50 protein-coding genes and 1 pseudogene (1 of these 51 cut by a window edge) are annotated in these 56,167 nt (G+C 64.7%); 23 read left to right on the top strand and 28 right to left on the bottom strand.

Annotation, left to right across the window (positions count from 1 at the left end):
* From Q7V20_RS15445 to dapA, 6 genes and pseudogenes are all read right to left on the bottom strand, one after another.
* Positions 1-502, bottom strand: a 502-nt coding sequence (locus tag Q7V20_RS15445) for a class I tRNA ligase family protein (RefSeq protein ID WP_304792984.1), incomplete at its 3' end; no start/stop codon positions are given.
* 85 nt (positions 503-587) lie between these two features.
* Positions 588-1,292, bottom strand: coding sequence for an Imm52 family immunity protein (locus Q7V20_RS15450; RefSeq protein ID WP_304792987.1), 705 nt, complete (start codon positions 1,290-1,292; stop codon positions 588-590).
* Between the two features lie 131 nt (positions 1,293-1,423).
* A pseudogene (locus Q7V20_RS15455) lies at positions 1,424-2,509 on the bottom strand (YhcG family protein).
* A 398-nt stretch (positions 2,510-2,907) separates the two neighbouring features.
* A complete protein-coding gene (locus Q7V20_RS15460; protein WP_304792990.1) occupies positions 2,908-3,597 on the bottom strand; it encodes a YafY family protein in 690 nt (229 codons plus the stop codon).
* A 16-nt stretch (positions 3,598-3,613) separates the two neighbouring features.
* The gene (locus Q7V20_RS15465; protein ID WP_304792992.1) at positions 3,614-4,006 is read right to left on the bottom strand and encodes a VOC family protein; all 393 of its coding nucleotides are present in this window, start codon (positions 4,004-4,006) and stop codon (positions 3,614-3,616) included.
* Between the two features lie 66 nt (positions 4,007-4,072).
* On the bottom strand, positions 4,073-4,951 hold the full coding sequence (dapA, locus tag Q7V20_RS15470; protein ID WP_304792995.1) for a 4-hydroxy-tetrahydrodipicolinate synthase: 879 nt from the start codon (positions 4,949-4,951) through the stop codon (positions 4,073-4,075).
* 340 nt (positions 4,952-5,291) lie between these two features.
* Between dapA and Q7V20_RS15475 the strand changes: the two genes are divergently transcribed.
* Positions 5,292-6,470: a PEP-CTERM sorting domain-containing protein gene (locus tag Q7V20_RS15475; protein ID WP_304792997.1), complete on the top strand. Its 1,179-nt coding sequence runs from the start codon at positions 5,292-5,294 to the stop codon at positions 6,468-6,470.
* Here Q7V20_RS15475 and Q7V20_RS15480 read toward each other — a convergent pair.
* The 3 genes from Q7V20_RS15480 to Q7V20_RS15490 form a co-directional block, all read right to left on the bottom strand.
* Positions 6,467-7,399, bottom strand: coding sequence for an alpha/beta fold hydrolase (locus Q7V20_RS15480; RefSeq protein ID WP_304793000.1), 933 nt, complete (start codon positions 7,397-7,399; stop codon positions 6,467-6,469). The two genes, Q7V20_RS15475 and Q7V20_RS15480, sit on opposite strands and share 4 nt — an antisense overlap.
* A 106-nt stretch (positions 7,400-7,505) precedes the next feature.
* The gene (gene glpK, locus Q7V20_RS15485; protein WP_304793003.1) at positions 7,506-9,005 is read right to left on the bottom strand and encodes a glycerol kinase GlpK; all 1,500 of its coding nucleotides are present in this window, start codon (positions 9,003-9,005) and stop codon (positions 7,506-7,508) included.
* Position 9,006: 1 nt separating this feature from the next.
* The gene (locus tag Q7V20_RS15490) at positions 9,007-9,828 is read right to left on the bottom strand and encodes a DeoR/GlpR family DNA-binding transcription regulator (RefSeq protein WP_304793006.1); all 822 of its coding nucleotides are present in this window, start codon (positions 9,826-9,828) and stop codon (positions 9,007-9,009) included.
* A 106-nt stretch (positions 9,829-9,934) separates the two neighbouring features.
* Here Q7V20_RS15490 and glpD point away from each other — a divergent pair, with 106 nt between their 5' ends.
* A complete protein-coding gene (gene glpD, locus Q7V20_RS15495) occupies positions 9,935-11,575 on the top strand; it encodes a glycerol-3-phosphate dehydrogenase (protein WP_304793008.1) in 1,641 nt (546 codons plus the stop codon).
* Between the two features lie 608 nt (positions 11,576-12,183).
* Here the strand turns inward: glpD and Q7V20_RS15500 are convergent.
* A complete protein-coding gene (locus tag Q7V20_RS15500) occupies positions 12,184-13,251 on the bottom strand; it encodes an AraC family transcriptional regulator (protein WP_304793010.1) in 1,068 nt (355 codons plus the stop codon).
* A gap of 89 nt (positions 13,252-13,340) precedes the next feature.
* Here Q7V20_RS15500 and Q7V20_RS15505 point away from each other — a divergent pair, with 89 nt between their 5' ends.
* The 3 genes from Q7V20_RS15505 to Q7V20_RS15515 are packed head-to-tail and all read left to right on the top strand — an operon-like array spanning position 13,341 to position 16,240.
* Positions 13,341-14,135, top strand: coding sequence for an SDR family oxidoreductase (locus Q7V20_RS15505; RefSeq protein WP_304793013.1), 795 nt, complete (start codon positions 13,341-13,343; stop codon positions 14,133-14,135).
* A 30-nt stretch (positions 14,136-14,165) separates the two neighbouring features.
* Positions 14,166-15,245, top strand: a complete 1,080-nt coding sequence (locus tag Q7V20_RS15510) for a hypothetical protein (protein ID WP_370652482.1) — start codon at positions 14,166-14,168, stop codon at positions 15,243-15,245.
* On the top strand, positions 15,245-16,240 hold the full coding sequence (locus Q7V20_RS15515; protein WP_304793015.1) for an NAD(P)-dependent oxidoreductase: 996 nt from the start codon (positions 15,245-15,247) through the stop codon (positions 16,238-16,240). The genes Q7V20_RS15510 and Q7V20_RS15515 overlap by 1 nt, the downstream gene beginning before the upstream one ends.
* A 9-nt stretch (positions 16,241-16,249) precedes the next feature.
* Here the strand turns inward: Q7V20_RS15515 and Q7V20_RS15520 are convergent, their stop codons facing one another.
* Genes Q7V20_RS15520 through Q7V20_RS15540 form a run of 5 tightly spaced genes read right to left on the bottom strand, consistent with a single transcriptional unit; the run spans position 16,250 to position 19,872 of the window.
* Entirely contained in the window at positions 16,250-17,191 is a 942-nt protein-coding gene (locus tag Q7V20_RS15520; RefSeq protein WP_304793018.1) for a PaaI family thioesterase, read from the bottom strand.
* Complete coding sequence (locus Q7V20_RS15525) at positions 17,188-17,760, bottom strand: hypothetical protein (RefSeq protein ID WP_304793021.1); 573 nt, start codon at positions 17,758-17,760, stop codon at positions 17,188-17,190. The genes Q7V20_RS15520 and Q7V20_RS15525 overlap by 4 nt, the downstream gene beginning before the upstream one ends.
* Positions 17,757-18,212 carry a putative toxin-antitoxin system toxin component, PIN family gene (locus Q7V20_RS15530; RefSeq protein WP_304793024.1) on the bottom strand — a complete coding sequence of 152 codons (456 nt, stop codon included), beginning with the start codon at positions 18,210-18,212 and terminating at the stop codon, positions 17,757-17,759. Before Q7V20_RS15530 ends, Q7V20_RS15525 begins: the two co-directional genes overlap by 4 nt.
* Complete coding sequence (mnmA, locus tag Q7V20_RS15535; protein ID WP_304793026.1) at positions 18,209-19,321, bottom strand: tRNA 2-thiouridine(34) synthase MnmA; 1,113 nt, start codon at positions 19,319-19,321, stop codon at positions 18,209-18,211. The genes Q7V20_RS15530 and mnmA overlap by 4 nt, the downstream gene beginning before the upstream one ends.
* A complete protein-coding gene (locus tag Q7V20_RS15540) occupies positions 19,318-19,872 on the bottom strand; it encodes an NUDIX hydrolase (RefSeq protein WP_304793029.1) in 555 nt (184 codons plus the stop codon). The genes mnmA and Q7V20_RS15540 overlap by 4 nt, the downstream gene beginning before the upstream one ends.
* Positions 19,873-20,058: 186 nt before the next feature.
* Between Q7V20_RS15540 and Q7V20_RS15545 the strand changes: the two genes are divergently transcribed.
* Genes Q7V20_RS15545 through Q7V20_RS15560 form a run of 4 tightly spaced genes read left to right on the top strand, consistent with a single transcriptional unit; the run spans position 20,059 to position 23,359 of the window.
* Positions 20,059-21,174, top strand: a complete 1,116-nt coding sequence (locus Q7V20_RS15545) for a Re/Si-specific NAD(P)(+) transhydrogenase subunit alpha (protein ID WP_304793031.1) — start codon at positions 20,059-20,061, stop codon at positions 21,172-21,174.
* Positions 21,175-21,197: 23 nt separating this feature from the next.
* Positions 21,198-21,560: an aspartate 1-decarboxylase gene (gene panD / locus Q7V20_RS15550; protein ID WP_304793034.1), complete on the top strand. Its 363-nt coding sequence runs from the start codon at positions 21,198-21,200 to the stop codon at positions 21,558-21,560.
* A 26-nt stretch (positions 21,561-21,586) separates the two neighbouring features.
* Positions 21,587-21,904: an NAD(P) transhydrogenase subunit alpha gene (locus tag Q7V20_RS15555; protein ID WP_304793037.1), complete on the top strand. Its 318-nt coding sequence runs from the start codon at positions 21,587-21,589 to the stop codon at positions 21,902-21,904.
* On the top strand, positions 21,905-23,359 hold the full coding sequence (locus tag Q7V20_RS15560; protein WP_304793039.1) for an NAD(P)(+) transhydrogenase (Re/Si-specific) subunit beta: 1,455 nt from the start codon (positions 21,905-21,907) through the stop codon (positions 23,357-23,359).
* Between the two features lie 80 nt (positions 23,360-23,439).
* On the opposite strand, the gene Q7V20_RS15565 is transcribed toward Q7V20_RS15560, so the two are convergent.
* The 9 genes from Q7V20_RS15565 to Q7V20_RS15605 all read right to left on the bottom strand — a co-directional run bounded on the left by Q7V20_RS15565 (position 23,440) and on the right by Q7V20_RS15605 (position 35,532).
* Positions 23,440-24,069, bottom strand: coding sequence for a PEP-CTERM sorting domain-containing protein (locus tag Q7V20_RS15565; RefSeq protein WP_304793042.1), 630 nt, complete (start codon positions 24,067-24,069; stop codon positions 23,440-23,442).
* A gap of 166 nt (positions 24,070-24,235) precedes the next feature.
* Positions 24,236-26,140 carry a calcium-binding protein gene (locus Q7V20_RS15570; protein ID WP_304793045.1) on the bottom strand — a complete coding sequence of 635 codons (1,905 nt, stop codon included), beginning with the start codon at positions 26,138-26,140 and terminating at the stop codon, positions 24,236-24,238.
* A 290-nt stretch (positions 26,141-26,430) separates the two neighbouring features.
* A complete protein-coding gene (locus tag Q7V20_RS15575; RefSeq protein WP_304793048.1) occupies positions 26,431-27,036 on the bottom strand; it encodes a methyltransferase domain-containing protein in 606 nt (201 codons plus the stop codon).
* Positions 27,033-28,247 carry a glycosyltransferase family 4 protein gene (locus Q7V20_RS15580; protein ID WP_304793051.1) on the bottom strand — a complete coding sequence of 405 codons (1,215 nt, stop codon included), beginning with the start codon at positions 28,245-28,247 and terminating at the stop codon, positions 27,033-27,035. The genes Q7V20_RS15575 and Q7V20_RS15580 overlap by 4 nt, the downstream gene beginning before the upstream one ends.
* A 4-nt stretch (positions 28,248-28,251) precedes the next feature.
* Complete coding sequence (locus tag Q7V20_RS15585) at positions 28,252-29,760, bottom strand: HlyD family type I secretion periplasmic adaptor subunit (RefSeq protein ID WP_304793053.1); 1,509 nt, start codon at positions 29,758-29,760, stop codon at positions 28,252-28,254.
* Positions 29,757-31,982 (bottom strand): type I secretion system permease/ATPase, encoded by a 2,226-nt coding sequence (locus Q7V20_RS15590; protein ID WP_304793056.1) that lies wholly within the window; start codon positions 31,980-31,982, stop codon positions 29,757-29,759. The genes Q7V20_RS15585 and Q7V20_RS15590 overlap by 4 nt, the downstream gene beginning before the upstream one ends.
* A 173-nt stretch (positions 31,983-32,155) precedes the next feature.
* Positions 32,156-33,274, bottom strand: coding sequence for a transferrin-binding protein-like solute binding protein (locus Q7V20_RS15595; RefSeq protein ID WP_304793059.1), 1,119 nt, complete (start codon positions 33,272-33,274; stop codon positions 32,156-32,158).
* 18 nt (positions 33,275-33,292) lie between these two features.
* A complete protein-coding gene (locus Q7V20_RS15600) occupies positions 33,293-34,540 on the bottom strand; it encodes a lipopolysaccharide assembly protein LapB (RefSeq protein ID WP_304793062.1) in 1,248 nt (415 codons plus the stop codon).
* Between the two features lie 158 nt (positions 34,541-34,698).
* The gene (locus tag Q7V20_RS15605; RefSeq protein WP_304793065.1) at positions 34,699-35,532 is read right to left on the bottom strand and encodes a ferritin-like domain-containing protein; all 834 of its coding nucleotides are present in this window, start codon (positions 35,530-35,532) and stop codon (positions 34,699-34,701) included.
* Between the two features lie 117 nt (positions 35,533-35,649).
* On the opposite strand from Q7V20_RS15605, the gene Q7V20_RS15610 reads away from it, so the two are divergent.
* The 13 genes from Q7V20_RS15610 (at position 35,650) to Q7V20_RS15670 (ending at position 48,915) form a co-directional block, all read left to right on the top strand.
* Positions 35,650-36,243: a glutathione peroxidase gene (locus tag Q7V20_RS15610; RefSeq protein WP_304793067.1), complete on the top strand. Its 594-nt coding sequence runs from the start codon at positions 35,650-35,652 to the stop codon at positions 36,241-36,243.
* Between the two features lie 74 nt (positions 36,244-36,317).
* Positions 36,318-37,667: an NAD(P)/FAD-dependent oxidoreductase gene (locus Q7V20_RS15615; protein WP_304793070.1), complete on the top strand. Its 1,350-nt coding sequence runs from the start codon at positions 36,318-36,320 to the stop codon at positions 37,665-37,667.
* On the top strand, positions 37,664-38,455 hold the full coding sequence (locus tag Q7V20_RS15620; protein ID WP_370652483.1) for a DUF1365 domain-containing protein: 792 nt from the start codon (positions 37,664-37,666) through the stop codon (positions 38,453-38,455). The genes Q7V20_RS15615 and Q7V20_RS15620 overlap by 4 nt, the downstream gene beginning before the upstream one ends.
* Entirely contained in the window at positions 38,452-39,696 is a 1,245-nt protein-coding gene (locus tag Q7V20_RS15625; protein WP_304793072.1) for a cyclopropane-fatty-acyl-phospholipid synthase family protein, read from the top strand. The genes Q7V20_RS15620 and Q7V20_RS15625 overlap by 4 nt, the downstream gene beginning before the upstream one ends.
* A 7-nt stretch (positions 39,697-39,703) precedes the next feature.
* Positions 39,704-40,303, top strand: coding sequence for a chalcone isomerase family protein (locus Q7V20_RS15630; protein ID WP_304793075.1), 600 nt, complete (start codon positions 39,704-39,706; stop codon positions 40,301-40,303).
* The gene (locus tag Q7V20_RS15635) at positions 40,296-41,552 is read left to right on the top strand and encodes an MFS transporter (protein ID WP_304793078.1); all 1,257 of its coding nucleotides are present in this window, start codon (positions 40,296-40,298) and stop codon (positions 41,550-41,552) included. Before Q7V20_RS15630 ends, Q7V20_RS15635 begins: the two co-directional genes overlap by 8 nt.
* A gap of 18 nt (positions 41,553-41,570) precedes the next feature.
* Positions 41,571-42,110 (top strand): DUF3833 domain-containing protein, encoded by a 540-nt coding sequence (locus Q7V20_RS15640; RefSeq protein ID WP_304793080.1) that lies wholly within the window; start codon positions 41,571-41,573, stop codon positions 42,108-42,110.
* A 15-nt stretch (positions 42,111-42,125) separates the two neighbouring features.
* Complete coding sequence (locus Q7V20_RS15645) at positions 42,126-42,905, top strand: SDR family oxidoreductase (RefSeq protein WP_304793083.1); 780 nt, start codon at positions 42,126-42,128, stop codon at positions 42,903-42,905.
* Positions 42,906-42,907: 2 nt separating this feature from the next.
* Entirely contained in the window at positions 42,908-43,369 is a 462-nt protein-coding gene (locus Q7V20_RS15650) for a nuclear transport factor 2 family protein (protein WP_304793085.1), read from the top strand.
* 460 nt (positions 43,370-43,829) lie between these two features.
* Entirely contained in the window at positions 43,830-44,111 is a 282-nt protein-coding gene (locus Q7V20_RS15655) for a DUF3567 domain-containing protein (RefSeq protein ID WP_300544406.1), read from the top strand.
* A gap of 97 nt (positions 44,112-44,208) precedes the next feature.
* Positions 44,209-46,323 (top strand): bifunctional diguanylate cyclase/phosphodiesterase, encoded by a 2,115-nt coding sequence (locus Q7V20_RS15660; protein ID WP_304793090.1) that lies wholly within the window; start codon positions 44,209-44,211, stop codon positions 46,321-46,323.
* Between the two features lie 9 nt (positions 46,324-46,332).
* Positions 46,333-47,766, top strand: a complete 1,434-nt coding sequence (locus Q7V20_RS15665; protein ID WP_304793093.1) for a bifunctional diguanylate cyclase/phosphodiesterase — start codon at positions 46,333-46,335, stop codon at positions 47,764-47,766.
* Between the two features lie 63 nt (positions 47,767-47,829).
* Complete coding sequence (locus Q7V20_RS15670) at positions 47,830-48,915, top strand: homocysteine S-methyltransferase family protein (RefSeq protein WP_304793128.1); 1,086 nt, start codon at positions 47,830-47,832, stop codon at positions 48,913-48,915.
* A gap of 11 nt (positions 48,916-48,926) precedes the next feature.
* Here Q7V20_RS15670 and Q7V20_RS15675 read toward each other — a convergent pair whose 3' ends face one another.
* The 4 genes from Q7V20_RS15675 to Q7V20_RS15690 all read right to left on the bottom strand — a co-directional run bounded on the left by Q7V20_RS15675 (position 48,927) and on the right by Q7V20_RS15690 (position 55,622).
* On the bottom strand, positions 48,927-50,570 hold the full coding sequence (locus Q7V20_RS15675; protein ID WP_304793095.1) for an efflux transporter outer membrane subunit: 1,644 nt from the start codon (positions 50,568-50,570) through the stop codon (positions 48,927-48,929).
* Positions 50,571-50,631: 61 nt separating this feature from the next.
* Positions 50,632-51,780 (bottom strand): ABC transporter permease, encoded by a 1,149-nt coding sequence (locus tag Q7V20_RS15680; RefSeq protein ID WP_304793097.1) that lies wholly within the window; start codon positions 51,778-51,780, stop codon positions 50,632-50,634.
* Between the two features lies 1 nt (position 51,781).
* A complete protein-coding gene (rbbA, locus tag Q7V20_RS15685) occupies positions 51,782-54,622 on the bottom strand; it encodes a ribosome-associated ATPase/putative transporter RbbA (protein WP_304793100.1) in 2,841 nt (946 codons plus the stop codon).
* Positions 54,623-54,635: 13 nt separating this feature from the next.
* A complete protein-coding gene (locus Q7V20_RS15690; RefSeq protein ID WP_304793102.1) occupies positions 54,636-55,622 on the bottom strand; it encodes an HlyD family secretion protein in 987 nt (328 codons plus the stop codon).
* Between the two features lie 501 nt (positions 55,623-56,123).
* On the opposite strand from Q7V20_RS15690, the gene Q7V20_RS15695 reads away from it, so the two are divergent.
* A protein-coding gene (locus Q7V20_RS15695; RefSeq protein ID WP_304793105.1) for a hypothetical protein crosses the window boundary here: on the top strand, positions 56,124-56,167 show its beginning. The gene runs 295 nt beyond the window's last position; the window shows 44 of its 339 coding nt (coding positions 1-44); it begins with the start codon at positions 56,124-56,126; the stop codon falls past the right edge of the window.

Raw genomic sequence — 56,167 nt, forward strand, 5'->3', positions numbered from 1 at the left:
GGTCGACCGGGTCCCAGTTGACGACCTGGGTCTTGCGGTAGGCAATGCCCTTCTCAAGCATCTTCAGGAACAGCCACTGGTTCCATTTGTAATACTCGGGCGTGCAAGTGGCGACCTCGCGGCTCCAGTCGATCGCCAGCCCCATGGCCTGCATCTGCTTTTTCATGTAAGCGATGTTCTCGAAGGTCCACTGGGCCGGCGGCACGCCGTTCTTCAGCGCGGCGTTTTCCGCCGGCAGGCCAAAGGCGTCCCAGCCCATCGGCATCAGCACGTTGAAACCCTGCATGCGCAACTGGCGCGTGAGCATGTCGTTGATGGTGTAGTTGCGCACATGACCCATGTGCAGCTTGCCGCTGGGGTAGGGCAGCATGGAGCAGGCGTAGAACGGTTTTTTGTTCTTGTCTTCGGTGACGCGGTAAGCGTCGCGCTCGTTCCAGTGCTGCTGGGCACGGGCTTCGGTGGCGCGCGGGTCGTAAGTTTGGTTTTCGGCTGAGTCGCTCATGGGGGCACCGGCAAGACAAGATCAGGCTGGGCGCTCCTCCTGTGCATGGAGGTGCTCCCAGCCTGTGAAATAGGGAATCCCGGGATTATAGGAAGTGGGCGCTGGGCGGGTACAGCTGCGCTTGCTGCAGGATGCACTTAACAGCCTCGCTCGCCTCGCGGTGGGCATCAATGAGCCGGTTGTAGCGATCGGGCGTGGTGATGATGTACTGGCCTGCGCCTTCTTCCAGCGGTTTGACTTGAACGCCTGCCGGAAGGGGTGGCAAAGGCTGTTGCCAGGCGCGCTCATGGACAAACCAGTACACCGGCTGGGGATGGCCAACGTCCTCGTCCCGGATGTCGGTGTGGTCAACAGTCGCGCCGTCGGCCTGCCAGAAGTGGATGCAGGTGGTGAACAGGGCTTCCACACGGGTGGGTTCTGACCAAAGCTGAGCAGCTTCGCCATTGAATGGGAAGCTCAGGCGCAGATGGTTGTGGGTGCCTTCGTCGCCTTGTCCCAGGCTGACGATGAGGCTGGCGCCGCCCCGCTTGGCCGTCATGAACAACACGCTGAATCCGACGGCGGGATACCGCGCCTGGGGCGCCACGCCTCGCGAATCGCCGTTGCCTGGACTCAAGGCGTTCAGACGCAGACTGTCGGCATCGGTGGGGACGCGTGTCAGAGCGTCCTCCGGCCCCAGAAAATGCCACAGCGTCCCGGCCGGGCAGTGCGGCTGGATGGCCCGCAGGAAGTCGCACAGCCTTTGCGCGCACGACTGCGCATCTTGTCCTTCCTGGTTGGGGGTGCCCAAAAGCAGGACGGTTGGTAGTCGGGGGTAGTCCAGCGGGGCGTCATCGGTGCAGATTCACATTCAGTCACGCGCACGCGCGCCGGTGCCCAGGGCAATCCAGAGTTGTGGTGGGCTGGGGCGGTCTGCGCCCATCAGTTGCCCCCGACCGCGGCTGTGCCCGCATCATTGCCACCCCGGTTCTCCAGCCGTGCTGTTGATCGCGCCACCGCTTCGTGAAGCTTTTGCTCCAACAGTTTTTTTGGGGGCAGGCCGATCAGGTATTCGGCCACATGGATGCCGCTTTGATCCAGCTCCAGCAGTTCGATCTGCTCGCGGTTTTTCCCGGTGCACAAAATAATGCCCAAGGGTGGCGCTTCGCCCGGCTCTTGCTCGTGTTTGGCCAGCCAGCGCAGGTACAACTCCATTTGCCCCTTGTCCGCCGCTTTGAAATCACCCAACTTCAACTCGATGGCGACCAAGCGTTTCAGCTTGCGGTTGTAGAACAGCAGGTCGATGTAGAAATCGTCGTTGTCGATTTGCAGGCGTTTTTGACGGGCGACAAAGGTGAAGCCCGCACCCAGTTCCAGCAGAAAGCTTTCCAGTTCGCGCAGGATGGCATCTTCAAGATCTTTTTCCAGATACCGATCCTGCAGGCCCAGAAAATCCAGGATGTAGGGGTCTTTGAGAACCAGGTTTGGGCTGAGGTCGCCTTGTTCGCGTAAGGCGGTGATCTACGTCGCCACCAGTTCATCGGGCTGGCGCGATAGCGCCGTGCGCTCGAACAGCATGGAGTCGAGTCGGCCTTGCAGGGTGCGTGTGCTCCAGCCTTCGGTGCGGCACATGCCCAGGTAGAAGTTGCGCTTGAGCGGGTCGTCGATGTAGATCAGTGTGCGCAGATGGGTCCAGCTCAATTGTCTACTCAGTGCGTAGACAATGTCTTGAGCCTCAAAGACCTCGGCCAGCCGGAGCATGTGGCGAAGATTTTTACTTCCAAAACCGCGCCCGTGGTCGGCTTCCAGTTGCTGTGCCAGTGAGTTGACAATTTGCTCGCTGTATTCGGCTCGCCCACCTTGAAGCACTTGGGTACGGATGCGCTGGCCGATGCGCCAGTACAGCATGGTCAGGGCCGAGTTGACCGTGGTGGCCAGCCCGGCACGGGCTTCGACGATCAGCTGGCGGATGTCGCTGGCCAATGCGGTGGTGCCTGCTGGATCCCCAGCCGAGGAGCCAGGATGCAGCGCGGCTGGTGCTTGCTTGCTTGCGTGTCATGCCATGCCATGCCATGCCACCCACAGTTCTGGGCACGGTGGTGCGCGTCCAACTTAATTGTCGTTTCACTGATACGACAATTCTTGTTGCCGAGGCAATCATGATGCGACTTCCACAATCTCGCGCAATAAACTTTCTGTTAGCGCCTCCAGCGCCGAGGATGTCAGCCTCGACCATGGTCTGGATGTGGTCGCGGTAATTGCCGCGCACATGCATGGCTTTCAGCCGGTCATCGGCGATGTTCCAGATGAAATCGGCTATCCACTTGAGCTGGCTCTGATCCATGCGCTGCTTGTTCTCTCATCAGCCGGAGAAGTTTTGGGCTGTGTGGCATTGTATGGATGCTCTGGAGCAGGGGCGGCGTTTCTCACTGCGGCAGCGGCTCACAAAACTGCCGAAACAGGTCCGCCAGCGTCTTGCCGGGTTCGTCCTGGAAGGTGCGTGGCCCCACCTCCAGCTGCTGAATGCGATCAATGCGGAACTGGCGGAAGTCTTCCCGCAGCTCGCACCAGGCGGACAGGGTCCAGACGGTGTCCCAATACAGGCAGGCCAGCGGGCGCAGCCAACGGCCTGTGGGCTGGCCGTTCACGTCCTGGTACTGGATGCAAACCACGCTTTTTGATTCGATCGCCTTGCGCAGCTGGCCCAGGCGGTTCAGGTGAAGCGGCTCATGGGGCCGCGAAAGCGAATGCAACTGCAGGCTGTCGGCGGCGGTGCGGCTGTCCGTGGGCAACACGCTCAGGATCTTGCTCAAGGCTTCGTCGGCCTGCGCGGCCAGGTCCGGGTCCAGCCGATTGCGCGCGATGCGCACCGAGGCCACCAGGGCCTGGGCCTGCTCGGCAGTGAACATCAGCGGGGGCAAGTTGTAGTCGCGCGCCACGCGGTAGCCCACGCCCGCCTCGCCCTCGATGGGCACGCCCTGCACCTGCAAGGCGGCCACATCGCGGTAGACCGTCCGTGCCGACACCTCCAGGCGCTGCGCCAGCCAGTCCGCCGTGGACAGGCGGCGGCCTCGCATCAGTTGCAGCAGTTGGAAGAGTCGGTCGGCGCGGCGCATGGTGCCGGTATTGTGCTCAGCTTTGCGCGTGTAGGCCCACGCGGCGGCCCTCCGGGTCGGTCACGTGGGCGAAACAGCCCATGCCCTGGGGCAACTCCTGGCGAGGCGTGATGATGCGGCCGCCTGCGGCTTCAACGCGTTGCAGGGCGGCGTCCAGGCTGGGTTCGGCGTTCAGGTAGACCAGGGCGGCGCCGTGGTGGTCGAGTGGGGCGTTGGGTTCGGCCGTCAGGCAGCCATGGATGCCGCCGTCGTCCGAGGGGAAGACCGCCATGTCGGCCCCGCCAAAGTTCTCGCGCTTGAGTTTGACGCCCAGCATCTTTTCGTAGAACGGCTGGGTGCGCTCAATGCTGCGAACCGGCAGTTCAAACCAGTGGATGGCGTGGCGGATGGCGGTGGTTGGGTTGCTCATGACAGGGCTCCTTGGGGTTGTTGACAGGAGCCCTCATGGTGCCCAGGGGCTCCTGACAGCGTGGTGTCAGCAGGGTGCGTTCGCCAGCGTTTCAAGGTGCTGGGCCAGGCGTGCCTGTGTGGCATCCGAGACAGCGCTCATCGGCGGTCGCAACTCGTTGTCCACCCAGCCCTGGTGGTGCAGCGCGGCTTTGACGCCGCTGGGGTTGGGCTCGTCGAACAGGGTGCGCACCAGGGGTGCCAAGGCATGGAAGATCGCACGGGCGTCTGCCAGCCTTTGCGCTTGCACCGCGCGGTACATGGCCACGAACAGGTCGGGCCGCACCTGGGCCGAGGCGGCGACGGCCCCGTGCCCGCCCATGCACAGTGACGAGAACACGGCCGCGTCTTCACCACTCAGCACGGCCAGGCGCCCATCGGCGATCAGCGCTTGCGTCTTGTCGGGGGATCCCCCGCAATCCTTCAGGGCCTGGATGTTGGGGTGGGCTGCCAGGGTCAGCAGCGTGTCCAGCTGGATGTCGATGCCTGTGCGGTAGGGGATGTCGTACAGCACCAGGGGCACCGCGGACGCGTCGGCCAGACGGGTGAAATGATCGGCAATGCCTGGCTGCGAGGGACGCATGTAATACGGCGCAGGCACCATCACCCCGGCGATGGGTCGGGTGGTGAAGGCTTTCAAGCGCCGCATCAGATCGCCTTGGTGAACACCGGCCAGCCCGACCATCACCGGCAGGCCCGGGGCGGCCTCCAGCACGGTGTCGAGCACGGCCAGTTGCTCGTCATCGTCCAACATGGCGGGCTCGCCGGTGGTGCCCAAAGGGGCCAGTCCATGGACGCCGCTGGCCACGCAATGGCCCACCAATCGCCGCAAGGCCGCGTGGTCTATTGCGCCGTTTTGAAAGGGTGTGACCAGCGGCACCCAAATGCCTGAAAAAACGGAAGACATCGAGAACTCTCCTGAAACATTGACCGCATGAAGGGGCCGTTCAGAAGGGCTCAGGAAAAGTGTGTGCGTGAGCCCAGGCAGGGCACTTCAGCTGCTGTTCCGTCGCTCATCTGGACGGAACAGCGTGGCTCCGGTCAGATGAGCTGCTGTTTTTTGGATTTGAAGGAGAAGGCCGTGGCGTTCATGGCTTGAGTGTACTCAAAGGGGCGTGAAGGCCCGCAGGTGAGGGGGTGATGATTGAAAACCCCACTGTTTGGGGCCCTGTTTTGGCCAACAATGCCACACCCGGGCAGTGCGCAGCCACCTGGGTTGTTCAAAACATCAGTGGAGGAAACCAACCATGTCCATTCATCGCCTTGCCGCAGTCGCGGCCGGTTTGACCGTCGGCTTGTCGAGTCAGGCCGTGCAAGCGCAGTCTTACAGTGCCTTTGACCTGGGCACGCTGGGGGGGAGCACACTCATCGGTACCGCCCTCAACAACCTGGGTCAGGTGGTGGGCTCCAGCACCACCGTCGGCGGCGCAACGCATGCCTTCATCACGGGCGCCAATGGCCTGGGTTTGACCGATCTGGGGACTTTGGGTGGTGCCTCCAGCTACGCGTTGGCCATCAATGATGCGGGCCAGGTGGTGGGTCGTGCCGCTCGGGCCGACGGATTGACGCGCGCATTTGCCACAGGTGCGGGCGGTGTCGGCATGACCGACCTGGGTACCCTGGGGGGCAGCACCAGCGGCGCCACGGGGATCAACAACCTGGGTCAGATCGTCGGCTATGCGGTGGCCGGAGACGGCAATACCCGCGCGTTTTCTGCCGCTTCGGCAGGCGCGCCGCTGGTCAACCTGGGCTCCTTTTCCGGTGGGCGGGGCAGCACGCCCACCGCTTTCAGCGGCGCCAATGCCGTGAATGACTCGGGCAAGGTGGTGGGCAGCGCCACCGAGAGCTGCAATTGCGCGGGCGCGGCCTTCAGCAGCCAGGTGGGTGTTCCGGGCATCAGCCACATCGCCGGGCTCAGCGGCAACATCAGTTCGGCCACTGCCGTGAATGCGTCCGGCCAGATCGTGGGATACACCAACGGTTTCACGGCGACGCCAGAGCTCCCCCCTCATCTGTTGGGCAACCGTGCCTTCGTCACCGGGCCAAACGGTGTGGGCATGACTGACTTGGGTGCCTTGATGGGTGGGGTCGCCAGTGCGGCATTCGCGATCAACAACCTGGGGCAGGTGGGCGGTTCATTCTCGGTCGGCAGCGAATCGCATGGTTTCGTCACTGGGCTGAATGGCCTGGAGTACCTGGACGTCAATTCGCTGGTGGCGCCCATCGCCGGCCTGTACTTCACCAGCGTGGTGGGCCTGAACGATGTGGGTCAGTTGCTGGTCACCGCCAGCAACAGCCGCAGCTACCTGCTGAGTGCCGTACCTGAAGCCGGCACCAACGCCTTGATGGGGCTGGGCCTGGGATTGATGGGCGTGGTCGTGGCGCGCCGCAAAGCCCGCCATCGCGCAGAAGAAGCCGCCGTTTAAGCGGATTGCCTTGCGCCGCCCCGGGTGGGCTCGGCGCAGGCGCTTTCCACCGGCAGTGCGGCGATGAAGTCCCGCACCGCCGAGGCGAAGACCTGTGGTTGCTGGATGGTGACCCAGTGCCCGGCCTGCACTTCACGCCGCGTCAGGCGTGGCACCCAGCGGGCCAGGTCGGCGGTCAGGGCGGGGCTGACAAAGTGGTCCTTCAGGGCGACCAGCAGCAGCACGGGGGCATGCGCAAAGCGCTCGCGCGGATTCATCATGCAGGCGAACACATTGGCGCGGTACAGGTTGATGCCCAAGGCGCCGTCTTCGCCCTGCGAGGCCCGGGGCTCGATGTGGGTGCCTTCCAGCAGGCGCATCAGGCCCGGCCAGTGGCGGCCCAGCACCCGGCGCCACAGGGCTTCGGGCAGCCAGGGCAACTGGAAGAAATAAACGTACCAGGACTTGATCGACTGCATGCCCAACTGGCCCAGGCCAGACAAGCTGGGGTGGCGCACGCGGTCGCGCATCCAGAAGCCGATGTGGTCCAGCGAAGGGCCCGAGCACGAGGTGTAGGAGGCGATGCGGCCTTTCAACGCGGGCTCCGAGACGAACTCCCAGCTCTGCACCGAGCCCCAGTCGTGCGCCACCAGGTGCACGGGCTGGTCGGGGCTGACCGCGTTGATCACGGCGGTGAAGTCCTCGGTCAAGCGGGCCAGCTTGTAATCGGCCACGGCTTGGGGCTTGAAGGACTCGCCCGCGCCGCGCACGTCGTAGGCCACCACGTCAAAGTCGGGCGCCAAGTACTGGGCCACGGCCTCCCACTTGCTGCTGTTGTCGGGGTAGCCGTGCACCAGCACCATGACGGGCTTGCCCGTGGTGCCCCAGCGTCTGAGGGCCAAGCGGCCGCCGGGGGCTTGGACAAAGGAGGTCGTGCTGGTGTCGTTCATCGGCCGGATGTTACTGACTCGCCGGTCAGTGGCCTAGGGGGCGGCGCGACAACAGGGAAGTGCCCGCGACATTCGGCCTGCGGGTCTTCCTGACTTTGCTTGCCAGTCAGGTGGTGCAGGCCTGGCGCACGGCGCGCTCCCACTGCGCCATCAAGGCCTGTGCGCGTTCGCGCGGCTGGGTGGGGTGGAAGACGCGGTCGGTTTGCCACAGGCGGGCCAGCGTGGCGGTGTCCTGGTAGACCCCGCAAGACAAGCCGGCCAGGAAGGCGGCGCCCAGGGCCGTGGTTTCGACCACTTTGGGGCGCACCACCGGGATGCCCAGCAGGTCGGCCTGGAACTGCATCAAGAGGTTGTTGACGCAGGCGCCGCCGTCCACGCGCAGTTCGGTCACGGGGTGGCCCCCGGCGGCGACGGCGTCGCGGCTCATGGCCAGCAGCAGCGCGGCGCTTTGGAAGGCGATGGATTCGAGTGCCGCGCGCGCGATGTGCGCCACGGTGCTGCCCCGCGTCAGGCCGACGATGGCACCGCGTGCATCGCTGTCCCAATAGGGCGCGCCCAGGCCGGTGAAGGCGGGCACGAAGATGACGCCGCCCGAATCGGGCACGCTTTCGGCCAGGGACTGCACCTCGCTGGCGGCGCGGATGGCTTGCAGGCCGTCGCGCAGCCACTGAACCACGGCGCCGCCGATGAAGACGCTGCCTTCCAGTGCATACTGGGCATGTGGCCCAACCTGGGCCGCGGCCGTGGTCAAGAGGCCATTGGCCGAGGGCTGGGCCAGGCCACCGGTGTGCATCAGCATGAAGCAGCCGGTGCCATAGGTGTTCTTGGCCAGGCCGGCGTTGAAGCCCGCTTGCCCGAACAGCGCTGCTTGCTGGTCCCCCGCGATGCCGCCGATGGGCAGGCCTTTCAAGCTATCGACCTCGGCCACGCCAAACGCATGGCTGGACGGGTGCACGCTGGGCAGCAGCGAAGGCGGGATGTCGAGCAGGGTCAACAGCTCTTCATCCCATTGCTGGGTGTGGATGTTGAACAGCAAGGTGCGTGAGGCGTTGCTGACATCGGTGGCGTGCACGCGCCCGCCCGTCAACTGCCACAGCAGCCAGCTGTCCACCGTGCCAAAGGCCAGTTCGCCGCGTTCGGCCGCCGTGCGCGCACCGTCCACGTGGTCGAGCAGCCACTTCAGCTTGGTGCCTGAAAAATACGGGTCGATCACCAGGCCGGTCTTGCTGCGGATGGTGTCGCTCAGGCCGCGCTCGCGCCATTCGGCGCACAGGGTTTCGGTGCGGCGGTCTTGCCAGACGATGGCGTGGGCGATGGGCTCACCGGTGTCGCGGCGCCACAGCACCGTGGTCTCGCGCTGGTTGGTGATGCCGATGGCGCGCACGTCGCTCAAGGCATGGCCTCGCGCCTGGGCTTGTTGCAGAGCAGCCAAGGCGGTGTCGCGCTGGCTGGTCCACAGCTCGATGGGGTCGTGCTCGACCCAGCCGGGGCGTGGGTAGATCTGGCGGATCTCGCGCTGGGCTTGCGCCAGGATCTGGCCGCGTTCGTCGAACACGATGCTGCGCGAACTGGAGGTGCCCTGGTCCAGGGCGAGGATCAAGGCCATGTCAGGGGGCGATGGTCAGGGCCACGCCAGCTTCTTGCAGCAGGGCCGGGAAGGGCGCGGGCGGCAGGGCTTCGGTGAACACGCGTTTGATGTGGTGCAGGCGGCCGGATTCGGCCAGAGCGGCCTGGTTGAACTTGCTCACGTCGGTGGCCAGCCAGCATTCGCGCGCCTGGGTCATCATGGCCTGGGCCACGGGCAGCTCGCGCAGGTCGATGTCGCGCATGGTGCCGTCGGGGTCGATGCCCATGGTGGACTGGATGGTGATGTCCACCTTGAACTGCTGCAGGAAGGCCACGGTGTTGTCGCCTTCGAGCGCGCAGTCGCGGGTGCGCAAAATGCCGCCCGCAACGTGCAGCTTGCAGTCGGGGTGTTCGCTCAAGACCTGGGCGGCGTGCAGGTTGTGCGTGATGATGCGCAGGCCAGGACGGCGCAGCAACTCGCGCGCAATGGCCTCGACCGTGGTGCCATTGCCCAGCATGATGCTGGCGCCGTCGGGGATGGCGGTGACCACCGAGCGTGCAATGCGCGCTTTCGCATCGGCGCGCAGGGCTTGGCGCTCTTTCCATGCGCCCACCGAGGGTGCCGCGCGCGGCAGGCTGACGCCGCCGTGAAAGCGCAACAACAGGCCCGCATCCGCCAGGCGTTGCACATCGCGGCGCACGGTCTGCATGGTCACGTTCAGGCGCAAGGCCAGGCGCTCGACCGAGACGGCGCCGCGCGCACGCACCTCTTCCAACAGCGCGATCTGGCGCGGGTTGGGGCTCCAGTCGTCGTGTTGGTTGGGCGCGGCGACGGCTTCCTTGGGGGGCGTGGGGCTGGGCATCGTCGGCAGGTTAAACGAAAAAAAGCAACAATAGTGAAGATAAACGCGCTTGCCTAGTGGAGAGTGATCGCGTACAACTCACGCCACCTAGAAAAGGAAGCTTCTTTTGTCATTGCCCCCTTCAGAGCTTGCCTCGGCGGACCACCACTGCGACGTCCTCGTGGTGGGTGGCGGCATCAATGGTGTCGGCATCGCGCGTGACCTGGCTGGGCGCGGTTGGAACGTGGTGTTGTGCGAGCAGGACGACCTGGCCAGCCACACCTCGTCGGCGTCCACCAAGCTGATCCATGGCGGGCTGCGTTACCTGGAATACGGTGAGTTCTCGCTGGTGCGCAAGGCCCTGGCCGAACGTGAATTGCTGCTGCGTTCCGCCCCGCACATCATGTGGCCGCTGCGTTTTGTGTTGCCGCACGATGCCTCGATGCGCCCGGCCTGGATGATCCGCATGGGGCTGTGGTTGTACGACAACCTGGCGGTGCGCGAGTTCCTGCCCGGCAGCAGCACGGTCAATTTGAAAGGCGACCCTTTGGGCGCGCCCTTGAACGCCAAATGGTCCAAGGCTTTTGTGTATTCCGATGGTTGGGTGGACGATGCCCGGCTGGTGGTGCTGTGCGCGATGGACGCCGCCGAACGTGGCGCGATGATCCTGCCGCGCACGCGCTGCGAAAAGCTGCAGGCCATGCCCGGGGGCTGGCTGGCTGAACTGGTGAACCGCGATCCGGCCACGCAAGAGCCCACGCACACCATCCGCGTGCGGGCGCGGGCCGTGGTCAATGCGGGCGGGCCCTGGGCCGAGCATTTGCTGAGGCAGGTGATGGGGGTGCAGCCCAAGGCTTCCTCGTCCAGCAAACGTGAGGCTTCGCATGCGCACTTGCGTCTGGTCAAGGGCAGCCACATCGTGGTGCCGCGCATCTTCAATCATGACCACGCCTACATCTTCCAGGGCGAAGACCGGCGCATCATTTTCGCCATTCCCTACGAGCGCAACTTCACCCTGATCGGCACCACCGATGTGGAGCACAAACAAGCGCTGGGTGCGGTGGGTGTGGATCCGGAAGAGGTGATGTATTTGTGCCAGCACGCCAGCCGCTACTTCCGCCAGGCGGTGCAGCCGGGTGATGTGGTCTGGCAATTCGCGGGCGTTCGCCCTTTGCTGGACGATGCCAGTGGCAAGGCTTCGGCGGTGACGCGCGACTACCGGCTGGAGGCGCATGCCCATCCTTCGCCGTGGTTGACGGTGTGGGGCGGCAAGCTCACCACCTTCCGCTTGCTGTCGGAAGAAGCGTCCGACCTGGTAGGGCGCCAGCTGGGCGAGTTGCGCCACCGCTGGACAGCCGACGCGGTCTTGCCGGGTGGGCAGTTGACCGACCTGATCGACGAGGCGGTGCATCCCGAGCTGGACATGACCGAGTTCCAGTCGCGTTTGCGGCGGCGGCATCCCTGGTTGGATTTGGCTTTGATGCGGCGCTGGACTCGCGCTTATGGCAGCCGTGTTTTGCGCTTGCTGGATGGGGTGACATCGCGGGCGGACCTGGGTGAAGAGGTGGCGCCGGATCTGTATGAGATTGAGTTGTTCTACTTGAAACGCCACGAGTGGGCGCACACGGCCGATGACATTTTGTGGCGGCGCAGCAAGTTGGGGCTGCACTACACGCCGGAGCAGCGCCAGGCGGTGGCCGATTGGTTGCTGGCGCAGGCGGCGCCGGGGCGCACGCTGGGGTTTCATCACAGTGGGATGAGTCGCTGAGCGGTTTGCTTGGGTTTGCCTTGCGTTGTTTGGGCAGCGCGGGGCGGGGGATTCGGCGGTGGCGGGCGGGGCTCCTATGGTGGCGGTCCACCGCGTTGCGGCGGACTGCTCTGCGGTGCTCAGCCACGGCGGGCGGCTGCGGAACTCGCTGTCCTTCGGCAGCTCAGACAGTCCTCGCCGACCCCTCGCTGCGCGAGGGGCAACCCGTCGTGGCCTGCGCTCCTCGACGCCCCCGAAGTCGCCCAGCCCGCCACCGCCGAATCCCTGATCCGCCCCGCTGGTGGCGTGGCACGAAATGCAGCCGTGCCATGCCACCAGCGGGGCGAAAAAAGGGCTGGGTGGGTATTCGGCGGGGCGCCTTGTTGGTGCTGAGACGCACAGTGCCGAGGTGGGCACGCGCAGCGTGCATCGTCATCTGACCTGCCGGAGTTGTTTGAACGAAGCGGATGCAATCCGCGCAGTGAGTTCTCCGGCACCACCTCGGCGCGAGCATCGCAAGGCAGTCCCGCTAACAGCGGGACCACCAACATGAAGCCCTGCCGAATACCCACCCAGCCCGCGCCCCGCGCTGCCAATACAAAGCACTCAAATCTGCGCCAAGCACATCCTCAACCGCCCTTGACAAGCGCCTGCCGCCACTGCAAAGGCGGCACCCCCGACCAACGCTTGAAGGCCCGCGAAAAAGCGCTTTGCTCGGAATAGCCCAGCAAGGCCCCCACCTCGGCCAGCGTCAACCTGGGATCGCGCAAGTGCAACTCGGCCACCTGCTGCAAGGCCGTTTCGCGCAAGTCTCGAAAGTTCAAGCCTTGATCGGCCAGCCGCCGGTAAAACACGCGCGGCGACAACCTTAACGCCTGCGCCACCTGTTCCAACTCCGGCGTGCCATGGGGTGCCAAATGGGCCACCACGCGCCGCGTCATCTCCGCCAAGTCGCCCGCGTCAGGCAAGCGCGCCATGGCCGCGTCCACCTGCTCTTCCATGAGTTTGAGCAGCATGGGATCGGCCTGTCGCAACGGCGCCATCAGGCTGCCCAGGGGAATGGCCAACCGCGTCATGGGTTGGTTGAAACGCACCGGGCAATCAAAATAGGCTTGATAAGGCCGCAAGTCGGCGGGCGGCGGATTCACAAAATCGACCTGGGCCAAAGGCAATTGCTGTGCGCACACATCACGCCCAAACTGCACCAGACCGGCAATGCCGGATTCGTCGAACAAAGCCCCCGGCTTGCCATGCGCGATGCCCCACTGCAGCTCCAGATTGCCGCCCTCGATCCGGTGCTGCACCGGATTGATGTCGTGCACCAAGCGGTGGTAGCGCTGGATGCGCTGCAGGGCGCCCCCCAGGTTCTCGCAGGCCAGCAGCACATAGCCCAGTGCGCCCAGGTGGGCTGGCTGAATGGTTTGCCCCAGATGCAAGCCCAGCAAGGGATCGTGCAGGCGTTCGGCCGCCTTGATCAGCAACTGGCAATAGGCCTCGGCCGAGAAGCGCCCCAACTGGTTGGCATCACCCACATCCAGGTCTCGCGGCAGCACCTCGTCGGGCGCAACGCCTTTCGATTGCAGGTACTGGCTCAGCACCCGCACCAGCGTCAGCGGCACCATGCCCTGCACCACGTCGCGTTCGTACAAGCGGGGTGGCAAGGGCGGGCGTGAGGATGAATTGGGCACAACGAGCATGGACGAAATTGTCAAATTCAGGGTCGATCAAGTCAAGACGGGTCATCCCTGCCTGGCTATGCTCAGTCACTATCCAGGAGCCTTCATCCATGAGCAGTCCATCCCGTCCCGGCATCTTCATCACTGGCGCCGCCGCTGGCATCGGCCGGGCCGTGGCCGAGCGCTTTGCCAAGGCGGGCTGGTTCGTGGGGCTGTACGATGTGGACGAGGCTGCGGTGCAGGCGCTGCGCCAGCAACTGGGCCCCGATCGATGCCACGCGGGCCGCCTGGACGTGTCGCGTGCCGAAGACTGGGCCCCGCAGTTGGAGGCCTTCTGGCAGGCCGCGGGCCAGCGCCTGGACCTGCTGTTCAACAACGCCGGTGTGGCCGTGACCAGCCCCTTTGAAGAGGCCGAACTGGCCCGTCATCACCGCCTCATCGACATCAACTTGAAGGGCGTGGTCAACGGTTGCCACACCGCCTTGCCCTTCCTCAAGCGCACTCCGGGCGCGCGCGTGGTCAACATGTGCTCGGCCTCGGCCCTGTATGGCCAGCCCATGCTCAGCACCTACTCGGCCACGAAGGCGGCGGTGCGCGGCTTCACCGAGGCGCTGGACATCGAGTGGCAGCGCCACGGCATCCGCGTGGTCGATGTGCTGCCCTTGTTCGTCAACACCGCCATGGTCCGCGACGACGTCAGCAAGATGAAAACCGTGCAGACCCTGGGCGTGCGCCTGAGCGCCGACGACGTGGCCCGCACCGTGTGGCGCTTGTCGCAAGGCAAGCCTTCGCGTCTGCCCGTGCATTCGGCTGTCGGTTGGCAGACCAAGCTGTTCAGCCTGCTGGCCAAGCATTCGCCCGACGCGATCAACCGCTTCGTCACGGCCCGCATGGCCGGCCAGTGACCTCATCACCTTCACCTCATCGACATCCCCATGACCACCATTGACACGATGCCCTTGCCCACCGGCATGAGGGCGCTGACCGACTTCGACCATGCCCGCGAATCCACCAGCCCACAAGCGCGGCTGGAGGAAGTGCGTTCCCGCGCGCAAGCCTTGCGCGAGCGCATGATGGCCGAGCCCGAGGTGCTGTTCTACCGCAGCTTCGACCTCATCCGCGCGCCCTATCCCACCTACTACGCCTTCTCGGGCGTGTTCGCGCACAAGGGCTTCAAGTTCCCCTTGGTGCACTTGCTCAACCGCCTCTTCGTGGTCCAGTACCGTGACCACGATGGCGTGGTGCGCACGCTCATGCTCTCGCCCACCGACCATGAGGCCAACCGCGAGACGCCCTTCTTCAAACGCCTGGCGCAAAGCGTGCCGCGCAGCTTGAACAGCGTGTTCGCACCGCAGTACCACACGGTGCAAAGCGCCTTGGCCGAATGCGGCATCCAGCCCGATCAGGTGGACTACATCAGCTACGACCATTTGCACACGCAGGATGTGCGCCGCTGGCTGGGCAGCCATGGCACGCCAGGCTATTTCCCCAAAGCCAAGTTGCTGGTGCACCGCCAGGAGTGGGCCTCCACCCAGCACCTGCTGCCCATCCAGGCCGACTGGTATTGTCCGAAGGGCATCGATGGCATCGCGCTGGAGCGCGTCATCCCCTTTGACCGCAGCTTGAGCTTGGGCCCGGGCCTGGCGCTGGTCCACACCCCCGGCCACACCGAAGGCAACCATTCGATGGCGGCGCGCGTGCCCGATGGCATCCGCGTGACCAGCGAGAACGGCGTGGGCGTGGACGCCTACGAACCCAAGCATTCAAGGATCAATGCCGTGCGCAAGCACGCTTTGAGCACGGGCGTTGAAGTGATCCTCAATGGCAACACGCTGGAGGGCAGCAACGACCAGTACATCTCCATGGTGCTGGAGAAAACGCTGGCCGGGCCCTCGGCCAACCCGGCGTATCCCAACTGCGCCACATCGAGCGAGCGCACGCCCTTCTGGCTCTTCCCGGGCGATGTGGCCAGCCACCTGTTTGGCGAAGCGCATTTCGGGCAGGTGCAAGGCTGATGGCGGCCCACGAAGACGGGGTGCTGGTCACCGGGGGCTGCGGCTTCCTGGGCCGTGCTTTGGTCCACCAGCTTTTGCGCGAGGCCACCGGCCCGATCAACGTGCTGGCGCTGCCCCAGGAGGCGGTGCCGCCTGACTGGCCGTCGCGCGTCAACATCGTTCGCGGCGACATCACCCGCCTGCACGATGTTGAACTGGCGGCCCAGGGTTGTGGGCGCATCTTTCACCTGGCCGCCTTGGTGGGTGATGGCGGCACGTACGCGCAGCACGAGCGCGTCACCGTGGGCGGCACGGCGCATGTGTTCGACGTGGCCTGGCGTCAAAGCGCGTCCGTCGTCCTTACCACCAGCGTGTGCGCGTATGGCGATGCGATCCAGCGCGGCGTGTGCCATGAAGGCACCCCCTTGGGCCGGCCGCAAGGTCCGTATGGCCAGGCCAAACAAGGCCAGGAAAAACTGGCCTGGCGCTTTCGCGATCAAGGCGGGCAGGTGTGCGTGGTGCGGCCAGCCAACATCATCGGGCCAGGCTCGGGCCCCTGGCTGCTGGACGCGGCGCAGGCCTTGCGCCAAGGGCTGCCTGCGCTGGTGGGGGGTGGGCAAGGATGCGCGGCCCTGGCCATCGTGGACAACGTGGCCAACTTCCTGGTGCTGGCCGCGGACACGCCAAGTGCCTTTGGCCAGGCCTTCAACATCCACGATGGCCTGCCCGTCACTTGGCGAAGCTACTTCACGGACTTGGCCACCATGATGGGCACGCCGCCGCCACGCTCCACGCCCCGCTCATTGGCGTACCTGGGCGCCCGCGTGATCGAGCCGATCTTCAGGCGATTCCTGTCGGGGCGCAGGCCGCCAGTCACCCGCGAGGCGCTCAACCTGATCGCCTGGAACAACCAGTTCCCCATCGACAAGGCACGTTCACTGGGCTGGGCGCCGGTGGTGGGCTACCCGCAGATCCTGCGGGCGATCCAGCAGGACATCGAGGCGCGCGGGCTTTGAACTCTCGCGTCAGGCCTGATCGCGCGGCAGCAGAAAGTGCCCTCGGGCGGTGGCCACGGGTTTGGTCTGGTCGTCTTGCCACACGGTGACTTGCACCAGCGCCACGCGGCTGCCTTGCCGGATCGTGGTCGCTTGCGCGAAGGTGTCCACCGGCCGGGCCGAGCGCAGGTAGTCGATCGAGAAATCGACGCCGCGTGGTGGGGTGCCGTCGCTCAAACCCATGGTCGACACCAGGTGCAGCACCATCGCCGTTTCGGCAAAGCCCGCCAGCACGCCGCCGTGCAGCGCGGGCAAGATCGGGTTGCCGATGAGGTCGGGTTTGAAGGGCAGGCGGAACAGTGGCGCTTCATCGCCCTCGCCGGTGCTTTGGTGGACGTTGAGGTAATCCACGTAAGGTGACACGCCGGGCTTCAAAGCGGGCGTCACGGTGGGCGGCAAAGGCTTGCTGGCTTCCTGGGGCTTGACCTCGGCGCTGGCCCGGCCTGGCTTGGGCGCCCCTGCAGGTTCACGCCGCGCGCTGGCCGTGGCCCGCATGAAGGTGGCCTGCACGGTCGCCAGCACCTCGTCCTGCCCAGGCTGGCGGATCTCTCCGCGCACAAAGGCCACGCTGCGCGACAGGCGGTGGCACTCGGCGTGGCAGATCAGCTCGCAGTCGGCCACGGCCGGGCGCAGGTAGTCCATGCGCAGGTCCAGCGTGGCGAAGGGCTCCATCACGTCCAGCGCGGTGCCCACGGCCACGCCGCAGGCGGTGTCGGCCAGCACGGTCAGCACGCCGGGGTGGGTGAGCTGGCGCTCGGCATCGCCGGTCCAGTCACCACAAGCGGGCATGGCCAGGGTCGCGTGGTTTTGCGAAGCCGCGGTCACCTGCATGTTGGAGGCGCGCGCGTAAGGGATGCCCGCGATGAAGGCGTGGACCCACTGCAGGCGTTCGGTGTCGTTGAAAAGGCTCATGGCTTGGGCACCAATTTGACCGACAGGCCGGCGGCTGTCACGTGAATGTCTTCGACCTGGTAACCCCGGCGATCCACCTCGTTCAGGTCTTCAGGCTTGAACTGGTGGATGGGGTAGTTCTGCAGCTTTTCTTGCGCCAGCATCGCGCCCAGCTTGGTCCACTGCCGCTGCGTGGCCTCGGACAGGCCCGCGATGGCCAGCTTGTCGATCGTCACCGCGTTCAGGCGGATGGAGCGGTCTTGCGCCTCGTAGCGCATGCCAAAGCTCACGCCCACCGTGCCCTGGTAGCTGCGGCCGAACAGGCGGTCGGTGGCCTGGATGTCGAACTCGGAGGCGACGCGGTTGGTGTCGGGGTGGAGCTGCAGGCGCGGTGCTTGCGCTTCGACCTCGAAGACCTCGGCCAGCGTCTTGCGCATGGGGAACTGTTTGGACAGCTTGGCCAGCAGTTGCTCGCGCGAGATGTCAACCGTGCGCGGGCCCATCAGGCTGGCGCACCCGGCCAGGCCGATGACCAGCGTGGTGGCGATGGTGAACAGGGCGCTTCGTCGGTTCAGCTTCAATGAAGTCATGGGGTGGGGGGCAAGGTGGACCATTGTTGCAGGGTCATCACGTTCACGCCCAGCAGCCTGGCGCGCCGGGCCAGCTTGAGCAAGGCAGCGTCCTTGCTGATCAGCCAACGCGCGCCCACGTGCAAGGCCAGATCGATGAAGACCTGGTCATCGGGGTCTTTGCATTTCAGGGGGCCGCGTGGGGGTTCGTCCACCATGTGAGCGTGCTCGAACACCGTGGTGGTCAAGGCTTGATCCGGTTGCCAGCGCGCGAACACGCTGCGTGGCCACACATGGCCCCACTCGGTCTGCATCGCCGGGCTGGCCAGCCAGCGCAGTTGGCCAGCTTGCAGGGCCTCGGCCAAGGGGGAGGCGGAGGGATCCTTGAACACGCGCCAGTCGAGCAGGGCGTTGGTGTCGAGGATGATGATGGGGGCATCGCCCGCCGAGGGCGTGATGTGGTCAAGGATCATGCCGCGCCGCTGATCACACCACCACCCAAACAAACCTCACCGTCATACAACACGGCCGACTGTCCTGGCGTCACGGCCCATTGCGCTTGGGCAAAGCTCAGCTTCAGATGGGCGTCGTTGGCGGCTTCAATGACGCAAGCCGCGTCCGCCTGCCGATAGCGTGTCTTGGCCGCACAAGGCCCCAAAGGCGGCGCCACGCCCGCCACCCAGCTCAAGTCATCGGCCGTCAATGCATGCGATTGCAGCCAGGGGTGATCGTGCCCCTGCACCACGTACAGCACATTGGCAGCCATGTCCTTGCGGGCCACGAACCAGGCGTCGTGCTCACCGCCACCGCGTGGTGCGCCTTTTTCTTTCACGCCCCCAATGCCGATGCCTTTGCGCTGGCCCAGCGTGTAAAAGCTCAAGCCCACATGCTCGCCCAAGGTGCGGCCCCGGTCGTCCTTGATCACACCCGGTTGGTTCGACAGGTACTGGTTCAAAAACTCGCGGAATGGCCGTTCGCCGATGAAGCAGATGCCGGTGGAATCCTTCTTCTTCGCATTGGGCAGGCCGATCTCGGCCGCGATGCGCCGCACCTCGGTCTTGGGCAACTCGCCCACGGGGAACATCGTCTTGCTCAACTGAGCCTGGTTCAGGCGGTGCAAAAAGTAGCTCTGGTCCTTCAGCGGATCCAGGCCTTTGAGCAACTCAAACCGGCCGTCGCGTTCACGCACCCGGGCGTAGTGCCCCGTGGCGATCTTCTCGGCGCCCAGGCGCATGGCGTGGTCCAGAAAAGCCTTGAACTTGATCTCGGCATTGCACAGCACATCGGGGTTGGGGGTGCGGCCCGCCTGGTATTCGCGCAAAAAATCGGCAAAGACACGGTCTTTGTAATTGGCCGCGAAGTTGACGTGCTCGATCTCGATGCCCAGCACGTCGGCCACGCTGGCCGCGTCCAGAAAATCCTGCCGCGTCGAGCAATATTCGCTGTCGTCGTCATCTTCCCAGTTCTTCATGAAGATGCCGACCACCTCGTGGCCCTGCTGCTTGAGCAGGTGGGCGGTGACCGCCGAATCGACGCCGCCGCTCAGGCCAACGACGATGCGCTGCGGCCGGACGGCGCTCATGCCGAGCGGACGGCGGCCGGGGGTGCGAAGACGCTGTCGTGGATGGTCAGGATCGACAAGGGGTAGCGTGCGCCCGACAGGTAGGTTTCCAGGCACTCCAGCACCAGCGGGCTGCGGTGGCGCTCGGGGCAGGCGCGGATCTCGTCGGCCGTCATCCACACGGCGCGCACGATGCCTTCGTCCAGCTCCAGGGTGGGATCGGGTTCGGACACGGTGCCAAAGAAGGTCAAACGCAGGTAGGTGATGTCCTCGCCCGTGCGCGTGCGCCGAAACCGCGACATGTACATGCCCAGAAAGCCCTGGGGCGTGAACTCGCAGGCGGTTTCTTCCAGCGTCTCGCGCATCACGCCCTGCAAGGGGGATTCGCCCGGGTCCAGGTGGCCGGCCGGGTTGTTCAGCAACAGGCCATCGCTGGTCTGCTCTTCCACCAGCAGAAAGCGACCGTCGCGTTCAACCACCGCCGCCACGGTGACGTTGGGCTTCCAGCGTTGCGAGGGGACGGGGGTGGAGCCAGCCTTGGCCTCCGCTTCCAAAATATCGGCGGTCTTCATGAGCGCAGGATTATCCGTCAATGGTGTGTCTGTGTGTGGCTAACGTGATTCTTCACAATGTGACAACGCTCACCCTCACATTTGAGGGTTTGGCCGCCATGGTGACATGGAGAATGTGGGATTGTTGTGTATGCTGGCGGGTTTGGCGCGAACCACGCCTGCCGCCCCCCTAGATTAGGAGACAGTATGCTGATTGGCATACCCTTGGAGACCGCTGTCGGTGAAAGCCGCGTGGCCGTGACCCCCGAGACGGTGAAGAAATTGAAGGCGCAAGGGCACACCCTTCGCGTCCAGTCCGGTGCCGGCATTGCCGCCAGCGTGACCGACGAAGCCTATGTGGCCGCGGGCGCCGAAATCACCGATGTGGCGGGCGCGTTTGGCGCCGACATGGTGCTCAAGGTGCGCGCGCCCTTCGCCAACGAGCTGTCGCTGCTCAAGCCCGGCGCGGTCGTGGTGGGCATGCTCAACCCGTTTGACAAGGGCGGGCTGCAGGCGCTGACCGAGGCCCAGGCCACCGGCTTCGCGCTGGAGGCTGCGCCCCGCACCACCCGTGCGCAAAGCATGGACGTGCTGTCTTCGCAGGCCAACCTGGCGGGCTACAAGGCCGTCATGATCGCCGCCGACAAGTACCAGCGCATCTTCCCGATGCTGATGACCGCTGCGGGCACCGTCAAGGCCGCTCGCGTGGTGATCCTGGGCGTGGGCGTGGCCGGTTTGCAAGCCATCGCCACGGCCAAGCGCCTGGGCGCGGTCATCGAAGCGTCTGACGTGCGCCCTTCGGTGAAGGAGCAGGTCGAATCGCTGGGCGCCAAGTTCATCGACGTGCCGTATGAAACGGCCGAAGAAAAAGAAGCCGCCGAAGGCGTGGGGGGCTATGCCCGCCCCATGCCCCAAAGCTGGCTGGACCGCCAGAAGGTGGAAGTGGCCAAGCGCGTGGCCGCCGCCGACATCGTCATCACCACCGCCTTGATCCCCGGCCGCGCCGCGCCCGTGCTGGTGACCGAGGACATGGTCAGGGCCATGAAGCCCGGCTCGGTGATCGTGGACCTGGCCGCCGCCCAGGGGGGCAACTGCCCATTGACCGAAGCGGGTCAGGTTGTGGTCAAGCATGGCGTGACCCTGGTGGGCGAAACCAACCTGCCCGCCCTGGTGGCCGCCGATGCCTCGGCCCTGTACGCGCGCAATGTGCTGGACTTCCTGAAGCTGGTCTTCAACAAGGAAGGCCAGTTCCACGTGGACCTGGAAGACGACATCGTCAAGGCTTGCCTGGTGTGCCAGGGCGGCCAGCTGCTGCGCGCCTGATTGACGAGATCGAGGAGACTGATATGCAACGCAACATGCTGCGTGCCAAGCTGCACCGCGCCACCGTGACCGAGGCCGACCTGAACTATGAAGGTTCTTGCGGCATCGACGAGAACCTGCTCGAGGCAGCCGACATGAAAGAGTTCGAGTACATCGAGCTCTACAACATCAACAACGGCGAGCGCTTCTCGACCTACGTCATCAAGGCTGCTCGCGGCTCCGGCGTGATCTCGCTGAACGGCGCGGCCGCGCGCAAGGCGCACGTGGGCGACCTGCTCATCATCTGCACCTACGCGCCCATGACCGAGGCCGAAGTGGCCAGCTACAAGCCCAAGGTGGTCTTGCTCGACGAGGGCAATGCCATCAAAGAGATCCGCAAGTTCTGACCTCATTCAATCTATCTGGAGACACGATGGAAGCCCTTGCTCAAGTCGACCATGTCGTCATCAACCTGTCCATTTTCGTGCTGGCCATTTATGTGGGCTATCACGTGGTGTGGACGGTGACACCGGCATTGCACACCCCCCTCATGGCCGTGACCAACGCGGTGTCGGCCATCGTCATCGTGGGTGCCATGCTGGCCGCCGCGCTGACCGTCACGCCGCTGGGCAAGACCATGGGCGTGCTCGCTGTGGCGCTGGCCGCGGTCAATGTGTTCGGGGGCTTTTTGGTCACCCGGCGCATGCTCGAGATGTTCAAGAAGAAAGAAAAGAAAGCGGGAGCCAAGTAAATGAGCATGAACCTCATCGCTTTGCTCTACCTGTTCGCCTCGGTGTGTTTCATCCAGGCGCTCAAGGGCTTGAGCCACCCCACCACGTCGATCCGGGGCAACTTCTTCGGCATGGTCGGCATGACCATCGCCGTGCTGACCACCGTGGGCCTGATCCACGGCCAGGCGCAATCGCTGGGCATTGATTTTGGCGCGGGCCTGGCCTATGTGCTGGGCGCGCTGGTAATTGGCGGTGGCGCTGGCGCCATCATGGCCAAGCGCGTCGAGATGACCAAGATGCCAGAGCTGGTCGCTTTCATGCACAGCATGATCGGCCTGGCAGCGGTGTTCATCGCGGTGGCCGTGGTGGCCGAGCCCTATGCCTTCCAGATCGTGCCCAAGCCGATCGACGGCACGGTGCCGCTGATCCCGGTGGGTAACCTGCTGGAGCTGTCCTTGGGGGCGGCCATTGGCGCCATCACCTTCAGCGGTTCGGTCATCGCTTTCGGCAAGCTGAGCGGCAAGTACAAGTTCCGCCTGTTCCAGGGGGCGCCGGTGAGCTTCAAGGGTCAGCACATGCTGAACCTGGTGCTGGGCCTGGCCCTGGTCGGCCTGATTGGCACCTTCATGGCCACGCAGCGCATGGACCTGTTCGTGGCGCTGATCGTGCTCAGTTTTGTGCTGGGCGTGCTGATCATCATCCCGATTGGCGGCGCCGACATGCCGGTGGTGGTGTCCATGTTGAACAGCTATTCGGGCTGGGCGGCGGCGGGCATTGGCTTCTCGCTGAACAACTCGATGCTGATCATCGCGGGTTCGCTGGTGGGCTCATCAGGCGCGATCCTGAGCTACATCATGTGCAAGGCCATGAACCGGTCTTTCTTCAACGTGATTTTGGGTGGCTTTGGTGGCGAAGCGGGCCCTGCGGCCGCCGCTGGCTCGCAGGCAGCGCGTCCGGTCAAGAGCGGTTCGGCTGACGATGCCGCCTTTGTGCTGGGCAATGCCGAGACCGTGATCATCGTGCCGGGCTACGGCCTGGCCGTGGCGCGCGCGCAGCATGCCGTGAAGGAGCTGGCCGCCAAGCTCACTGAAAAGGGCATCACGGTGAAGTACGCGATCCACCCGGTGGCAGGCCGCATGCCGGGCCACATGAACGTGCTGCTGGCCGAGGCGGAAGTGCCTTACGACCAGGTGTTCGAGATGGAAGACATCAATGGCGAATTTGGCCAGGCTGATGTGGCGATCATCTTGGGGGCCAACGACGTGGTGAACCCTGCGGCGCACATCAAGGGCAGCCCGATTTATGGCATGCCGATTCTGGAAGCGTACAAGGCCAAGACGATCATCGTGAACAAGCGTTCGATGGCGGCGGGTTATGCCGGTCTGGACAACGAGCTGTTCTACAGCGACAAGACCATGATGGTGTTTGGCGATGCCAAGAAGGTGGTTGAGGACATGGTCAAGGCGGTGGAGTGAATCCCACGGCTGCATGGCCTGGATGAAATAAAAAAGCCCCAGCGTGCTGGGGCTTTTTTCATGGCGCGGACCTTGGTGGGTCAAGCCTGCCGGCGGCGCTTGTTCAGGCCAATCACGCCCACCAGGCCCAGGCCGGTGAGCAAAAGGCTTGAAGGCTCGGGAACCGCAGCCACCTGGTATTGGGAGAGGACGTTCACCGCCCCTTGTGTCCACAGCTTGCCAAAGTCCTGGTAGGCCTTCTGGTCTTGGTAGGCGAACAAAAAGCCATACACAAATGGGTCGTAGGGCAACTGATGGCTGTCGATGAAGGTGTTGCCGGGGGCGAACTCCAGGGCGAAGAACCATGTTGATGGCGCATAGAGGCTGATGAACCCTTGAGTGCCCATGCCAGGAATGGTCAGGGTTGGGGTGGCTGGGTCAAACGCTTCATTGAGTGTCACGGTTTTGCCGGCATGGGTCATGGTCATGGTGATGCCACCGCCCAGCCAGGCCTGCGTGCTTCCCAGCGTTTCCGGGTTGAACGCCGAGATCTTGCTGGAGTCGATGGTGACCGTGTGCAAGACATCGAGTGACTTGTCCGGGGCCGCATCGCCGGCGTCGGGGTTGGCCAAAAAGTTGAACTGGTACAGCGTGGCAGACGCGGTGACTGGGTTGAGGCCCAGTGACAGGCCCATGGCGATGGGGGCCAAAATGCCCAAGGCAGATTTCATGTGTTTCCCTGTGTGTTGATTGATGGTCCGCAGCCATCATGCCTTGGTCAAAAGCGAGGCGCCACCACTTGGATGGTGGGGAGGGTTTGCCGGGGCTGACGCGCGTGAAAAAGCCGGGCAGTGCCCGGCTTCTGGCTTGTCAAGCCTTGGGTGGATTACTGCTGACTCATGCCCAGTTGGCGGCGATCACCGGGTTGAGGGCGGCCTGGTAGTTGGCGGGCAAGGTGGTCTGGCCTGCGGCTGGTGGCGTGAAGCTGGCCATGGCGTTGACCAGGTTGTCCACGTTGCTGGCCGCCAGCGTCTTACCGTCTGACAATTTCACGCTTTCGACCTGGTTGGCTGCCGAGGTGTACCAGTTGTTGACGGTGAACTTGTCGTTCGTGCCAATGACGGAGATCTCCAGGTTGTTGCCAACGTGGCGCAGCCAGAGTTGGTTGGCGGTGACGCCTGACAGGACGTCCAGGCGGTCGGTGCCACCGGAGTCGGACAGGGTGTCGATGCCTTGGTTGCGGCCCCAGATGTAGGTGTCGTTGGAGGTGGTGGAGGTGTCGATCAAGGTGTCGTTGTCAGCTCCGCCGTTATAGGTGTCGTTGCCTTCGCCTCCGTCCAACGAGTCGTTGCCTTCATCGCCATGCAACATGTCATTGCCAAGCCAGCCCTCGATCTGGTCAGTACCTCTACCTCCGCGAAGCGTATCGTTGCCACTTCCGGTGGAACTACCAATGACTCCTAATATGTTCGAGTCGCCCCAGACGTAGTCGTACCCGTCGCCACCAATAATGGAGTCGTCGCCTTCGCCTCCTGCCAGGATGTCGTCGCTACCGCTACCTAAGATGGTGTCGTTGCCACCCATTCCGGCAATAGGACTCCCGCCGCTGCTCGCGATGAGAGTATTGTCAAGAGCGTTACCTCGGGCAAAACCGCCGACCATCAGAGTCAGATTCTCAATATTCTCGGCCAGGTTATACGGATCGTATGTGTCCGAAAGAAGAATGACCGTATCGGTACCGGTGGTGCCGGTCTCCTTGACGCGGTTGAATGTTAGGTTGCCAAAGTCATCTTCAGTGTTGACGACGTAATAAGTGTCGTCGCCATTTCCGCCGTACATAGTGCTGTTGCCAAATGCGCCGTATAGGGTATCGTTACCCTCGCCTCCGTACAGCGAGTCATTTCCGCCACCCCCTTCGATGTAGTCGTTACCAGCTCCGGCATCCACGGAGTCATTGCCTTCACCCGCCCAAATGATGTCGTTTCCGATGCCGGAGAAGATCGTGTCGTTACCGCCCCGGCTGTCAATGAAATCAGCAGCATCCGATCCAGTGATGAGGTTGCCCAATGCATTGCCATGCGCTAGCACCCCCGCCAGCAAGGTCAGGTTCTCCACATTGTTGGCCAGCGTGTAGTCGCTGTCATAGGTGAACACGGTGTCAACGCCTGAGGTGGCCGAGTTGCCCTCGATCACCTGATCGCGGTGCAGCACGCCTTCGTCGTCCCAGTAGTTGGTCACGTAGTAGGTGTCGTTGCCGTCACCACCGGTCATGGTGTCCGTGCCCAGGCCGCCGTAGAGACCGTCGTTGCCTTCGCCGCCGTCCAGCGCGTCATTGCCTTCATCGCCATAAAGGGTGTCGTTGCCTTGGCCGCCCACGATGGTGTCATCGCCACCGCGGCCGTAGAGGTAGTCAACGGCCGCAGAGCCGGTGATGCGATTGGCGAGGGCGTTGCCGATGCCCAGGCCACCTGCGAGCAGCGTCAGGTTCTCGACGTTCCTGGCCAAGGTGTAGCCACTGTCGGACGTGATGACGGTGTCGGTGCCTGACAAGGCCGTGTCCAGCTCGACCACTTTGTCCAGGTGAAAGATGTCGCCGTCTTGGGCGAAGGTCACGTGGTAGGTGTCGTCGCCATTGCCGCCGACCATGGAGTCGTCGCCAGTGCCACCTTCGAGGGTGTCGTTGCCGGTGCCGCCCAGCAAGGTGTCGTTGCCACCCAGGCCTTGGAGGACATCGCTGGTGCCAAAGGCACTTCGATCGATGTTGTCGTTGAGCGTGTCTGAGCCAATGTAAATGTTAGCCATGTTGAGAAATTCCCTTGTGAAAGGTTTGTTGGAGAAAAGTCCGAAACGGACGAGCGAGCACACCCACGCCTCGGCGGGTGCCGTGGCGTGTTGGTTGGGTGTTTGGTGGCCGGAAGGCGAACGGCTCAACGCAAGGCGATGCTTGCTGGAGCGTCAGTCACCCATGGCGTGAGTTACGGGCGAGCGTGGAGGCGCATTTGTTTTCCCTGAGTTGATGATGGATGCCGAGTGATCCGTGGCGCATCGTTTGATGTGCGCCGATCGGATCGGGCGTGTTCTTCAAGCCTTGTTCATGCCTTGGACGGAAAATGGCTTTTGGCCAGAGCGTGCACGCTCTGCTCATCGCTGACCTGTTTGGTGGCCATGGCCCACAAGTCAAGAAAGCGATGTCTGGCGACCGTGGCCATGCTTTTAAACCCGGCTTGTTTCAAAGTGATGGCAATGGATGATTGTGTGAATCCGCAGCGATGCGCCATGAACAGGTTGCCCTGCGCCATGGCGGGGCGGTGGCCGTAAAGGATGTCCAGTGGCGAGATGGGGCCTGCGGGCGACTGGTAGGCTGGCTCCAGCAGCTTGTCCTCGGCCACCAGGGTGCACACCGATTTCAGATCGGGGCAGGTGATGACCACGAAACCATCCGGCTTGAGCACCCTGAGGAACTCGCGCAATGCCACTGGCACCTCGTGCGGGTACAGGTGCTCGATGTTGTGGCTTGAAAAAATCGCATCGACGCTTTCGTCGGCCACGGCGGACATGTCGGTCATGCTGCCCACCACGTCGGGCTGCACCGCCATGTCGATGTCCAGCCGAAGCTCTTTCCATTCAGGCGTGTTGAAGCCGGGTGTCGTTTGCGCGATGCGCTTTGGGCCGCAGCCCACATGCAGGAGCGTTTTCATGGGTGGTGTGATGGGTTGTCGAGCAGCGCGCGATAAGCGCTTTGGCCTGCCTCGAAGCTGTATCGGGCTGCCACGTCTTGCTGCGCCTGGATGCGCAGCGGGGCCATGGCCTGAGGCGCTTCAATTGCATCCACGATGGTGCGGGCCATCTCGACCGGGTCGAAGAAATCGACCAGCAAACCGTTGCGGCCATGCTCGATCACTTCTTGAACTGGCGCGGTGCGCGAGCCGATCACCAGGCAGCGGCTGGCCATGGCTTCCAGACAAGACCAGGACAGCACGAAGGGGTAGGTGAGGTAGACGTGGGCGCTCGATACCTGCAGCACCTGGCGGTAAGCGTTGTAAGGCACCTTGCCCAGGAAGTGCGTGCGGGTGGGGTCCACGGGCACCTCGGCCAGCATCTTCTCGCGCCAGCTGGCGGCGTCTTTGGGGCGGCCGCCATAGCTGACGTCATCGCCGCCCACGATGATGGTGTGGCAGTGGCGGTGCGCTTGCTGCACGCGTTGCAGGGCGCGCATGAAACTGTGGAAGCCTCGGTAAGGCTCCAGGTTGCGGGCCACGTAGGTGATGACCGGATCGCCCGCCTTCACGGTGTGGCCGTTGGGCAGGGTGAAGGTGGCGTGTGGGTCGGGGCCGAGCACCTGCGTGTCCACCCCTTCATGCGCCAGGTGGATCTTGGGTTGAAAGATGGGGGGGTGTCGGCTGCGTTGCCATTGCGTGGGGCTGATGCCGGTGTCGCAATGCGTCAGGTTCAGGGCGTGCAGGGCGTTCCAGGTGCGCATGCGCGTTTGCGCGTCAAAGCTCAAAGGGAACTCGGGGTCGAAGCCCGCATCGCCATCGGGCGTGCCGTAGTACCACTCGCAGAAGTGGATGAGTTTGGCGTTGGGGAACACGTCTTTGGCGTACAGCGTTTCGCCCCAACCGGGGTGGGCCATGATGACGTCGGGCACGAAGCCTTGGGCCTTGAGTTTGAGCAGCACGCGCGCCACCGCCTGGCCGTGCAGCACGGCGCCCTCCATCTGCCGGAGGTAGGGGTGCTGGTCTTTGCCGGTGGCGCGGTGCAGGTCGTAAGGCAACCAGCGCACCCCGTCCATGCCGGGGGCCGTGCGGCGGCCCAGGCCCAGGACTTCCCAGCCGGGTTGCTGTGCCCAGGATTGGGCGATGCGGCGGAACTGGCCGGGGAAGTTCTGGTGGATGATGAGGATGCGCATGGGTTCAACGCTCCCTCAAGCTTTCACTCGCATACGTCTGCACCGGGCTCAACAAGTACTCAATCACCCTGCGCTGCCCCGTCTTGATCTCAGCGGTCACATTCATCCCCGGGCTGAGCTTGATGGCCTTGCCATCCACATTGATGTGATTGCGGTGCAGCTTGACCGTGGCCGGGAACACCGCTCCACCACCACTGCCCGTGGCTGAAGCACCCGCCCCTTCACTCCCAGCCTCCCCCCGCGCAGCCTGAGGCGCCCTCACCACCGCATCCGCCGTGATCGAGCTGACCGTGGCCGGCACCGTGCCATACCGCGTGAACGGAAACGTCTCCAGCTTGATCTCCACCACCTGGCCAGCGTTCACAAAGCCGATGTCCTTGTTCTCCAGCGTGACCTCGGCGGTCACGTCAGCCTGCTCGGGCACCACCACCATCAGCACCTGCGCGGGCGTGACGACGCCACCCGTGGTGTGCACGGCCAGTTGCTGCACCGTGCCCGTGGTGGGCGCGGTCAAGCGCGTCAACCGCTCACGTTGCGTGGCCTTGCTCGCCTCTTGCACCAGTTGGCGCTGCTGCAAATCAGCCTTGGCATGGCGGTCGTTGAGCTTGTTGATGGTGTCGGCCACCCAAGCTGTGCGGGCTTGCTCGGCCTGCTGCAGCGCCGCCTTGGTCTCCTCAAGCCGCGCCCGGTAGGTGGCCAGGTCCTTCTCCATCTCGATGCGGGCGCGGGTGCGGTCTTGGCCGGCATGCTGGCTGACAAAACCCTGTCTGGACAGCTCCGTGAAATCATCCTCGCGCTTTTGCAGCAACGGCAGCGTGGTGTGGAGCTTGGCGATCTGCTCGCGCACGGTGCCAATCTCGGTGCGCTTGGCCACGATGTCGGCCTGCAGCTTGGCGCGCTGTGCTTGCAGGTCTTGCCATTCGGCGCTGAGCTGGGCCTGCGCTTGTGCACGTTGATCGCCGCTCAAGGCTTCGGCTTCCGCCTTGACTTCAGGCAGCTTGGGCGCCGATGTGCCCGACTTGGCCGTGAACGCCGCCAGCAAGGCCTGCGTGCGCCAGGCTTCCGACAGCGCCCCGGCCCGCTCCTGCGTCACGCGGCTGCTGTCGGCCTGGGCCACGGTGGGGTCCAGCTCGATCAAGACATCGCCCGCTTTGACCTTGTCACCATCGCGCACATGGATGGCCTTGACCACGCTGGCCTCCAGCGGCTGGATCAGCTTGGTGCCTTCGCTGACCTCGATGCGGCCGGGCGCCACCGCCACGATGTCGATCTTGCCGAAGCAGGCCCACAGCACGGCGATGCAGAACAGGCTGATGACCGCCCAGATGACGCGGCGCGGGGCCGGGGGGGGTGGTGTCTCTTGCAGGCTCAGGGCCGCAGGCAGGAAGGCAGTTTCATCGGCCAGGCGGGCGGGGCCGGCCATCTCGTGGCGGTGCTTCCACACCTCGGAGAAAATGGCCTTGTAGCGGCCCAGCAGCTCGCGGGTAGGGTGTTTGGCAACTTCAGCACTCATGCTTGACCTTCGGTGGGGTGGTCGCCTTGCTGCATGCTCCACAAATAGGCATACAGCCCCTTGGGCCGCTTGACCAGCTCGTCGTGCGTGCCAGCCTCCACAATGCGGCCGCGCTCCATGGCGACGATGCGGTTGGCGTGGCGCACGGCACTCAGGCGGTGGGCAATGATGATCACGGTGCGGCCCTTGCTGATCAGCGCCATGTTGCGCTGGATGATGGCCTCGCTTTCATAATCCAGCGCGCTGGTGGCCTCGTCAAAGATCAGCACTCGCGGGTTGGTGAACAAGGCGCGGGCGATGGCCACGCGCTGGCGCTGGCCGCCGCTCAGCGAGGCGCCTTGCTCGCCCACGATGGTGTCGTAGCCTTCGGGCAGCTCGCTGATGAAGTCGTGAGCCCCGGCCATGCGCGCGGCCTGGATGACGACCTCGATGGGCGCGGCCGGGTCAGAGATGGCGATGTTCTCGCGCACGCTGCGGTTGAACAGGAAGTTGTCTTGCAGCACCACGCCGATCTGGCGGCGAAGTTGCGCGGCATCGACCAGGCTGATGTCGATGCCATCGATCAGCACGCGGCCTTGCTCGGGCACATACAAGCGTTGCACCAGCTTGGTCAGCGTGCTTTTGCCCGAGCCGCTGCGCCCGATGATGCCGATGATTTCACCGGGCTTCACATCCAGCCCCACGTTCTGCAACACGGGCGCGGCCTCGGGCCGGTAGCGGAAGGTGACCTGGTCCAGCGTGATGCGGCCCTTGATGGGCGGCAGTTGCGCGGCGGTGGTGGGCGGCACTTCGGTGCGGGTGTCCAGGATGTCGCCCAGGCGCTGCATGGAGATGCCGGTTTGCTGAAAATCGGTCCACATCTGCGCCATGCGCATGATGGGTTGCGAGACGCGGCCCGCGAACATGTTGAAGGCCACGAACTGGCCCACTGTCAGCTCGTGGTTCATGACCAGCTTGGCGCCGTACCAAAGCGTGGCGGCGTTCACCAGCTTGCCGATCAGGTTGATGCCTTCATGCGCCCAGGTGGCCAGGTTCTGCGTCTTGAAGCTGGCCGACACGTAGCCCGCCAGTTGGTTGTCCCAGCGGCGGGCCATGGCGGGCTCCAGCGCATTGGCCTTGACGGTCTGGATGCCGGTGATGGTCTCGACCAGCAGGGACTGGTTCTCGGCACCGCGCGCGAACTTCTCGTTCAGGCGGCCGCGCAGCACGGGCACGATGCTCAGGGTCAGGGCGCAGTACAGCGGCAGGCTGATCAGCACGATCAGCGTCAGTGGCACGCTGTAGAGGAACATCACGGCGATGAACAGGATGGAGAAGACGACATCCAGCACCAGGGTCAGGGCCTGGCCGGTCAAAAAGCTGCGGATGTTCTCCAGCTCGCGCACGCGGGCCACCGAATCGCCCACGCGGCGGGCCTGGAAGTAGGCCAGGGGCAGGCGCAGCAGGTGCCTGAACAGGCGCGAGCCCAGCTCCACGTCGATGCGGCTGGTGGTGTGGCTGAACACGTAGGATCGCAAGCCGGTGAGCAGGCTCTCGAACAGCACCACCACCACCAGGCCCATGACCAGCACATCGAGCGTGGTCAGGCCCTTGTGCACCAGCACCTTGTCCATCACCACCTGGAAGAACAGGGGGCTGACCAGGGCGAACAGTTGCAGGAACAGCGAGACCGTGAGCACCTCGCCCAGCAGCTTGCGGTATTTGACCAGGCTGGGGATGAACCAGGTGAAGTCGAACTTGGCCAGATCGCCCGCCAGGCTGGCGCGGCTGGTGGCCAGCAGCAGCAAACCGGTGCCGCTGGGCGCCCATTGCTGCAGGAAGGCTTCGACAGGTTCGATGGTGGGGCGGCCGCCGCCTTCCATCGACGGGTCTTGAAACAGCACGCGCTGGCCATCGCATTGGGCCAGCAGCACCCAGCGTTCGCCACCGTCGGCATCCACCAGTTTGGCCAGGGCGGGCAAGGGGGCCAGCGAGAGGCGGTCGGCCTGCGTGCGGCTGATCTTGGCCTTCAAGCCCAGTTGTTTGGCGGCGCCCAGCAGTTCGTCGTCGCTGGCTTGCACGCTGGCGGTGAGGCCACGCTCGTGCATCAGGGTGTCGGGGTCGGCCGCGATGTGGTGCAGGCGGGCCAGCAAACAAAGGGCTGGCCAGGGCTGGGGCGGGTGGCTCGAGGCGGAATCGGACGGCGAAACGTCTTCCGCCCTCGGAATGACGGAGGACTGCATGACTGGCTACCTACCCTGTGTTTCTAATGTGAACGAGCCATTATCGAAGTGGCTGCATGACAAGCGACTCACCCTGATGGGGGTTATGTGAATATTCATGTAAAAAATGTTGCGCGCCCATGAAAAAAGCCGGGCATGCGCCCGGCTTGACCTTGTCCTGCTGCAGCAGATGTTTACTGCGATCCAGCCCCCGAAGGCGGGCTCGGCGTCGGTGTGGTGCTTGGGGTGGGCTGCTTGAATGCGATGAACGGATCCACATGGTGGACATTGTTCTTGGTGATGTCGGCGATGCCGCCCACGGCCGCGGCCTGGGTGCCATAAAACGCGCCTCTGACCGAGCCGCTGATGTTGTTCGAGTCCAGCGCGGTGATGCTGCCCGTGGTCGAGTTGAACTGCGCACCGGAGATGCTGCCCGAGGCCGAGAAGCCGATGGCGCCATTGGCGTCCGCACCGTTGTTCCAAATGCCGGTCCAGGAACTCTGTCCGAAGTTCACGGTCATGGTCATGGGGGCCAGGCTGGCCTGCTGGTTGACCAATGAGTGGCCGTTGTAGGTGGCCACAACATTGCCCAGCCGCAAGGCCGCAATGTCGGTGATGGACGTGGTGTAGCCAATCACGCCACTGTGGCCGACGCCCTGCACGGTCGCATTACTTTCGGTGTTGCCGTCCGAAATGTAGGAGATGAGTTGGTAGAAGCTGACGGGAGCTGGCGCGTTTGTCGGTGCGTCAGGCGAAGCGATCAAGGTCAACTTGGTGAATTCCAGGTTGCTGATGCGCGTGTAGGTGCCGTCTTCTTGCCGCGTGAGCTGCACTGCGGTCGGTGGAGGGTAGACGCCAGTGACCGCGTTCATTTGCAGCACAAGGGTGTCTGGCAGCAGCTCGCCCGCTGACGCTGGCGAGACTGCCGTGCCAGTCAGGGTGACAGGATGAGCCCGGTCATCGGTCACCGGGGTGCCGTTGTTGATCAGGGTGTAGAACGCGCCAAATCCCACAAGTTCAGGCGGGGACGTGACCACCTCAGGCGGTGTCACGCCCGGTGGCGTGGCGGCCTGCGGCAACGTGCGGTAAAGCTCGGACGTGCCTGGCAACTGAGCCAATGGCGGATTGCCAGCCGCAGGCGGCTCGAATTCCGTCCAGGGGCCCCAGCCACTGACCGAGTCCTGGGCGATGGTCACATCGCCGTACAGCTTGACGCTGTTCAGTTCCGCGCTGGTGGGCGCGGCCCCGGCCTGGCTTTGCAACAACAGGGTGGCCACGGCCAGGCTGAGTGCTTTGAGATAGTGGTTCTTCATGAGTGAAACTTCCTTACTTCAGTAGCTGCGGCCCAACGTGATCTGCACCAGGTTGCGGTTGTATTCGTACAAGGCGAGATTGGCTTGGTTTTGAATGACGGTGAATGTGGCTGAGCCTTGCCACTTCTCCAGCCAGCCTGTTTTGTATTGGTGGTTGGCACCGAACTCAAGTCGGTATTCGTCTTCGCGGCGGGCGATCCCGTAGAAGGGCTCCACGCCGATGTAGCCACTGTGGCGCCAGGCGGCGCGGGCGAACAGGTCGCCGCCCTCCCAGGCGTTTTGACGACCGCCAAAGAAGACTTCATAACCGTTGTTGCTGAAGCGGTCCAGTTGGGCTTCTTCGTCGAACATGCGGGCGCCCGCTTGCAGCGTCAGGCGGTTCTTGTTGAACAGGCCGCCATAGCTGAAACCGCCGGAGCTGTAATGGCTGTCACGGCCTTGATCGTCGGGTTGCGCGAAGTTGCGGTAGGCCAGTTGGGCATCGGCCGTGATTTCGTGGCCAGAGTTCAGGCGCCAGGTGGCCGAGGGCGACACCGAGGTGTACAGGGCCAGCTTGCGGTCACCCAGGGTCAGACGGTCGGCCTGGAAGTTGAGGTTGCCGCGCCAGTTCTTGCCCATGATCAGCGCGGGGCCGGTGGCGGCGGTGAGCACGCCCAGGTTGTATTCACTCAGGCGGCCATAGCCTTTGTAGTAAACACCGAGCTGGCTGTTCCAGCCAAAGCGGCCGGTGGATTCGCCGGAGCGCACCGGCGTGGGCGACATCCAGGCGTGGCTCACGCCGGCTTGCAGGGCATAGCCGCCATCGGCTCGGGCGGTGGAGCCTGGCTCCAGCACCAGGCCGCCAGGCAGCACGGCGTTGTCCGGGCCGGCGTTGACGTTGCTGTCGTACACGGCGCCGAGGGACAGGCTGTAGTTCAGCTTGTGGGGGCGGCCAAAGTTGGCGGCTTCGTCAAGCTCCAGCTGCTTGATGAAGGACAGCACCGACAGGCGCACGGCCTCCGGGGTGTTGGGGTCGTCCAGCACCTTTTGCGCTTGGGCCTTGGCCTTGGCGAAGTTCAGGGTGCGGTAGTAGGCCACGGCCACTTCAAGCCGGGCACGGTTGAGCGTCGGGTTGGCGGCCAGGATGGTTTCCAGCGTTTCGATGGCGCTGTAAGGCCGACCGGTTTCGCGCTGGTAGAGACCTTCGCGGTATTGGGCTTCCACCGAGGAGGAAGCAGATTGCGCTTGGGCGTTGAACGCGCCGAGGCAAGACAGGCCGGTTGCCATGACGACCACACGCAAAGAACAAATACCACGCATCTGAGGAACTCCACACATCTTTAAGGAATGAGGGCCGATTGTGGAGTTCCGCCCGCGATGTGTCGATCCCTTACCTACACGGAATTGACGGGGTAATGCCTAGGTCTCCCCGCATCCGGGGGGTGCTAGGCAACGCTGCGGTTCATTTCTTTGCGGAAACGGTTGAGATCTTGCACGCTGGCGAAGCTGCGGCCCATGATCAGGCTCATGTTGTGCAGGATGCGGTCGACGACTTTCGTTTCCCACACGGCGTCGAAGTTGATCTGGCGGTCCAGCCAGTGCTCCAGCCATTGCGGATCGGGCAGGCGCGACTGGATGGTGTCGCGCGGGAACAGCTTGGCGCTGACGTGCAGGTTGGTGGGGTGCAGGGCCTGGGCCGTGCGCCGTGCGCTGGCCATGAGCACGCCCACCTTGGCAAACGCGGCCTTGGCTTCATCGCCGAACTTGTTGATGGCGCGCTTCATGTAGCGCAGGTAGGCCCCGCCGTGCCGGGCTTCGTCCTTGGCGAGGGTTTCGTAGATGGCCTTGATGACGGGTTCGGTGTGCCACTCGGCGGCGCGGCGGTACCAGTGGTTCAGGCGGATCTCGCCGCAAAAGTGCAGCATCAGGGTCTCCAAAGCGGGCGCGGGGTCGAAGTCGAAACGGACCTCGTGCAACTCCTCCTCGGTGGGCGCGAGTTCGGGGCGAAAGCGCCGCAGGTATTCCATCAGCACCAGTGAATGCTTTTGCTCTTCAAAGAACCACACGCTCATGAAGGCGGAGAAGTCGCTGTCATCGCGGTTGTCGCGCAGGAACATCTCGGTGGCGGGCAGGGCGGCCCATTCCGTGATGGCGTTCATCTTGATGGTCTGGGCTTGTTCGTCCGTCAGCTGGCTGGCGTCGAACTGGTCCCAGGGGATGTCCGTGTCCATGTTCCATCGGACGGACTCGAGTTGCTTGAAGAGTTCAGGGTAAAGCATGGTGATCTCCAAATACTGCGAACAGCCTACCCGACAATTTTGACAGTGTGGCTGCAATGAAGACGTTGGCATGGGTTTGTGGTGTGATGTGATTCCCCACTTCGAAAGGCGATGTCCATGCGTGCAAGTCGTTACTCCTGTTTGATGCTGGCCTCAGCCTTGATCGGCGTCGTGCCCGTGGTGTGTCTGGCGGCCGAGGCCGCGCCTGCCGCTGCCACCGCCGCACCCTGTCCGGTTTTGTTGGACAAGACCTTCCCGCGCCTGCAGGATGAAAAACCCCAGTCGCTTTGCCAGTACGCGGGCAAAGTCGTGCTGGTGGTGAACACGGCCAGCTATTGCGGTTTCACGCCGCAGTTCAAGGGCCTGGAAGCGCTTTACGCCAAATACAAGGACCGGGGTTTGGTGGTGCTGGGCTTTCCGTCGAATGATTTTGGCAACCAGGATCCGGGCAACGCCAAGCAGATCGCCGATTTCTGCGAGAACACCTATGGCGTCAAGTTCCCGATGTTTGGCAAAAGCCACGTGCGCGGTGACGAGGTGAACCCGCTGCACGCCAGCCTGATCAAGCTCACCGGCACCACGCCCAAGTGGAACTTCTACAAGTACCTGATCGCCCGCGACGGCCGCACGGTGACGGCCTACAGCAGCCTCACCACGCCGGATGACCGTGATCTTGTGGCGGAAGTGGAGAAACTCTTGGCTGCAAAATAATTACTGATGAGTTACGATATGAACTAGTCGGTAATTTATTGGGTCGCGCATCGTCGGCCACAGGAGCAAAGCCAATGAAACGCATTGCGGTGGTGGGGTCGGGCGTGGCCGGTTTGGGGGCGGCAGCGCGTTTGAGCGCGGCGGCCGGTGAGCGCCATGTCACGCTGTTCGAGGCGGCCGATTACTTTGGCGGCCATGCGCACACGGTGGACGTGACCTTGGCGGCGTCCTCGGGCGAGCGGGTCACCCATGGGGTGGACACCGGCTTTTTGGTGATGAACGAGCGCACCTACCCGCAACTGCTGGGTTTGCTGGATGCCCTGGGCGTGCCGCGCGCCAAGTCGGACATGTCGTTCTCGGTGCAGGCGGGTAGCCTGGAGTGGTGCGGCTCGTCTTTGAACACCGTGTTTGCCCAGCGGCGCAACCTGGTGTTGCCGTCGTTCTGGCGCATGCTGGCCGACCTGCTGCGCTTCAACAAGCTGGCCACGCAGATGGCGCAGCAGGGCCTGGACGCTGAACTGGCCCAGCCCATCGCCGATTTCCTGGCCGAGCACCGCTTTGGCGCCGAGTTCCAGGAGGGCTACCTGATGCCGATGATCGCGTGCATCTGGTCCTGCCCCACGGACCAGATGCTGCGCTTCCCGATGGCCACCCTGATTCGCTTTTGCCACAACCATGGCCTGCTGCAGGTGACCAACCGGCCGCAGTGGTACACGGTGCAGGGCGGTTCGCGCAACTATGTGCGCCGTTTGGTCGAGCAGTTGAGCGACGCGCGTTTGTCCACCCCGGTGCGCAGCCTGACCAGTCTGGGCGAGGGCGGTATGGGGGGCGTGCTGGTGCACACCGACGCGGGCAGCGAGCGCTTTGACGAGGTGGTGCTGGCCTGCCACAGCGACCAGGCCCTGACTTTGCTGGGCAGTGGCGCCACCAGGGATGAGCGCGAATTGCTGGGCGCCATCGGCTACCACCGCAACCGCGCGGTTTTGCACACCGACACCAGCCTGTTGCCGCGCAACCCGCGTGCCTGGGCCGCCTGGAACTACGAGCGGGGCAGCAGCGCCGATGTTGAGCACCAGGGCGTGTGCCTGCACTACCTGATCAACCGTCTGCAACCTTTGCCCTGGACCACGCCGGTGGTGGTGTCGCTCAACCCGCTGCGTGAACCGCGGGCCGACACGGTGCTGGGCACCTACGACTACGCCCACCCGGTATTTGACCAGGCCGCGATCCAGGCGCAGTCGCGTTTGCCGAGCATCCAGGGGCAGCGCGGCGTGTGGTTCTGTGGTGCCTGGACAGGCTACGGCTTCCATGAAGATGGCCTGAAGGCCGGACAGGGCGTGGCCGATCAGTTGTTGGCCCGTGATGAGCGGTACGCAGGCGCGCAGCAAAGCCGCAGCGCGCAGCTTGACCGGGTGTCGGCATGAGCTTGCCGCATGGGCCCCTGATCGGCTTTGGGCAGGTGCGCCACACCCGCCTCAAACCGGCGCGCAACGCCTTTGCCTATCCCAGCTATTTCTGGATGCTGCCGATGCGCAGCTTGCGTCGGCAAGCTTCCGATGAGGTCAGGCGCAACCGCTTTGGCCTGCTGAGCTTCCACGATGCCGACCATGGCCTGGGCGGCCCCGATGCCTTGGCCTGGCTGGATGGTTTGTTGCGCGAAGAGGGCCTCAGCGGCGCTGACATCGACCAGGGCGAAGTCTGGCTGCAAACCTACCCGCGTGTGCTGGGCCATGTGTTCAAGCCAGTGAGCTTTTGGTATGTGCACCGGGCTGATGGCGGCCTGGCCGCCGTGGTGGCCGAGGTGAACAACACCTTTGGCGAGCGGCACTGCTACCTGCTGCACGGCCCGGCCCTGGGCTGGGGCCGCGAGATCACGGCCGACAAGGTGTTCCACGTGTCGCCATTTTGCGAGGTGACGGGCACCTACCGCTTTCGCTTCATGCGGAATGCGCAGGACCGCATCGTGGTGCGCATTGACCATGACGATGCCGAAGGCCCGGTGCTGCAGACCAGCCTGAGCGGCCAACTGGCGCCCTTGACCCGGGCCTGCATGCGCCGCGCTTTCTGGGGCTGGCCTTTGATGACGGTGGGCGTGGTGGCGCGCATCCACTGGCAGGCCTTGCGCGTATGGGTCAAGGGCGTGCCCTTGCGCACCAAACCCGCCCCTCCCACCGAACTCGTCACCGGGCCGCATGGCCAGACCACACCATGAACCGATCGACCACCCTTCAGCATTCCAGCGCCACGCCACTGCCCCAAGACGCCCCGGCCTCCGCCCGCATGGCCATGCGGCTGCTGGCACGCCTGCAAGTGGGCAGCCTGGACCTGCAACTGCCCGATGGCAGCACCGCCCACTTTGGCCAGGCGGCCGAGCAGGCGCCGCGCGCGGCCTTGCGCCTGCACAACTGGAAGGTGTGTTCCGCCGCCATGAAGTCGGGCGACATCGGCTTTGCCGAAAGCTACATCGCCGGCGACTGGACCACGCCCGACCTGACGGCGCTGCTCAAGCTGTTCATCGCCAACCGCGACCACATTGAAAGCGCCGTGTACGGCAGTTGGTGGGGCCGCCTGCTGTACCGCGTGCGCCACTTGCTGCGCCACAACTCCAAGGCCAACAGCCGCAAAAACATCCAGGCCCACTACGACCTGGGCAACGAGTTCTACCGTTTGTGGCTGGACCCGACCATGAGCTATTCCAGCGCCTGGTTCGATGGCGACCACTCGCGTTCGATGCCCGATGCCCAGCAGGCCAAGATCCTGCGGGCCCTGCGCGAGGCGGGCGTCACGGCCGATCAGCCCGGCCAGCGCGTGCTGGAGATTGGCTGCGGTTGGGGCGGCCTGGCCGAAGTGGCCGCGCGCGATTGCGGCGCCCATGTCACTGGCGTGACCTTGTCGTCCGAGCAACTGGCCTGGGCGCAGCGCCGCATGGCCGACGCGGGCATGTCAAACCAGGCCGACCTGCGCTTGCAGGACTACCGCGACATTCAGGACGAGCCCTTCGACGCCATCGTGTCGATCGAGATGTTCGAGGCCGTGGGCCATGAATACTGGGCCAGCTACTTCGACACCTTGAAACGCTGCCTCAAGCCCGGCGGGCTCGCCTGCCTGCAAACCATCACCATCCGCGACGACCTGTTCGATCGCTACGTGAAGTCCACCGACTTCATCCAGCAGTACATCTTCCCGGGCGGCTTGCTGCCCAGCGATGCGGCCTTCAAGGCCGAGGCCCGCAAGGCGGGTTTGGAAGTCGTCAACTCGATGGCCTTCGGGCCCGACTATGCCGAGACCTTGCGCCGCTGGCGCGCCGACTTCAACGCGCACCTTTCCAAGGTTCAGAGCCTGGGCTTTGACCAGCGCTTCCAGCACATCTGGGAGTTCTACCTGGCCTATTGCGAAGCGGCTTTTGACATGGGCAACACCAACGTCGTGCAGTACACACTGCGCCGGGTTTGAGCGCGCCATGAGCTTGCAGCGCACCCCACCTCAGGCATCACGCAGGCAGGCCTTGCGGTGCGCCAGTGCGGCGGGCATGGCAACCTTGCTGGGCCCGATGGCCATGGCCTTCGCGCAAGCCGATGCCCGCCGCGACATCCCCACACCACCTGAGTTGACCCAGCACCTGCCGCAAGCCCGGCTGCAAGGCCGCTCGCGCTTTCGCTACTACGGCTTCCACGTGTATGACGCGCAACTTTGGGTGCCGCCCACGTTTGACGCGGCCAAGCTGTTCAGCCAGCCCTTCGCCTTGTGCCTGATCTACGCGCGTAGCCTGAAGGCGCGCGACATCGCCGAGCGCTCGATCGAAGAGATGCGCCGCCAAACCACCATCAGCGAGGCCGATGCCCAGCGCTGGCTGCAGGCCATGACGGCGGCCTTTGCCGACGTGCGCGATGGCGACCGCCTGACCGGCCTGCACCAGCTGGACGGCCGCGCCAGCTTCTTCTTCAATGGCCAGGCCACCCAGGCGATCAACGACCAACGCTTTGCCGCGCTGTTCTTCGGCATCTGGCTGTCCGGTGCCACGTCGGCGCCCGCCTTGCGCCGGGACTTGCTCGGTGTCTGACACGGTCTTGCCCCACGCTGCGTCGGCACGCTATGGCCTGCTGGGCCTGCCCTTGGCCTTCGTGGCCTTGCCGCTGTATGTGATGCTGCCAGCACACTACGCGCAACTGGGTGTGCCCTTGGCGCTGCTGGGCCTGGTGTTGTTGGGCACCCGTTTGTTCGATGCGGTGATCGACCCGGTGCTCGGCCGCTGGGTGGATGCACTGTGGTCGCCACCGCGCGGCTTGAAGGCCGTGGCTTGGGCAGGATTGGCCTTGGGCGCAGGCTTTGCCGCCTTGTTTTTCCCAGCCGTGCAAGGCACCACGGCCTTGCTGCTGTGGTGCGCCGTGGCGCTGACGGGCACCTTCACCGCCTTCAGCCTGGCCAGCGTGGTGCACCAGGCCTGGGGCAGCCGCCTGGGGGGATCTGCCGTGCAGCGGTCGCGCCTGGTGGCCTGGCGTGAAGGCCTGGGCCTGGTGGGCGTGCTGCTGGCCAATGTGCTGGCCACGCAAGCGGGCCTGGCGGCCACCACCATCGTTTTGTGGCTTACCCTGGCCCTGGGTGTGTGGGCCTTGAGCAAGGCGCCTGTGCCCCGCAAAACCTGGGCGCGCGCCGCCTTGTTGCCCGCCGACCAGTCGTTGGCCTTGCCCTGGCGCGGTCGGGCGTTCCGCCACCTCATGGCCTTGTTCATGGTCAATGGCATCGCCAGCGCGATCCCCGCCACCTTGGTGATCTTCTTCATCAACGACCGCGTGCAGGCCCCCACGTGGGCGCCGATCTTTCTGGGCGCCTACTTCGTCATGGGCGCGGCCAGCGTGCCCGTCTGGCTGAAGCTGATCAAACGCCTGGGCCCGTCCAACGCCTGGGCCTGCGGCATGGCCTTGAACGTGATCACCTTCATCGGCGTGTTGGGCGTTGGCGCGGGTGACACCGCGGGCTACCTGGCTGTCTGCGTGGCCAGTGGTCTGGCCTTGGGCGCCGACCTGACCGTGCCCGGCACCCTGCTCACCGGTGTGATCCAGCGGGCGGGCCATGCGGGCCAATCCGAAGGCGCTTACGCGGGCTGGTGGCAGCTGGCCACCAAGCTCAACCTGGCCCTGGCCGCTGGCCTGGCCTTGCCCGCCTTGCAGTGGTGGGGCTATGGCCCGGGCGCGCGTGATCCACAAGCCCTGCAGGCCTTGAGTTGGGCCTATGGCGGCTTGCCTTGCCTGTTCAAGTTGTTGGCCTTGGCCTTGTGGTGGCGCTTGTGGCGCCGCCAAAACCTGGAATGAATGAAAGCACCCCACCCCATGCGCACCACCTCACGATCCTTCTGGCTGGCCTTGTTGCTGGCGCTGAGCCTGATGGGGTGCGCCAGCGCGCCCACCCCGGCCGATTACGCCGACCAGAAACCCACCTTGGATTTGCGCCAGTACTTCAACGGCCCGCTCACCGCGCACGGCATCTTCACCGACCGCTCTGGCCGCGTCGTCAAGCGCTTCACCGTGCAGATGGTGGGCCGCTGGAACGGTGACCAGGGCGTGCTGGAAGAGGACTTCAGCTACAGCGATGGCACGCAGCAGCGCCGCGTCTGGCGCATCACCGACCATGGCCAGGGGCGCTACACCGGCCAGGCCGATGACGTGGTCGGCACCGCCGAGGGCCAGGCGGCTGGCAACGCCTTGCAGTGGGCCTACACCCTGCGCCTGCCGGTGGATGGCAAAACGTATGACGTCCAGTTCAATGACTGGATGTACCTCATGGACAGCCACACGATGCTCAACAAGGCCGCCATGAGCAAGTTCGGGTTGCGCCTTGGGGAGGTGACCTTGTCCTTCCACAAGCCTTGATGATGAAAGCTTGAGATGTCACTCAATCCGCGCATCACCATCTGGCAAGGCCGCACCGTCTGGCTGATCGGGGCCTCGACCGGCATTGGCCGGGCCACAGCCGCCTTGCTGCATGCCAAGGGCGCGCACGTGATCGTGTCGGCCCGCAATGTGCAGGCCTTGCAAGGCTTTGTGGCCGCGCACCCGGGCAGCGACTTCGAAGCGCTGGACGTGGCCGATGTGGCCAAAGTGCGCGAGGTGGCCGGGCGCATCCAGTCCCGATCGCCATCGGGTCGGCTGGACATGGTGGTGTACTGCGCGGGCCACTACCAGCCCATGCGTGCACCAAGCTTTGACCTGGCCGAGGCCTTGCGCCACCAGCAGATCAACTACGTGGGCGCCTTGCACGTGCTGGCCGCCACGCTGCCTTTGCTCACCGCGCAGGGGGCAGGGCACCTGAGCCTGGTGGGCAGTGTGGCGGGCTTTCGGGGGCTGCCCAAAGCCATGGCTTATGGGCCGACCAAGGCCGCGCTCAACAACCTGGCCGAGTGCCTTTACCTGGACCTGCACCCGCTGGGCATCGGCGTGTCGGTGATCAACCCGGGCTTTGTGCAAACGCCGTTGACGGCGGGCAACGATTTCGACATGCCTGCGCTGTTGACGCCCGAGCAGGCCGCACGCGAGATCGTGTCGGGCTGGCATTCGGGGCGTTTCGAGATCCACTTTCCATGGCGCTTCACCCTGTGGCTCAAGCTGCTGCGGCACCTGCCCCATGCCTGGTATTTTCCGGCCATCAACCGCATCACGGGGGGTTGACGATGGCGGTGCTGCCTTACCCCGCCAAGCCTGCGCAAGCCGTGGCTGGCTTGCCCGGCCTGGTCCATTTCTTCGAGCACCTGGGCCCTCAGGACCTGCCCCGCCTGGGCGAGTTCTACGCCCCCGATGCCCACTTCAAGGATCCCTTCAACGACGTGCGGGGCTTGCTGGCCATCGAGGCCATCTTTGCCCACATGTTCTGCGCCATGGCCTCGCCCCGGTTTGTGGTGTTGTCGCAGATGGCCAGTGGTAACCAGGCCTTCCTGGTGTGGGATTTGCGCTTTCAGTTCCAGGGCCAGCAAGCCTGGCACACCATCCATGGGGCCACCCACCTGAGCTTTGACGCGCAGGGCCTGGTGCTGGACCACCGCGACTATTGGGACGCGGCCGAAGAGCTGTACGAGAAGCTGCCGGTGCTGGGCGGCATCATGCGTTGGCTGAAGCGCCGCGTGGCCAAGGGCTGAGATTTCACATCGCCAAAAAAAACCCCGCCGGGAGGGCGGGGCGGTTCAATCTGTGAAATGAACTGGAACTGTGGGGGCTTGCCCTTTGATTTGTGGGCGTGTGATGCGTTCCTCACTTCACCGCCCTGTGATCAAGCCCTCGTTATCGACTCCCCTCTCCACTTCAAACGTGATGACAGCTTGTTGTGTGATGGCTAATGTAGGAGCGGCCATGGGGAGGCCATATCCCTCTATGGGGGGTGATGCGATCCAACACGGGGCTGGGGTGCCTGGCGTGCCCCCGTGTTTGAGGGGGTCGCCTCGACGCTTGTCGTGCAATTCGCCACATGGGGGGCGCTCATGGGGCATGCGGGCCCTCAAGTCGGGGGGTGTTCCTGTCGAAGGAAACGTCATCATGCGCTTGCGCTTGCCTGCTGTGTCCCCATCTGAGAGACAAGCCCATGAATCTGGAGTGCAGTCCATGCAAATGCTTTACAACTCCGACAACTACGCGGTCGTTCAGATCGAGTTGGCTGCGGATGAGTTCCCGGTTCCCCCTTCGGTCGTCAGCACCCTCACCCGGGGTGGCTACGAGATCGTGGACAAGTTCGCCCGCAAGGAACTGTTCATCGAGGGTGCCCTGGCCGAGAGCTTCAAGGTCGGGGTCGATGCCCTGATTGAAACCTCGCCCAGCGTCGAAGAGTTCGACGCCTATCTGGAAGGCTTCACCGGACTGGCGCAACAGCCAGTCGTGATGCATTAGGCAGAACCGCCTCCCAGGCGTTCAAGAAATGGCCTCCGCCGCCGAAATGTAACCAGACTATCCCTGTAATCTGGTTTCTCGTGGCCGCGGAGGGCTGATGCCTCAAGACCTGTTGGTCGTCCGCCATGACGGCGTTGCAATGACCGCAGCGTGGTTCCTGGCGGTTTACGCCATTTATGTCATGACCCTGGTGATTCGCCGCGTGCGGGCTTCGGACCGCGACGTGGGGATCGGCTGGTGGATCGGTGGTGCACTGACCGTGGGCACGGGCATCTGGGCCCAAAGCTTCATCAGCATGCTCAGCCGCCAGTTGCCCATCCAGGTGGGCTACCTGCCCGCCATCGTGCTGGCCGCCTGGCTGCCAGCGGTGCTGATCTGCGCCGTGCTCATCTGGTCGGTCAGCCGGGTTCATCAACCCGTGTTCAAGCGCGTCCTCTCAGGCCTGCTCGCCGCGCTGGGCTTTGGTTTCCTGACTTACCTGAACGTGTCCGCCATGGTCTTGCAGCCCGAGGTGGCCTGGGACCCGGCCTGGCTGCTGGTGGCCTTTGCCGTCATCCTGGTGGGCAATGTGCTGGCCTCGGTCATGCTGCGGCGTGAGCTGTTGCGCGAGGCGAAATTCCTGAACCAGGCGGGCGTGGCCGTGGTGCTGGGCAGCGCGCTCCACCTGGCCCAGTTGCTCATGCTGGAATCGGCCGGCGTGCAGGAAGGGACCGTGTGCTTGAGCGCGCAGCAGTTGTCCGGCACTTACCTGGATTGGCTGGTGAGTCTGATCGGCGGCATCCTGCTGATGGGCGTGCAGTTGGGCACGGTGCTGGACACGCGTTTGCGCCGCCAACATGCGCAACTGGTGAGCTCGCTCCAACAGGCCCAGACCGACCTGCAAGTGGCCGCCCACCGCGATGCCTTGACCGGCCTGCTCAACCGGCCGGGTTTCGAGCATCACCTGCGCGAGGTCATCCAATCGCTGGACGAATCGGGTGAAGCGCCTGCGGGCCGCCTGGCCGTGATGCGCATCAACCTGGATGGCTTTCGCGCCCTGGTCAACACGTATGGGCATGCCCTGGGCGACAACCTGCTGCGCCAGGTGGCCAAGCGCCTGCTGGTGCTGGTGCGCAACACCGATGCGCCAGCGCGCGGTGATGGCGAAGAGTTCCTGCTGCTCCTGCCCAACATGCCCGATCAGCACGCCGTGGCCCAACTCGCTTACCGCATCGGCCTGGCCGTGAGCCAGCCTTGTGTGATCAATGGCGAGGACGTGACCATCACCTGCTCCATCGGCATCGCCCTTTACCCGGACAGCGTCACGGTTGAGCAACTGATCTGCCATGCCAACGAGGCCATGCTGGCCGCCAGCAAGGCCGGTGGTGGCGTGTACTGCCTGCACGAGGCGGGCATGGACATCAGCGGTGCCAAGCAGGTGGAGATGCAGCGCGAACTGCGCTATGCCATCCAGCGGGGCGAGCTGGCCTTGCATTTCCAGCCCAAGCTGGACGCGGTGCGCGGTGGCCTGGTGGGCGTGGAGGCGTTGCTGCGCTGGACGCATCCTCAGCGTGGGCCCGTCAGCCCGGCCGAGTTCATCCCCGTGGCCGAGCGCTTTGGCCTGATCGGCGAGCTGGGCCAGTGGGTGATGAACGAGGCCTGCCGCCACATGCGGCTGTGGCTGGATGCCGGGCTGGAGATCCCGGTGGCCGTGAACATGTCGGCGCATCAACTGCGCGAACACGACCTGGAAAGCCGCATCCGCGAAACCCTGGCACGCCATGCCCTGCCCGCCGACATGCTGATCCTGGAGATCACCGAATCGGTGGCCATGGACGACATCGAGGCTTCTCTGAAGGTGTTCGACATGCTGGACCGCATTGGCGTGAAGCTGTCGATCGACGACTTTGGCACGGGCTATTCCAGCCTCAGCTATTTGCGCCGCTTGCCCGCCCGCCAGCTCAAGATCGACCGCAGCTTTGTGCGCGACCTGGACCACAGCGCCGATGCGCAGGCCATCGTCGAAGCGGTGGTGCGCCTGTCGCACGCGCTGGGCATGACCGTGGTGGCCGAGGGCGTGGAGACCGAAGCCCAGCGCCAGGTGCTGGTCAAGCTGGCCTGTGACGAGTTGCAAGGCTTCCTGTTTGCCAAGCCCATGGCCGATTCGGACCTGCGAACCTGGATGGGCTCGCAGACCGTGCCCATGGCCCCCCTCCATTTGGTACCAGCTTGAGGTTTTTGCATGCGACGACTTGACCGCTGGATCAACCGTGCCAAGGCACTGTGGGCCAGCCCTTCCGTGGTGCCTTTGGACCTGCCGCCCGCGCCGGTCAACCTGAAGGACCTGAGCCACCACGACCCGCTGACGGGCCTGGCCAACCGCCTCCTGTTCGAAGACCGGCTGGATGGCGCCGCGCGGCGCGCCGAGGCGTCCAACCGCCGCCTGGGCGTGCTCTTCATCGACCTGGATGGCTTCAAGGCGGTCAACGATTCGTATGGCCACCGCGCGGGCGACGAGTTGCTGCGCGAAGTGGGGCGCCGCGTGGCGCTGCTGGCCCGCCTGTCGGACACGGTGGCGCGCCTGGGCGGTGATCAGTTCCTGATGCTGCTCGATGGCGATCCCGACGCCTCGGCGGCGGCGGCGGTGGCCGCGCGCTTGCGCACCAGCCTGGCCGAAGTCCTGCGCGTTGGAGGCCGCGACCTGCGCTTGTCGTGCTCGGTGGGCATCGTGCTGTACCCGGCGCATGGCCCGCGTGCCAAGCTCATCGCCCACGCGGACGCGGCCATGACGGTGGCCAAGCAGGCCGGTGGCGGCATGCACGTGTTTTTCGAGCCGCACATGGCGGTGAACAGCGAAGCCCAGATCGACCTGCAGCGCGATCTGCGGCATGCCCTGGACCTGGGCGGCCAAGGCCTGTCGCTGGATTACCAGCCCAAAGTGGACACCAAGAGCGGACGCCTGACCGGCGTGGAAGCCTTGCTGCGCTGGCGGCATCCCCATCAAGGGCCGATCGAGCCCAGCGTGTTCATCCCCGTGGCCGAGCGCTTCGGCCTGATCGGGGTGCTTGGCCAATGGGTGATCGATGAAGCCTGTCGCCAGCAACGCGCCTGGCAGGACGAAGGCCTGGACCTGCGCGTGGCCATCAACCTGTCGGTGCACCAGGTGCGCCAGGCTGATCTGGTCGAGCGCATCGAGCATGCCCTGAAGGCGCAGCGCATCCACGCCGACCGATTGATGTTCGAGGTGTCGGAGGTGGCGGCCATGGCCGACCCCCAAGCCTGCGTGCGCCTTTTCGAGCAGTTCATGCGCCTGGGCGTGCAGGTGTCGATCGACGATTTCGGCATGGGCAACGCCAACCTCAGCCAGTTGCGCAAGCTGCCGGCCTGCCAGCTCAAGATCGACCGCAGCTTTGTGCAAAGCCTGGAGCACGACGAGGACGCCAAGGCCATCGTGGACGCGGCCGTGCGCCTGTCGCACGCCCTGGGTTTGAACGTGGTGGCCGAAGGGGTGGAGACCGCGCACCAGCAGGACATCCTGCTGCGCTTTGGCTGTGACGAACTGCAGGGCTATTTGTTCGCGCGACCCATGTCGCCGGTGCAGATGGCCTTGTGGGCGCGCAGCAGCGAAGCGGTGCCCCGGCCTGCGCCTTTGACACGCCTGGAGCGGCCGGATTGACCGCGGGTTGACCATTTCGCGGCGGCGGCTTGACGGGGTTCCTACAATAGGGGCATGAGCGCCATCCTCACCCCCTCCAAAACCACCTTGCCGGTGGAACGCCGCCCCTACACCCGTGGGGCCCAGTTGCCCGAGATCATGCGCCAGCGCATCGTCATCCTGGATGGCGCCATGGGCACCATGATCCAGCAGTACAAGCTCACCGAAGCCGACTACCGGGGCACCCGGTTCGTGGACCACCACAAGGACCTCAAGGGCAACAACGAGCTCTTGCAGTTGACCAAGCCCGAGGTGATCAGCCAGATCCACGAGCAGTACCTGGCCGCGGGCGCCGACCTGATCGAGACCAACACCTTTGGCGCCACCACCGTGGCCCAGGACGACTACGACCTGCCCGAACTGGCGCGCGAGATGAACCTCGAAGGCGCCCGCCTGGCGCGCCTGGCCTGCGACAAATACAGCACGCCCGACCGCCCGCGCTTCGTGGCCGGTGCCATCGGCCCCACGCCCAAGACCGCCAGCATCAGCCCCGATGTGAACGACCCGGCCGCGCGCAACGTGAGCTTCGACACCCTGCGCCAGGCTTATTACGAGCAGGCCGAGGCCTTGCTGGAAGGCGGCAGCGACGTTTTCCTGGTGGAAACCATCTTCGACACGCTCAACGCCAAGGCCGCGATCTTCGCGTTGGACGAGCTGTTCGAAAACACCGGCGAGCGCCTGCCCATCATCATCTCGGGCACGGTGACCGACGCGTCAGGCCGGATCCTGTCGGGCCAGACGGTGAGCGCCTTCTGGCACTCGGTGCGGCATGCGCACCCGCTGGCCATTGGGTTGAACTGCGCTTTGGGTGCGGCGCTGATGCGCCCGTACATCGAAGAGCTGACCAAGATCGCGGGGGACACTTTTGTCAGCTGCTACCCCAATGCGGGCTTGCCCAATCCAATGAGCGACACGGGGTTTGACGAAACGCCCGAGATCACCGGCGGCCTGCTGGAGGACTTCGCCAAGGCGGGGTTCCTGAACATTGCCGGGGGCTGCTGTGGCACCACGCCCCAGCACATCGCGGCGATTGCCAAGCGGGTGGGGCAGTACAAACCCAGGTGTCTGCATGAAGGTGCGACGGGTTTCTTGACTGGGCTCAAGACCTGACCGCCAACACCTCAGGGCCGTCGGCGCTGGCCGCGCAACCAGCTCTGCACCGCAGGTGACAACTCGGTCGGTGCTGACTGCGGGGCAGCCGGGCCCGCCGCTGAAGCCTCCAGCGCAGCCATCGACGCCCGCGCGCTGGCGTCCGACCACCCCGCGCCGAGCGCCTTGTAGAGCAGCACCGTGGTGGTGGTGCGCACGGTGCGCGACTGCACCAGTTCGTCTTCGCGCAGCAAGGCCTTGGCCTGCGACTCCAGCACCGGCTGGAGCAATTCCTGCCCTGCGCGGTAGAGCTTCTCACCGTCGCGCGAGGCTTCCTGCTGCAAGTTGACGGCCCGCTCCAGCTGGGTGTTGCGGGCATCCAGCGCGAGGCGCGCCTGGTAGGCGTTCTCGACATCTTCGAGCGCTTGCCGAATCGCGCGCTCGTAGTCGGCCACGGCCGAGTCCAGGCGGGCGTCCTGCACCGCGATCTTTGCGCGCAGGCGGCCCGCCGTGAACAGCGGCAGCTGCACGCCCAAGCCCCAGGCTTGCAAACTGGCCCGGGTGGTCGGCAGGTTCGACAGGCTGATGTGGCCCTCGCCAGCCAGGAAGCCCAGGTAGAACTTGGGCAGCAGGTCGGCCTTGGCCGAACCCAGCTCGGCGGCGCGGGCGCGCACGACATGCGCGGCACCACGCACGTCGGGCCTGTTCTCCAGTACCTCGGAGGGCAGCACGGTCGGCAGGCTTGCCGGGATGCCGCTGCCCGTCGGCTGTGGCGGCAGGGCTTGCAGGTCTTCGGCGGCCTGGCCGGTCAGTGTGGCCAGGCGCAGCAGACGCTGCCGCAGCAGCAGGCTCAGACCCGCCATCTGCGATTCGGTGTACTCGGCCTCGGCCTCGGCGCGCAGCACGTCGGTGCGCTTGGTCTGGCCCGCGTTGAAGCGGCCAGTGGCATAGCTGACCAGTCGGCGCGCCACGACGATGCCGCGCTTGAGCACCTCGATGCGTTGCTCGACGCCTCGCGCCTCGAAATACTGCGTGGCGATCTCACCGGCCACCTGCAACTGCGCGCCATGCACCTGTTCCTGCGCGCCATGGACCCATTGATGAACCGAGTCTGCAAAGCTGTGCCGCGAGCCGAACAGGTCGACCTCCCAAGCCGCGGCCAAGCCCGCCGCGCTTTGCTTGGCCGTGGGCAGCGACACCGACGGCCAGTTCAGTGGTGGTGGCCAGTCGGGCAAGCGCACCGTGCCTTTGGAATACGCCAGGCCCCCGAAAGCCTCAACCGTTGGGTAATACGCCGACTCGGCCTGGGTCTGATAGGCGCGGGCCTCGCGCACGCGGTCCAGTGCGATGCGGATGTCGGTGTTGTCTTGCAGACCGCGTTCGATCAAGGCGTTGAGCACCGGGTCGTTCAGGTCGAGCCACCAGCGTTGCAGATCGGTGCCGGCGGCTTGAGGAGGATTTGGTGGCCCCGCGGGCATCGGCGCGCTGGCACCGGTGGGCGCTGAGGCGGGCGCGGGTGGCATCTTGTCGACTCCGGGGCGCGTCATGAAATGCCCCGGGACACGAACCCGCGCCGTTGGCACGGTCACCTCGACGGTGCTGGAGCAGGCGCAGAGTGCCGCGGCCGCGGGTACGGACAGCAGCATGCCGAGGCGGTGCCATGCGATGTGAGCCATGGGGTTCCTTGTGGTCAGACTTGAAAAACAAATCACGGGAAGGCCTGCGTTTGAGTCGACTTCAGCCCTGGCGCGCCAGCATGGAGCGGAAGCGCGCCATCGCCACGGCCAGGAACACCGCGCCGATCCCCGTCATCGCGATGAACTGCGGCCAGACGACGTTCAAGCCCGCGCCCCGGTACAGGATGGCCTGGGCCAGTTTCACGTAGTGGGTGGACGGCGAGACCAGCATGGCCTGCTGCAGCAGCAGGGGCATGCTCTCGCGCGGCGTGGTCGAGCCCGACAGCAGGTACATGATCACGAACACAGGCACTGACAGCAGGGCGAACTGGGGCATCGACGACGTCAGCGTGGCCAACATGATCCCCAGCGCCGTCAGCGAGAACAGGTAGAAGGCCGTGCCGAGCAGGAACAGCGGCAGCGAGCCGACCGAGGGCACGGCCAGCACGCCGCGCACCACCAGCGCCACCGACAAGCCCACCGCCACCAGGATCACGAGGCCGTTGGCCACGATCTTGGCCACCGCGATCTCGGAGGGCCGCACCGGCATCACCAACAGGTGCTCGATGGTGCCGTGCTCGCGCTCTCGGATCACCGCCGCGCCCACCAGCACCACGGCCAGCACGGTGACGTTGTTGATCACCTGCATCACCGAAGCAAACCAGACCGACTCGCCGTTCGGATTGAAGAAGATGTGCGTGACCGAACGCGTCGGCAGGCGCGCCTCGATGCCCTGCACCTTCAGGTAGGCCAGCGTCTCGCGCAGCACGATTTCGTTGAGGTAGGCGGTGCCCAGGCTGGACTGGGTCATCGCGGTGGCGTCGACCATGAGTTGAACGGTCGGAGCGCGCATCGCATGGACGTCGGCCTCGAAATGCGGCGGGATGTCGAGGATGAAGATGAAGCGGCCAGCGTCCATCGCCGCGTCGGCCTGCGCGCGGTCGATCTCGACCGGCGGGTGGAAGTGCGGCATGCGGATCGCCTCGCGGATGCGCATCGACAGGCCCGAGTGGTCGCTGTCGATCACGCCGACCGACACGTTGGCGACGTCGGCGTGCACGCCGGTGGCCACCAGGTAGACGCCCACCGAGAATGCGATCGCGATCGCGACCATCATGTTGCGGTCGCGCAGCACGCAGCGCAGCTCTTTCAGCGTCAACACTGCCGCGTTGCGCAGCCACAGACGCACGGTGCTGGTTCTGTCGTCCATCTCAGGCCTCCTGCTTGCGCACCAGCGCGCGGGCGATCAGCAGGTAGAGCGTGCCGAAGCCCAGCAATGCTGCGTACTTCGGGCCGAAGAAGCTCCACTGAAGCGGCAGGCCTTTGGCGATCACGCCCAGGCTGATCAACTGGAACCACGAGGCCGGGAAGCCCAGGCCTATCCAGTAGGCCTCGCCAGGCAGGGTCGACACCGGGGCCAGCAGGCCAGAGAAGTTCGACGCCACGATCACGCAGACGATCGCCGCCAGGAACAGCGCCGCCACCTGCGTGTTGACCAGCGCCGAGACCATCAACCCCAGCGCCGTGACCGCGAACACATAGGCCAGCGCGCCGAGCGTCAGCGCCAGGAAGCTGCCTTTCACAGCCACGCCGAACACCGTGATCATCACGAACACCAGGCTCAGATAGCTGACCATCGTGAGCAGCAGATACGGCATCTGCTTGCCCAGCAGGAAGGTGCCGACCGACGCGGGCGAAGCGTACAGGTTGGTGATCGATCCCATCTCTTTCTCGCGCACCACGCCCAGTGCGGTCAGCATGGCGGGGATCAGGATCAGCGCCACCATCAGCACGCTGGGGGCCGAAGCGAAGACGCTGCGGAACTCCTGGTTGTAGGTGAAGCGCGGCTCAAAGCGGACGGGCAAGGCGGTGTCGGGGGCGCCCGGGATGCTGCGCGCGAACTGCACGGCATGCTCCAGCGCGATGCCCTGCGCATAGCTGCGGATGTAGGCGGCGCGCGCCAGGTGGCCGCCGTCGATGTAGTAAGCCACTTCCGGCTGGCGCCCGCCGATCAGGTCGCTGCCGAAATGTGGCGGAATGTCGATCACCAGCCACGAGCGGGCCGACAGCAACTGCTTGTCGATCTGCGCCGCGTCGCTCAGCGGCGGCTGCTGGCTGAAGTAAGCCGAGCCCGCGAAGTGCTCGACCAGGCGGCGGCTGTCGACCGTGCGGTCATGATCGAGCACGGTGAACGGAATGCGCTCGACGTCGAAGGTCACGCCCCAGGTGGCCGCGCACAGCAGCACGATCGGGCCGATCAGCGCGAAGCTCAGCCGGATGCGGTCATGCAGCAACTCGATGGACTCGCGCACGGCGAAAGCCCAGACGCGGTTGAACCAGACGCCCAGGCCGCCCGTGGCCGACGAGGCGGCTGGCCGCCGTTGCACCGCCCCCGACTCTGGCGTCGGCTGCGGTGCAACGGCCAGCTCAGCCACCGTGCTCGGTGGAGACCCCTCGCCATCGTCGGCCAGCAGGTAGTCGATGAAGGCCTGCTCCAGCGTTTCGGTCTGCTTGTTCTCGCACAGCTCGGCTGGCGTGCCCACGGCGAGCACGCGGCCGCGGTGCATGAGCGAGATGCGGTCACAGCGCTGGGCCTCGTTCATGAAGTGGGTCGACACGAAAATCGTCACCCGTTCCTGGCGTGACAGTTTGGCCAGATGGCGCCAGAACATGTCGCGTGCCGCCGGGTCCACGCCCGAGGTGGGCTCGTCCAGGATCAGCACCTCGGGCCGGTGCAGGCAGGCCGCTGCCAACTGCAGGCGCTGGCGGATGCCCAGCGACAGGGCACCGGGAAATGCGCTGGCCACAGCGCGCAGCTCGAAGGTGTCGAGCGCCGCGTCGATGGCGCTGCGCCCGGCTTCGTTGGCCAGCCGGTAGAGCTTGGCGTGCAACTCAAGGTTCTGGCGCACCGTCAACTCTTCGTAAAGCGAGAAGCCTTGCGACATGTAGCCCACGCGCAAGCGCGCTGCCATGTCGCCCCCATCCTGGCCTCGGTCGCGCCCAACCGGCTGGCCCAGCAGTGTCGCTTCGCCCTCCGTGATGTCGAGCAGACCCGCGAGCATCTTCATCGTCGTCGTCTTGCCGCAGCCGTTCGAACCGAGGAAGCCGAAGATCTCGCCGCGCTCGATGCGAAAGCTCACATTCTTCACTGCGGTGAAGTCGCCGAAGGTGCGCGTCAACCCCTTGGCCTCTATCGCAGGCGGGCCGCTTGGCGTCGGCAGTGGCGGGATGAGCAGCGGACCGCTGCTGCCGCGCCGCTCGGGCGGCAGCAGCGCCACGTAGGCGTCTTCCAAGGTGGGCGCGGCGGTGCGCGCCAACACCTCGGCCGTGGGCGCCGACACCAGCACGCGGCCCGCGTCCATGGCCACCAGGTGATCGAAGCGCTCGGCCTCTTCCATGTAGGCCGTGGCCACCAGCACGGTCATCTGCGGCCGCTCGTTGCACAGCTCGGTGACCAGCGCCCAGAACTGGCGGCGCGACAGCGGATCGACGCCGGTGGTCGGCTCATCGAGCACCAGCAAGTCGGGATCGTGCACGAGCGCGCAGCACAGCCCGAGCTTTTGCTTCATGCCGCCCGAGAGTTTGCCGGCCGGGCGATCCGGAAACGGTGCCAGGCCGGTGGCCTTCAGCAGGCGCTCGATGCGCGCCCGGCGCTCCGGCGCTTTCTGGCCGAACAGGCGAGCGAAGAAGTCGATGTTGTCGTAGACCGTCAGCGTCGGGTACAGGTTGCGCCCCAGGCCCTGCGGCATGTAGGCCACGCGGGGCGACAGCGCTCGGCGAAAACGCGCGTCGCGCATGTCGCCGCCCAGCACATGCACACTGCCTTGCTGCAGCTTCTTCACGCCGGCGATCAGCCCCAACAGCGTGGACTTGCCGACGCCGTCAGGCCCCACCAGGCCGATGGTGCCGCCCACGGGCAACTCCAGTGTGAGATGGTCAAGGGCCAGCTGCTGGCCATACCGGTGCGACACGCCCTCCAGCCTGATGGCGCAACGCTCCGTCACGGCCAGCGGGGCCGGAACGGTGGCAGGGGCGAAGGCGTGACGGCTCATGCTCACCCAGGCGCTAATTCTTGGGCAGATTGACGGCCAGCTTGTCCGGCCAGGCTGCGTCGCGCTTGATCCGCACGTAGCCATTGCCAGTCATGCCCGCCTTGACGTAGGCGGCGTATTGATGTGTCAGCTGCGGCTCCACTTTGAGCTTGACGCGGTACATCAGCTTCTCGCGCTCGGTGGTGGTTTCGACGTACTTGGGTGTGAACTGCGCCTCTTCCGCGACAAACGACACCCGTGCCGGAATCACGATGCCGGGCGCGGCGTCCAGCACCAGCCTGGCCTCGTCGCCGATCTGCAGGCGGCCGGCCTGGGCCGTCGGCAGGAAGACCGTCATGTAGACCTGCGAGGTGTTCAGCAGCGTGGCCACGCGGCCGCCAGCGGGGATCACCGCGCCCGGCTCGACCACGCGGTACTCGATGCGGCCATCCATTGGCGCGCGCAAGGTGTGGTCGCCAATGGCCTGGCGCAGGCGCTTCATGCCGGCCTGTGCCTCGGCCTTCGCCGCCGAAGCTTCGCCCATGGCGGCGCGCGCGACCGACACCCCCGCTGCTTCGCCGTCGCGCTGGGCCTGACGCCGCTCAAGCTCGGCGTTGGACACCAGATCCTCGTCGTGCATCTTGACGGTGTTCTTCAACTCAAGCTGCGCCACGCGCAGGTATTGGTTGCGCACTTGGCTTTCGCCCTGAGCCCGTTTGTAGGCCTGGCTGGCACGCTGGTCCATCGCCTGCACGCCCTGCAGTTGCGCCTCAAGGTCGGCCGCGTCCATGCGCGCGATCACGTCCCCTGCCTTGACGCGCTGGCCTTCCTGCACGGCCACCTCCACGACCTGCCCGGCAAACTTGCTGGCGATCTCCAGGCGCTCGACCTCAAGTCGGCCATTGACCCGCACCACGCCCTGTGGCTGGTGGGTCATCTTGACGTTGGTGCTGACGGCCAGATAGGTTCCCGCAGCCAATGTGGCCAGCACGGCTGCAATGGTCAGTGTCGCTTTCTTCATCACCATGCCTTGACTGCATATTCCGGAGTCTGCAGGTATCAGACCTGTTCCACACCGGACTGGGGTTGACATGTGTCAAGGGGTCACGCAGATCAAGGCTCAACCCCCCTGAGTGCAGGGAATGTAACAACGTGTGAAACGCTGATCGGCTCTATCGTCTCAGGCATTACTTTGACAGTGGCCGCAGCTTTGATGATTTGAGCAAGGGCATGCTTAAAACGCTCCTTGAGCATGTAGCGCAGACCGCCGCAATCGATCCCACGCGGATACTGCTACGGCACAGCGAAATCAGAGTTGCCATCGCCTCTGGCTCGACCAAAGAGCTTGAGATAGGTTTGCGAAATTGTTGTTCACGCGTCTGCTGGGCTTGATCACAATCTACAGCCATTCTCTGGGCCCAACACAAATGCGGCACGTGTGGCCAGCAAGTTGAGCTGTCGACCGGACTGATTCTTTTGGGCTACGGCCGAAGAACGAAGAGACATCCAGTTCAAAGCAAAAGTGGAGCAAGGCAGTTCGCTGATCAAAGTAGATCTGGGCGAATA

The sequence above is a fragment of the Aquabacterium sp. genome (assembly GCF_030652515.1).
Taxonomy (GTDB): Bacteria; Pseudomonadota; Gammaproteobacteria; order Burkholderiales; family Burkholderiaceae_C; genus Aquabacterium.

Bases quoted from the DNA above. Each gene is read 5' to 3' on its own strand.
- Q7V20_RS15460 (WP_304792990.1), bottom strand. From the start codon at position 3,597: ATGCGCCGCGCCGACCGACTCTTCCAACTGCTGCAACTGATGCGAGGC.
- Q7V20_RS15465 (WP_304792992.1), bottom strand. From the start codon at position 4,006: ATGAGCAACCCAACCACCGCCATCCGCCACGCCATCCACTGGTTTGAA.
- dapA (WP_304792995.1), bottom strand. From the start codon at position 4,951: ATGTCTTCCGTTTTTTCAGGCATTTGGGTGCCGCTGGTCACACCCTTT.
- Q7V20_RS15475 (WP_304792997.1), top strand. From the start codon at position 5,292: ATGTCCATTCATCGCCTTGCCGCAGTCGCGGCCGGTTTGACCGTCGGC.
- Q7V20_RS15480 (WP_304793000.1), bottom strand. From the start codon at position 7,399: ATGAACGACACCAGCACGACCTCCTTTGTCCAAGCCCCCGGCGGCCGC.
- glpK (WP_304793003.1), bottom strand. From the start codon at position 9,005: ATGGCCTTGATCCTCGCCCTGGACCAGGGCACCTCCAGTTCGCGCAGC.
- Q7V20_RS15490 (WP_304793006.1), bottom strand. From the start codon at position 9,828: ATGCCCAGCCCCACGCCCCCCAAGGAAGCCGTCGCCGCGCCCAACCAA.
- Q7V20_RS15500 (WP_304793010.1), bottom strand. From the start codon at position 13,251: ATGCTCGTTGTGCCCAATTCATCCTCACGCCCGCCCTTGCCACCCCGC.
- Q7V20_RS15505 (WP_304793013.1), top strand. From the start codon at position 13,341: ATGAGCAGTCCATCCCGTCCCGGCATCTTCATCACTGGCGCCGCCGCT.
- Q7V20_RS15510 (WP_370652482.1), top strand. From the start codon at position 14,166: ATGACCACCATTGACACGATGCCCTTGCCCACCGGCATGAGGGCGCTG.
- Q7V20_RS15515 (WP_304793015.1), top strand. From the start codon at position 15,245: ATGGCGGCCCACGAAGACGGGGTGCTGGTCACCGGGGGCTGCGGCTTC.
- Q7V20_RS15520 (WP_304793018.1), bottom strand. From the start codon at position 17,191: ATGAGCCTTTTCAACGACACCGAACGCCTGCAGTGGGTCCACGCCTTC.
- Q7V20_RS15525 (WP_304793021.1), bottom strand. From the start codon at position 17,760: ATGACTTCATTGAAGCTGAACCGACGAAGCGCCCTGTTCACCATCGCC.
- Q7V20_RS15530 (WP_304793024.1), bottom strand. From the start codon at position 18,212: ATGATCCTTGACCACATCACGCCCTCGGCGGGCGATGCCCCCATCATC.
- mnmA (WP_304793026.1), bottom strand. From the start codon at position 19,321: ATGAGCGCCGTCCGGCCGCAGCGCATCGTCGTTGGCCTGAGCGGCGGC.
- Q7V20_RS15540 (WP_304793029.1), bottom strand. From the start codon at position 19,872: ATGAAGACCGCCGATATTTTGGAAGCGGAGGCCAAGGCTGGCTCCACC.
- Q7V20_RS15545 (WP_304793031.1), top strand. From the start codon at position 20,059: ATGCTGATTGGCATACCCTTGGAGACCGCTGTCGGTGAAAGCCGCGTG.
- panD (WP_304793034.1), top strand. From the start codon at position 21,198: ATGCAACGCAACATGCTGCGTGCCAAGCTGCACCGCGCCACCGTGACC.
- Q7V20_RS15555 (WP_304793037.1), top strand. From the start codon at position 21,587: ATGGAAGCCCTTGCTCAAGTCGACCATGTCGTCATCAACCTGTCCATT.
- Q7V20_RS15560 (WP_304793039.1), top strand. From the start codon at position 21,905: ATGAGCATGAACCTCATCGCTTTGCTCTACCTGTTCGCCTCGGTGTGT.
- Q7V20_RS15565 (WP_304793042.1), bottom strand. From the start codon at position 24,069: ATGAAATCTGCCTTGGGCATTTTGGCCCCCATCGCCATGGGCCTGTCA.
- Q7V20_RS15570 (WP_304793045.1), bottom strand. From the start codon at position 26,140: ATGGCTAACATTTACATTGGCTCAGACACGCTCAACGACAACATCGAT.
- Q7V20_RS15575 (WP_304793048.1), bottom strand. From the start codon at position 27,036: ATGAAAACGCTCCTGCATGTGGGCTGCGGCCCAAAGCGCATCGCGCAA.
- Q7V20_RS15580 (WP_304793051.1), bottom strand. From the start codon at position 28,247: ATGCGCATCCTCATCATCCACCAGAACTTCCCCGGCCAGTTCCGCCGC.
- Q7V20_RS15585 (WP_304793053.1), bottom strand. From the start codon at position 29,760: ATGAGTGCTGAAGTTGCCAAACACCCTACCCGCGAGCTGCTGGGCCGC.
- Q7V20_RS15590 (WP_304793056.1), bottom strand. From the start codon at position 31,982: ATGCAGTCCTCCGTCATTCCGAGGGCGGAAGACGTTTCGCCGTCCGAT.
- Q7V20_RS15595 (WP_304793059.1), bottom strand. From the start codon at position 33,274: ATGAAGAACCACTATCTCAAAGCACTCAGCCTGGCCGTGGCCACCCTG.
- Q7V20_RS15600 (WP_304793062.1), bottom strand. From the start codon at position 34,540: ATGGCAACCGGCCTGTCTTGCCTCGGCGCGTTCAACGCCCAAGCGCAA.
- Q7V20_RS15605 (WP_304793065.1), bottom strand. From the start codon at position 35,532: ATGCTTTACCCTGAACTCTTCAAGCAACTCGAGTCCGTCCGATGGAAC.
- Q7V20_RS15610 (WP_304793067.1), top strand. From the start codon at position 35,650: ATGCGTGCAAGTCGTTACTCCTGTTTGATGCTGGCCTCAGCCTTGATC.
- Q7V20_RS15615 (WP_304793070.1), top strand. From the start codon at position 36,318: ATGAAACGCATTGCGGTGGTGGGGTCGGGCGTGGCCGGTTTGGGGGCG.
- Q7V20_RS15620 (WP_370652483.1), top strand. From the start codon at position 37,664: ATGAGCTTGCCGCATGGGCCCCTGATCGGCTTTGGGCAGGTGCGCCAC.
- Q7V20_RS15625 (WP_304793072.1), top strand. From the start codon at position 38,452: ATGAACCGATCGACCACCCTTCAGCATTCCAGCGCCACGCCACTGCCC.
- Q7V20_RS15630 (WP_304793075.1), top strand. From the start codon at position 39,704: ATGAGCTTGCAGCGCACCCCACCTCAGGCATCACGCAGGCAGGCCTTG.
- Q7V20_RS15640 (WP_304793080.1), top strand. From the start codon at position 41,571: ATGCGCACCACCTCACGATCCTTCTGGCTGGCCTTGTTGCTGGCGCTG.
- Q7V20_RS15645 (WP_304793083.1), top strand. From the start codon at position 42,126: ATGTCACTCAATCCGCGCATCACCATCTGGCAAGGCCGCACCGTCTGG.
- Q7V20_RS15650 (WP_304793085.1), top strand. From the start codon at position 42,908: ATGGCGGTGCTGCCTTACCCCGCCAAGCCTGCGCAAGCCGTGGCTGGC.
- Q7V20_RS15655 (WP_300544406.1), top strand. From the start codon at position 43,830: ATGCAAATGCTTTACAACTCCGACAACTACGCGGTCGTTCAGATCGAG.
- Q7V20_RS15660 (WP_304793090.1), top strand. From the start codon at position 44,209: ATGCCTCAAGACCTGTTGGTCGTCCGCCATGACGGCGTTGCAATGACC.
- Q7V20_RS15665 (WP_304793093.1), top strand. From the start codon at position 46,333: ATGCGACGACTTGACCGCTGGATCAACCGTGCCAAGGCACTGTGGGCC.
- Q7V20_RS15675 (WP_304793095.1), bottom strand. From the start codon at position 50,570: ATGGCTCACATCGCATGGCACCGCCTCGGCATGCTGCTGTCCGTACCC.
- Q7V20_RS15680 (WP_304793097.1), bottom strand. From the start codon at position 51,780: ATGGACGACAGAACCAGCACCGTGCGTCTGTGGCTGCGCAACGCGGCA.
- rbbA (WP_304793100.1), bottom strand. From the start codon at position 54,622: ATGAGCCGTCACGCCTTCGCCCCTGCCACCGTTCCGGCCCCGCTGGCC.
- Q7V20_RS15690 (WP_304793102.1), bottom strand. From the start codon at position 55,622: ATGAAGAAAGCGACACTGACCATTGCAGCCGTGCTGGCCACATTGGCT.